Here is a 57,671-nt window from a genome sequence, read left to right on the forward strand (position 1 = left end):
CCTTTGAGAACACCTTTAAAACTCTTTGAAAAAAAATGAATTGGTACAAAACCTAGTGGCAAAATATACAAAACCTGCTGGCAAGCTACACTTTGAAAAAAAATGAATTGGTACAAAACCTAGTGGCAAAATATACAAAACCTGCTGGCAAGCTACAATGGTAGCGGAGGAGGGATTTGAACCCCCGACACAAGGATTATGATTCCTCTGCTCTAACCTACTGAGCTACTCCGCCAAAACAGATATATTACTGTAAACTATTTCATCTTTTGCGGATATAAGGGGTAGAATAGTAAGATGTCAAGCATCGTTTTGAAGCTTTTTTCTTGTTATTTTATTTTATCCTCGATATGTAAGTGTAGTTTTATATGATAAAGTAAGGTAAGGCGTAAAAATGGTGCCACGTGTAGCGGTTTTAGGATGCGGTCATTGGGGTGGAAATCATATAAAGACACTTCACTCTCTTGGGGCTTTAGCAGCAGTTTCTGATATTGATAGTGATCGTGCTGCCAGTTTTGCAACACTGTATGGTGTGGAGATTATTAAACCAGATGATCTTTTTGCTCATAGAGATATTGATGCACTGGTGTTGGCGCTGCCTCCACAATTTCACACGCAAAATGTGCTGCGTGCTGTTAAAAATGGTAAAGATGTTTTGGTGGAAAAACCAATAGCCTTGAATGTTTCTGATGCTAAACGCCAAGTTCAGGAGGCTGAGGCCTATGAGCGAGTTTTTATGGTGGGCCATATTTTGCGTTTTCATCCAGCTTTTGAAAAAATGTGTGAATTGGTGAAAAACGGAGATGTGGGAGATGTGCGATATATTTATTCTCATAGATTAGGCTTTGGAAAATTTCACACACACAGTGATGCTTTATGGGATCTTGCCCCTCATGATCTCTCAATGATTTTGGCATTGACAGGATGTGAACCTTCCGAAATTCGTGGTGAGGGCGCTGCTGTCGTTGATCAGATTTCTGATTTTTCTCATATTCATATGACTTTTCCAAATGGTGTGCGTAGTCATCTTTTTACTTCACGCTTGAGTTCTTATCGTGAGAGGCGTTTAATTGTTGTTGGAACAAAGGCTATACTCGTTTTTGATGATATGGAACCGTGGAGTCGTAAATTGGCAATGCACCATTTTGCCGTTTGGAAAGAAAATCAAGAGTGGGCTTTTAGCATGGATGAGCTGAATTACATTGATGTTTGTGAAGATTTGCCGCTTACTTGCGAATTACGGCATTTCCTTCATTGTATTGAAACGCGTCAATCGCCTCGTACAAATGGTGATGATGCTATTGCGGTTTTACGGATTTTAACAGCTGCTGATATCAATTATGATAGATAAAAGAGATAGGTAGCGCTTTTGCATTCTTGTGATGATCAATGGAGTTAATATGCAATTCATCGACCTTGGGGCGCAGCGTGCGCGTATTGAAGATAAAATTAATTCTGCAATTGCGCATGTAGTCGCTAGTGGTAAGTATATTTTGGGGCCAAAAGTAACAGAATTTGAAGAGAAATTGGCAGAATATCTTGGCGTTAAACATGTGATTGCATGTGCTAATGGAACAGATGCTTTGAAGATGCCTCTTATGGCTAAAAATATTGGTCCAGGGGATGCTGTTTTTTGTCCTAGTTTTACGTTTTCTGCAACGGCTGAAGTGGTTGCTTTGGTGGGGGCTAAACCTGTTTTTGTTGATGTTTTACCTGATACATTCAATATTGATGTTGAAAAACTTTCTCATGCAATTGAAATGGTAAAAAAAGAAGGACGTCTAAAGCCAAAAGCTCTTATTGCTGTTGATTTGTTTGGGCTGCCTGCTGACTATGTGCAAATTGCTCAAGTAGCAGCAAAGGAAAATCTTTTTGTGATTGAAGATGCTGCACAATCTATGGGCGGAAGAAGCGGTAATACTATGTGTGGTGCTTTTGGTGATGTAGCGGCCACAAGTTTTTATCCTGCAAAACCATTAGGATGTTATGGTGATGGAGGTGCTATGATGACCAATGATGATCATTTGGCAGAACTTTTACGTTCTATTTTGTTTCATGGTAAAGGTGAAACGCAATATGATAATGTCCGTATTGGTATGAATTCGCGCTTAGATAGCATTCAAGCTGCAATTTTATTAGAAAAGTTTGTTATCTTTGAAGATGAAATGCAAAAGCGTGTAGAAATTGCTCAACGTTATTCCGATGGCTTAAGAGATATTGTTACAGTTCCAGAAATAGGAGAAAATATTCGTTCTGCTTATGCACAATATACGATTAAGGTAAAAGAACGTGATAAACTAAAAGATTTTTTACAAAAAAATTATATTCCTACAATGGTTTATTATAAAACTCCTTTACATAAACAGCCTGCTTATAAACATTTTCCTTATGTCACAGATTCTCTTTCTGTTTCAGAGTCTTTAGGAGATTGTGTTTTAAGTTTACCCATGCATCCTTATTTAACGCAGAATGATCAGGATATGATTATTCAGAAAATAAAAGACTTTTATTATTCTTGAGAGAGTTCTTTTATCTTTAAAAATATGTAAAAGCTTTATGAATGGATCCATTTTAGAAAATATTTTTATTAGAGTGTGTGGCAAATGTTTTTAAGTATAATTGTCTGGACTCATGAAATGTTGTCTTTTAGGGCGGTGATATGATCAGCAAGGAGAACCAGCGAGACAAGAAGATGTTTTTTTTACAAAACGGCGTGGATTTAAGAAAATTTGTTCTTTCGTTTAGTGAGAAAGCCACGTTTAATAAAAAATATTTCGGTTATGAGAGCTCTTTGTTGATTTCACTCTTCATTTAAGGTGTTTTTAAAGACAACTTATTTAAGGGGGACTTGGGAGAGAAGCTTTATTTTTTGGCGAATACGTGATGCTAGGTCATTTTTGCTTTTGGATTTTTGAATCAATGTGTTGATGGGTGATGTATTCCCCTCTTGTAGTGCTATGTGAGCTGCCAATGTTGCTGCAAGTTCTTTTGTTTCTTCTCGGAGTTCTTCTAGCAGTTGCTGGTTAGCGGTCATGTCCAGCTCATGAGTTTGGATTTTTTGTAAGCGTTGCTGATAGTGTGCGACTTTTTCACGCATCATTTGTCTTTCCTTTGGAAGTGTGTAGTGTGGCGATATTTTGTTTGATTGCTATCGCTTCTTTGGTGAGAGTATCTTTTGTGGGGAGGCATAGCCGATAAAATTGTTCTGTTACTTGGCTCAGTTGTATTTTTTGTTGGACATATTTTTTTTGCAAAAATTCGTACTTTTTTTGGTTGTTTGCTAATTCTACAGCATGTTGTGCACGAAGAAAATCGTGATTTGCTTCTATTTCCGCGAGTGATAATGGCATTTTCGCACAAACATCTTTATACGCAAAATGAACGGCTTTACGCCAAATAAAAGGAGATAAAAGCACCAGTAACCAGGAAGTAAAAGCAACTCCAAGTATAAAAAAAAGAAATGATTGAATAAGCATAATACCCCTTTTCAAATAAGAAACCGTTTAAAACGGATTCCATGTCGGTTTAGGTGTTAATTTTAAATATCCTATATTGATACCAAGGCGAGCGCCGACTCCTGTACGTATTGGGATTAACAAGGTATTATGGTATTTGAGGACATGAAAACCAACACCTGCAATTAAATAGGCCGAACCTGAAATACCTCCATAGCGTCTCCATAAATTATTTATGCCATTAAGATTGTAAACTAAGATCATTAAACGGGAGCCTTGTCCGCCAAAATCCCATCCTACTGAGGGACCTTGCCAAAAAACTTTATGTTGACCATAGCTTTTGGTAAAAACCATTCCTTCGCCATAGGTTAATCCAGCAAAAAAGGCACCAGAAGCTTCTTCTCCTAAAATATAGGCATTGGGATAACCGTATTTTGAAAAAATATTTTGAATTGCAACAGCCAGACCACTGGCTGTTTTTCCAAAAAAGATATGACCAGAATCAATAATTTCTTGGAGTGAATAATGAGGTTCGTTTTGCTCTATTGGTTTTAGTCGAGCTTGTGTAGTGTTTATGGTGATGAATAAAAGGAAGATTAAAGATATAATATTTTTGTACCAGTATTTGAGCAGAGAGAGAGCCATAGAGTTTTCTCCTTTTATTAGTGATAAACAAAAAGATAATATTAGAATTTTCATTCTATTCAAATAAAAAATAAGATATAAGGTTATTTAAATTCTTGAATTTATTTCTAAATTTTTTAGCATGATTGTTAATGTTTCCTATTATGCATCAGATGTTAAGAGTTTTTCTTTAAAATAAAGTTTGTTTTTTTGAATCTAGGAGTTTTCAATCATTATGACGTTAGATATTTTTTTGAAGCCTATGGATCTTGCTGCTTTGCTTTGTAGTCGTATTTGCCATGATTTGATTTCACCTGTGGGGGCTATTCAAAATGCAATGGAGCTTTATGATGAAGGAGGAGCTGAAGAAGATGCTTTACAATTGGTGCGTTTATCCGTTGCGAGTGCTGCTGCACGTCTACAATTTGCGCGATTAGCTTTTGGTTTTGCTGGTGCAAGTGGAGGACAAATAGATACACGGGCTGCAGAGCAGGTTGCTCAGCAATATATGAAAGAAGAAAAAGCAACTTTAAAATGGCAAACTTCTTCTTTATTGTTAGCAAAAGATGAAGTTAAACTTTTGCTTAATTTATTATTGATTGCAAACGCAACAGTTTCTCGTGGTGGTGAAATTGTTGTTATGATTTTGCAAGAAGAAAATAAACGTTCTTTTCGATTTGAGATTTTCGGTAGAACTCTCCGTATACCCCCTCACTTTCTTGCGTTATATCATGGAGAAGTTCAAGAAGAGCTTGTTGATGCACATGTCATCCAATTTTATTACACAATGTTGCTTGCTCAGATGACAGAGATGAAAATAAATATTGATGAAAGTGATGGTTGTATTGTTTTAGAAAGTGTAAAAAAGCTTTGAATAAGAGAGAAGCGCTTAAGCTGTGTTGGGAAAAGTGGCTTCGATTGAACTTATGAGTGATAAGGTTATATGTGTAAATTGGGTGTGGTTACTTCTTAAGCTTTAAGCGCTTTCTATATGAGATTTTTTGTGTGCGAGTCTCTACTTTTAAAAGAGAAAAGATCTCGGAAAAAATCTCGGCCCGCTACACTCCGAGATTTTACAATGTGCATGTTCACTGCTTAAGCGGTTTTTCGTACGTTCTCTTCAACTGGATCACGTAATACATAACCACGTCCCCAAACTGTATCAATGTAATTTACACTGGAAGAGACTGCTTCCAATTTTTTCCGCAATTTACAGATAAAAACATCGATAATCTTTAGTTCTGGTTCATCCATTCCACCATAGAGATGATTGAGAAACATTTCCTTGGTAAGGGTGGTACCTTTGCGTAAAGAGAGAAGCTCTAACATTTGGTATTCTTTACCGGTTAAATGAACAGGGCGCCCTGCAACTTCGACAGTTTTTGTGTCAAGGTTAACGGTGAGATCTCCGGTAACAATAACCGATTGTGCATGCCCTTTTGAACGACGAACAACTGCATGGATACGTGCAATGAGCTCATCCTTATGAAAAGGCTTCGTCATATAGTCGTCTGCTCCAAAGCCAAAACCACGAACCTTGTCTTCAATGGCATTCATACCAGAAAGGATTAGGACAGGAGTTTTTATTTTTGCCAACCTTAGAGTCCGCAAGACATCATACCCTGACATGTCAGGCAAATTCAGATCAAGCAAAATGATATCATAATCATAGAGTTTTCCCAAATCGATACCTTCTTCACCCAGATCAGTGATATAAACATTAAAGTTAGCCGACTTTAACATCAACTCAATGCTTTGAGTAATTGCTCTATCATCTTCAATTAATAATACGCGCATTTTAGATCCCTCACTTTGCTCCTTCACGAATCATAAGGAGCATTTCTATTTTATATCAGTTAGCAAAACCACTGTTATAAAAACAATTCATTAAATCAAACACTTATAACAAAGCGTTTATGAACATTTCAGTAGTACGCGTAACAATCACTACTAAATTCCCCACTATCCATGATAGTGGTTAACAAAATATTTTTATTTTTGAAAGAGGCTACAAAATTATTTTAGAAAAATCCTATATTTTTTAACATAATAAAAAAGGAGGACTTTTTTATAAACTTTAACTTAAAAAAAAATTGTAAAAGAGCTTTATAAATTACTTTTTTACAATTTCAGTGTTTATTTACTGAGCTTTAAACCTCTTCAGTTTATAATGGGGGAAAAGTTAAAGAAATAGTTATTACTCTTTAAAGCAGATTGTATTTTCAGATGCTTTAATGAAAGGCAGAAATTATTATAATTTCAAGTTAATAGACTGTTTTTGTCGGATAGATATATAACTAAAAGATATTTATTGGGTGTAAATGCGAGTTTTGAGTTGGCGCAATCAAGGAGTAGTGAGTATGAAGCCACGAGAAAATATGGTGCGATTGAGGATGTTTCAAGTGCGTGGAAAGCGCCGTGAAATTGCACAGCTTGAGATGATGATCGCAGAATTTGAACGAATGGTGTTAGAGTTGGAAGCACAGATTACTCATGAAGAACGTAAATCTGGAAACAATGATGTTCACCATTTTGCTTATTCTGCTTTTGCGCGTGCAGCGCGGCAAAGACGTGATAATCTGATCAATTCAATTCGTGATTTAGAACTTCAAAAAACAAATGCTGAAATTGCTCTCCATGAAGCTAATACAGAGCTGCAACGTGCACAGCTTTTGGAAGCACGAGAAAAGAAGATTGCTGCGGATGATAAGGATATTTTGATTCAATCTAATTCAATGGTTGGCTAATTTAATGGCTGGATGATAAAAGCAATTATTGAAAAATCCATTCTTTCAGGTTTATCTTTTGGATATAGTATAAAACAGCCAAACTTTTATCAAGTTTAGCTGTTTTATGGATTGCTTTATGTTATTAATCAATGGCAACTTAATGCCTGTAGTGTTGAATCTTGGTTGTTCGTAATCCCGCTAAACCGTGTTCATCGATTAAACTTTGCCATGAAAGAAATTCTTCTACAGTCAAAGTATAACGGTGGCACGCTTCGTCAAGACTTAATAATCCACCTCTGACAGCCGCAACAACTTCAGCTTTGCGACGAATCACCCAGCGCCGTGTTGTTTGCGGCGGTAGGTCGGCAATTGTAAGCGGACTTCCATCTGGCCCAATAACATATTTCATTTGTGTTTTTATCAAGTTGCTCATTCGTATCCTCTACCTTTAGTCAAGGACTTGATTCGTTTATAGAGCATGAAATTTAAAAAAGAGCTAAAAGCGCTGAAAGAAAAAATTAATAAAGTGATTGGGTATGTAAAAAGAAGCTCAAGTTGAAGTGTTAGAAGAGATTCTTGCAATATTTTACTGGATTTTTCAAAAGAGAAAAAAGGTTTTCTAAAAGGATTTCTCCTAAACAATTACCATTATGCCTTATTTCCATCATTCTTTTTTTGTTTGCAGCAGCTTTTTAGAATGTGATGCTATGGTTGTGGAAAGGATAAAAAAACAATATAAAGAGCAATTAATAGTATAAAAGTGGCAAAGAATGCGCATCAGAATATTAATAATAGATGGGTATCCATTAAAGAGAGCATTAAATAGAGAATGAATACATGTTTTTAAACAGCCTTGATTTACCAGGACAACCTGAGGATTCTCGCATTGTTGTTGCAATGTCGGGGGGGGTTGATTCATCGGTTGTTGCAGGTCTTTTGAAAAAGGAAGGGTATAATGTTATTGGCATTACGTTGCAGCTTTATGATCATGGGGAAGCAACGCATCGGGTGGGGGCGTGTTGTGCAGGACAAGATATTGAAGATGCTCGTCGCGTCGCAGAAACACTAGGAATACCGCATTATGTTCTTGATTATGAAAAGCGCTTTCGCGAAGCTGTTATTGATCCTTTTGCAGAAAGTTATGCTCATGGAGAGACCCCAGTACCATGTATTGCATGTAATCAAACGGTTAAGTTTGCTGATTTATTAGCAACGGCACGCGAATTGGGGGCAGATGCTTTGGCTACGGGACATTATATTCGTTCGCGTTCCCACGGAGCGCATCGAGCACTCTTTCGTCCTCTCGATAATGATCGTGATCAGAGTTATTTTCTCTTTGCAACGACACAAGAACAGATTGATTATTTGCGTTTTCCACTTGGTGACCTTCCAAAAGCCCGCGTTCGTGAAATGGCAGCAGAAATGGGCTTTGTGGTTGCCAATAAGCATGATAGTCAGGATATTTGTTTTGTTCCACAAGGAAAATATTCAGATGTTATCGCAAAACTGCGTCCAGAAGCAGCTAATCCTGGCGTTATTGTCCATATTGATGGAAAGATTTTAGGTAAACATTCGGGAATTGTTAATTATACTGTTGGTCAACGTCGTGGTATTGGGGTGTCAACGGGTGAAGCGCTGTATGTGATTTATCTCGATGTGGAAAATGCACGTGTTATTGTTGGACCGCGTGAAATGTTAGAAACGCATAAGCTTTTTTTACGTGATGTGAATTGGCTTGGTGATGAACCGTTAGATAATTTCCCTTCTCAAGGTATTGAGGTGGCTGTAAAGGTGCGTTCAACGCGTCCTCCTCACCTTGCGCGCTTACATTATAAAGAAGGTATTTTTTCCGTTGATCTGTTGGAATGTGAAAATGGTGTGGCACCAGGGCAAGCTTGCGTTCTTTATGATGGAAATGGTCATGAGGCGCGTATTCTTGGGGGAGGATTTGTAACACATTCAGAACGTGCGGCCGATACTGAAATGATGTTGAAGCGCGTTTTATGCAATCTTGAAACAAAAGATTCTGTTTCCTCAGAACTAAAAACAACAGCTTTATAAAGCATAGTGAATTGATTTATAATGATATTTTTTAATCTTAAACTTGAATGAGAGACTTCCGGAAAATTTTCTCATTGAAAGTTTATTTTATGATTGAATCCATCAAAATTATATCTTCTGCATTTCATAAGCGGGGTTAGGGTGTGGAAAATGATTATAAAGAAAATGTGAAAATGTTTTTTATCAATGTTTTCAAAGGCTAGGGAACGGTAATATTATTGGAGACTGGTAGATAACACACAACATTGGATATGTTCTATAACTTGAAGTGTTATCATCTTTAGGGGTCAAAGTTAGTAAAATGGGCAAGTGCAATACCTGAGGCTGTGGCAACATTAAGGCTGTCAAAACCGTCAGTCATGGGAATACGTAAGGTGTTTGATTGTTGTAGTATATGGGGTGGTAAGCCATCGCCTTCTGTTCCAAAAATAAGTGCTATTCTTTTGGTTTTGTTGGCTTGTTTGAGAGTGTGTGAGGCAGAAGGGGAGAGTGCATAAAGATGAAAGTTTTCATCGTTTAGAGCAGCTATAATGTCATCTATATCAGCGTTTTGCGTATAGGGTACTTTTAAAGCAGCGCCGGCAGAAACTCTTATTGATTTGCGATAAAGTGGATCGCATGAGGTTTTGTCGACAATAATGCCATTACTGGCAAAGGCTGCTGCATTACGAAAAATTGATCCCATATTATCGTGATTCGAGATACCACATAAAACAAGAATCAAAGCTTTTTCTGGAAGATATTGTAAAAAACTTTGTAAGGATGGCAGTATTTTGCGTTTACCAATACCCAGAACACCACGATGAACATGGAAGCCGGTGATATTATCCATAACTTTTTGTGGAACGCAATAAATGGGACATAGGGGCTGTGTTTTTTCTAAAAGCGGTAGAAGTCCAGAGAGACGGTTTGCTACGATGAGCAGTGAGATGGCAGAAAACTCTTTTGAGTGTAGTAATGCGGACAATGTTACTTTGCCTTCAGCAATAAATTGATGTTGCCGTCCAACAAGATCTTTTTCACGGATATTATGATAGGCTTTTAGGCGTGGATCATCTGTTTCATTGATTGTTATGATATTCAAATGCATGGCGAGATTTTTAATGTTTTTTTCTTATGATTTCCAGATATTTGAATTTGTTTTATTTTAAAAAAAAGAGATAAAAAAATATTTTTTAAAACTTATGGTAGAATTTGTATTGACAATATACAACCATAGGTATACTGTAAAAGTACTGATACGGAATCATATATTTTTCTTGTATCGGATGCAGTGTCTTGGGTCCCCGCTATTTCCCAAGTTCTGTATGCCCTTAATTTCTAAGGGAAAAGAATCTGGGTCCCCAATGCCCAGATTCTTTTTTTTTGAGGGTAATCATTGTTCTTCTTTTTATATCTAAATTTTTTAGTAAATCATATTTTAAAATCCAGTTGACCTGTAAGGTTACCGTAGAGTGCTAAGATATTTTTTCTAAGGTGCAAAGATGGCTTATAATGCACATCATAAGACTAAAAAAATGCATGATTATGATAGATTTGAGCAAAAACAAGTTTTTCGTTTATGAGAAGTGAGATGGCTTTAAGTTATTCAGAAAACGATTAATAATGAAGGTTATGTGTTTGATTGCTCTTGGGAAAGCTCTTCTTTCTATTATTTTCTCTCTTCTTTATTTATTGGTGCTGTTCGTGTAACTGAGCAGTTTTTACGATAATAATGGTGAGCTGAAGCGTTTATTGTATGATGAAGCTTCTGTAATATTGAGGAAAGATCGTCGTTATGCCAAAAGTATAATGATATGGTTGAAAATATTAATTCCCTATTTCGTGAAGAAAAGGATGAGGTTCATGGATGTAAAAATCAATATACAAAGCTTAACTTTATACTCTATTTTTATTGCGTGTATTGTTTTTGCTTTGAAATATTGGGCATATCACATCACAGGTTCGGTTGCACTTTATTCTGATGCATTGGAATCAATCGTTAATATCCTTGCATCATTGGCAGCATGGTGGGCTGTTAAAGTGAGTATGAAGCCAGCAGATCATGATCATCCCTTTGGGCATCATAAAGCGGAATATTTTTCCGCAATTCTTGAAGGGGTACTCATTATTATTGCGGCAATTGTTATTTTAAGAGAAGCATGGATAGCTCTTTCGACCGTTAAATTGTTGCAGAAACCTGGAATATGGCTTGCTATTCATCTTATTGCAACTGTCATAAACTGTATGTGGGGAATGGTTCTTATTGGGCAGGGAAAACTCCATCGCTCACCGGCTCTTAAAGCTGATGGAGTACATTTTATAACAGATGTTTTTACGTCGCTTGCAATTTTAATTGGTTTGATTGCCGGTTTTGTCGGAGGATGGGGAGCTTTAGATCCAATTTTAGCGATAATCGTTGCCGTTAATATTCTCTTACAGGGCTGGAAGGTGATTAGAAATGCTGTTCAGGGATTAATGGATGTTGGTGTTGAATTGAATGAAAGCATGCGGATTCGGGAGCTGATTTCTGCAAATGCATCGGGTGCGCTTGAGGTCCATGATTTGCGGACGCGTGTTGCTGGGAGGGTTACTTTTATAGAGTTTCATTTGGTTGTGCCTTCTGTAATGCAGGTAGGAGAAGCACATAAAATTTGTGATAAAATCGAAGCTGTTCTTCAAAAAGAATTTGATAATGTACGTATTTCTATTCATGTCGAGCCTGAAGATGAGGCAAAATTGCCTCCCGGTACAACGGTAATCCCTTTTATATAAAAAGATTTTTCAAATTGTCTGTTATGTTAGACTGTTTTTTTATGATGGGGTGATTCATATCTCTCGAAAATACAATGATGCTCTTTCGTTGATTTAATTTTTGCATTAATCAAGTATACAAGGTTAAACAGAGTATTTAAGGCAAGATTTATTCTATGTCGTTAAAACACTGCCATTTAAGGTGTGGTGAGATAAGGCATATAAAGTTTGATCTATTAAGTGTTTCTAGAGTATGGAGTAAATATTCAAAATAGGATTTGCCGGTGTATTCTTTTGTAAGTGAATCTCATGAAATGGTTAGCAGCTTAAATTCACTTAAGAAAACGGATTGTTTACAGACTGTCAGGAGTAGATGTTTCATTGCTTAGGGAGAAGAGGAGTGAAGCCTTCGTAATAAGTTTAATGAGATTTAATTGTAAATTTTATATAAAAGTTATGAATAGAATTTTAAAGTTTGTGATCATAGATTAATCATCATTATTGTTGCTAATAAATGTGTTGTTTTATCGATACAATGTGTTCTGTTTTGAGTGTTCTTTATTACATGAAGGATAGGGACACATTAAAGAATGAAAAAACAAAAAATAATGCCCATATCTCTACTCTTTAAAGGATATTATTGTCGTTGCTGTAGAAAATCGCAAAGCTGGACTAAAGAATGATGCTAAAGATAGAGACTGGTTTTTAATTGATACTTTCATATTTTTATTTCAATCTGGCATCAAAATTTTACAAGGACTCGTACAGTACTGGTGCATTTTGATCATAAATATGCTGCTATATCAGGGCTATTTTAATTTATAGACAACAACAAAAAGAAAAGACTTTATAAGGAAAACAATGCTATAAAGTCAAAAATTTATACGCAATAAATTAGAGAGGTAGATCGAATTTTTATAAAATACTTTATAGACAATAACCAAACATATCTGGCTTTACTTTTACTTATATTTACAAACATTCGTTTGTGTATTTTTCGTTATATTTGTAAAGATCAGATTAGCTGTAATCTATAGATAACTTTTGGTTGAGAATATGAAAAGAAAGCGTGATACTATAGTAGAGTTTTTTCTGTCTTTATCTTTCAATAAGTAAAAGTGATTACAAATTCGTAATTTCTCCAAAAATGATTTTGTCATACCTATAAACAAAGTTAGATCAAAACGACTTTTTTCTCTTAAAACTGTAAACAAATATATTGTATCCGGATAGCTTGAACGAAGTTAGATGTTTGCCGGAATAACGACAGTATATATTTTAAGAATAGAGAAGATATTCCATATCGCTATGATGTTATTCAAGGGCTCTTAAAACGACGATTCCTGGTGTTTTTGCAACATAATCCATAAAAGGGGTATCGACGACTTTTTCATTTTCTTTGTGTGAAGGAGCATGTCGTAACATTGGCCCTTTATCTGTCATGATAAAGAAACTTACATGTGTTACATCCAATCCAGCAAGTTTTGCATAAATGCCAATGAAATCCCCTGATTTTAAACGGCTTATAACCTCTTCATTAATAAAGTTACTTGGAATATACGTTATTGTGCGTTTCACAACTGGAAGTCCAGGAAGATAGCGTCTATCATCAGCTTTTTTATTGAGATATTTTTCTACGCTGACTGCATGAGGACTTATTTCAGCGGTAATATCAGTGGCGAGTTTATATTCTCTATAAGCCCAGTCTGTAAAAAAATGTTTTCGGTTTAAAAAGTGAACATTACCCTTAATGTAACGCGTTTTTATGATGTTATTTATGAATTCTTTTGGGGTTGTTGATTTGCGCAATGCTTCAATATAATCCATACAAATGAAGTTATCTAAGCTTCTAAAATCAATAATCAGTTTTTCTGGTGTATTTTCTGAGCCATGTAACATATGGGCTTTGTAAGGTGTTCCTAAAAAAGCTTCAGAAAGAAAGTCAATCATGGCTCCTTTTTCGTGATCATTTATTTCTGAACGTTTTTTGAGAAGAGCATTTAATTTATTTAAAGTATAGGGATCTAGCTCTACGCTGGTTGTTTGTTGTGTTTCTATTTTATTTTCTATCCCCCCCTCTTGTGAATAAGAATTTTCGACATCACGTCCTATCACTAACATTAAAGTGATAATTAATAGGGATATTTTTCGCATTTTATACACCATTTTTGAATTTAACAGTTTATGGACAACACGTACTAAAAGAACTGTTTTCTTATGCTTATTAGCATTTAAATGTAATAATAACATATAATCTTGATTTATTCAATAAATATAAACAATTTTTACAGTATTAATATATTTTTACTATGATTATTAAAGTTTTAAATGATTATATGGTATTGATGTATCTAATAGAGTTTATGTTTTAAAAATTAGCAGTATGATAAGTGATAATAATGTATTATAAAATTAATCATAATATCTCCAAAGTTATTTTAATACTCTATGTTTTACTATTAATTATTCATGATTTATTATCATAAATATTTTTTCATTTAATATAAAAGATATTCTTATATTTTGATAATGATATATCAAGTAAAAAATAATTTTATATTTTTATCTTGACTCTTTTTGTAATTTTTACTTTGTTATTATATTATATGTAAAAAATATACGGTATAGAATACTTTTAAAAGGAAAAGGGAGTTAAAATAGAGCGGGGGAGTCATTGTATGCGTAAAATAGTGTGTATGTTATGCAAGACCAAATGCTCAATCCGAAATTTGTTCAGCGTGGGCTCATTTTAGTGTTCATCACTTTATTGTTAGATATTCTTTGTATTGCGATCATTTGTCCTGTTTTGCCTGAATATTTTTCTCAGTTAACTGGAAAAGATGTCAGTGCATCTTTTGTAGAAAGAGGAAAATTACTTGCTGCTTACTCAGTGATGCAGTTTTTGTTTGCTCCTGTTATTGGTAATCTCTCTGATCGTTATGGTCGTCGTCCTATTTTGCTTGTCTCTATTATCTGCTTTGCTCTTGATAATCTCATATGTGCTATAGCATGGAGCTATTCTATGTTATTTATCGGGCGTCTTTTATCGGGGATAAGTGGCGCTAGTTTTGCAACTTGTACAGCTTATCTTGCCGATATATCCGATGATAAAACCCGTACGCGCAATTTTGGTCTGTTAGGCGTTGCATCCGCATTGGGGTTTATTTTAGGATCGTTTATTGGTGGTTTTTTAGGTCAGTTTGGTCCGCGTATTCCGTTTTATTTTGCTGCTGGTTTTTCACTCATTAATTTTATTTTTTCTTGGGCTATGATTCCAGAAACTCTTTCTTTATGGAATAGGCGCTTTTTTGATATTAAGCGGGCAAATCCCTTAGGTGCTTTTTGGCACCTGAAACAATATCCGATGGTTCTTTGGGTATTATTGGTCTTTTTTCTTTATTGGTTTGCGGAATCTGTATGGTTAAGCATTTGGGCGTTCATTGCAAAAGAACGCTATGATTGGAGTTCTTTTTCTATTGGGATCTCCTATAGTGTTTTTGGAATAGGCCAATTTATTGTAGTCGCTCTCATTTTGCCTTATTTTTCTAAACGATGGAGTGATTGGCATATTGTTATAGTGGGGCTTTTGTTTGCCTCCGTTGCTATGCTGGGCTATACATTTGCGACGCAGGGGTGGATGGTTTATATGGTTTGTGCGTGCACAATGCTTGAATATCTTGTTCAGGCACCTATACGTGCTATTGCTTCAGCGCAGGTACCAACAAATGTACAAGGAGAACTGCAAGGAGCAATGACATCTGTTATTTCGTTAAGTTTAATATTTGGTTCTGTTTTTTATGTGTTTCTCTTTGAATGTTTTACAGATAAAAATGCACTGTTTTATTTTTCTGGTGCTCCTTTTATAGGAGGTTTTTTGCTTCTTGTCATTGCAACGGTCATTTTTGCCTTGCGGGTACGTTAATGTGTTGAGAGGGGCTGGTATGTACTATTTTGCTAGAGAATGCACAAGATAAACAAAATGTATCATTTTATAGGCAGAAAGTTTTTTGTGTTATTTGTTTCACAAAGTGTTGTATAAAATATCGATATATCCTTTTCATTTAGTGAAAATAGTTTTTTTTATTTTGTCATATTGTTTGTATAGGGGAGCCCGTATTTTTTCTATTGCTTGCAAATTAATATTCAGTGCTAATGCAGCAGCATATTGAAAACAAAGATTAAAATGTATCTGAGTTAGATGTATCAGTATTGTATGAACAATTCCAAATTTTATAGGGCAAATTGGAAGTAAAATATTGCTTATATTTGTTGGCATTACTTCTAAAATCAAAAGAAAACCTCATTTTGGAAGAATATAAAGTTGTAAAATTGAAAAGATTTTTTCTGTTTTGCTATTACTTTTTTATTCGGCTTTACAGTTTTCAAAACCATCTACGGCAATATCTTTTAAAAAGTAGAGATTTGTTGCATTGCCTCACAATTTAATTTTTTTATTCTTTAGTAGGAATTATACTTCTCATGCACAATATAATTCTTAAAATTGTATTGTGAATCCAATATTTATTTGAAGGTTAGACACTTTACTCTTTTTAAAAATAGTTTTTATCGACACACTTATCTTGCTTGGGGGGGGAAAAGCCAATGATTTTGATGGATACGACCTTAAGAGAAGAGGAATGAGAAAAATTTAAGCTATTCAGTGCGCTCTTTTTAGTTTCAGAATGATAAATAAGAATATTTATTCAATAAGTTGTAGGTATAAAAATAATATAATTGTGCGTAGGAAGATAATATAATTTAAAGGAGAGAAGCTAAAAGGTGAGGCTTTTTATTTTAAGATATTTTTTTATAATTCATAATGAGATCACTAAAATGCTGAAAGAGGTAGTGGCTATCTTGTGGTCCCGGAGAAGCTTCGGGGTGGTATTGAACAGAAAAAACAGGTTTTCCAATGATTCGAATACCACAGTTTGAACCATCAAAGAGAGAAATATGTGTTTCTTGAACATGTTGTGGTAAAGAGGTAGAATCTACGGCAAAACCGTGATTCATCGATACAATCTCAACTTTTCCAGTGTTAAGGTCTTTAACTGGGTGGTTGGCACCATGATGTCCTTGGTGCATTTTCACGGTCTTTGCACCAACCGTAAGAGCGAGAAGTTGATGACCAAGACATATTCCAAAAACTGGTAAATTATGATCAATTAATGTTTTGATTGTTGGAACGGCATATTGAGCCGTAGCTGCGGGGTCTCCTGGTCCATTAGAAAGAAAAACGCCATCAGGGTTCATTGCCAGAATTTCTTTTGCAGTTGTGTGGGCAGGTACAACAGTAATGCGGGCTTTTTGTGTTGCCATAAGGCGAAGAATATTGCGTTTAATACCATAGTCAATGGCAATGATATGAAGATTGTGCACATTGTTTGTACCGTATCCTTTATTCCAACTCCATGTTTTTTCATCCCATTGCATTGATGATTGAGATGTCACATCTTTCGTAAGGTCAAGATTGACGAGACCATGCCATTTTTGCGCACGCCTCTTTAAAGAAGGAATATCAAAATTTCCATTAGCATCATGTGCAATGACAGCATTTTGTGCACCTTTTTCACGAATAAGAATTGTGAGCGCACGTGTGTCAATACCACAAAGTGCAATAATTTTACGCGTTTTAAGCCATTGATTAAGATTTTCATTGGCACGGTAATTTGAGGGATTTGTAATGTCTGCCTTGAAAATAGCGCCAACAGCACCATGACAATTGAGAGGAGAGAGATCTTCAATATCTTCGCTATTTGCCCCTACATTTCCTATATGAGGAAAAGTAAAATTAACGATTTGTTGTGTGTATGACGGGTCGGTGAGGATTTCTTCATAGCCTGTGATGGCGGTGTTAAAACACACTTCAGCTTCAGCGATACCTGTAGCACCTGCTCCTTTACCTTCAATAATGGTTCCATCTGCTAAGACTAAGAGGGCTGTAGGTTTTTTGATACTCCAAGGGTGGCTGGGTGAAGTTGTTTGTATCATAGTATGTATCCACAATTTATTCCCTGAAAGGTATAATGATCAACTTTACACAAAAATCATACCTTTAACAGATGCTGTGTATATTATTCTGGTAACGTTTCGCTTGAAGTAGGCAGTATAAGTACATTCAATGAAGAGGTAAAGTCTTGTTTTAGCTTTTCGAAGATCGAGTCCTTAATTATTTTTTTATCCTCCATTGCAAGATGGATAAAGATTGGTTAAAAGGCATCTTCTTCTTGAACAAAATTGGATAAACTTATGTTGCGTAACCAGATTGATGGGGCTCTTAGGGCTGCTTTGAAAGCGCAAGATAGTGCGCGTCTTGCTACACTTCGTTTAATGAATGCTGCAGTTAGGGATCGTGATATCCTTTATTATGATGAAGGGAAGCTAGAAGTGGATGATCAGCAGATACAGTCTGTTTTCACTAAAATGCTTCAACAGCGTGAAGAATTGATGCGAGCCTATAAAGAGTCTGGTTGCTTGGAATTGGCAGAGAGAGGACAAGCAGAAATAGAAGTTATTCGTGAATTTCTTCCCTATCAACTTAAGGAGATGGAAGTAGAACAAGTTCTTTGTGAAGCTTTGGCACAAACAAAGGCTGAAAAATTACGCGATATCGGTAAGGTGATGGCATGGCTTAAGGAACGGTATGCGGGGCAAATGAATTTTTCTAAAGTGTGCAATAGTCTTCGTAAGAAATTGCAATAGATCTTGTTAATTCAAGGGGATTGGAAAATATTTTTTATTGTGCGTCGCCTTTGTAAGTTAGTAGGATGTTAATAAATTTCATTTATTTTGTACACACATACTATTATCAAAAAAATAACTTTTTGATATCAACTAAACTTTTTAGGCTCTCATAGAGCAATGAAACATCTTTTATGTATTATATTTTCTGTTTTTCAAAGCTGTTAGACCATTAAAAAACAAAAATATTATAGAGTTTTTACTTTTTTAAAAAGATCTATTGTCAGCACTGTTAAAAATTTCAAAATAGGATGATTAAGCTAATTGATACAGATTTCCAATTTTGGAGAGTGTATTATTGTCTTTTTTGCTGTTTCAAAGCATTTTTTTGATAAAGAGTTTCCGTATTTTAGAGTGGTGATTATTCAGCAAGAAATTTAAATATAGATGGTTTTATCAATATGGTGTGTATCTTTTTAATTCAAGTACTGGTTTTAATGATAAGAAAATCAAAACTTTAAAACGTTTTTTCTAGGGAAGAGATTTTTAAGTTGAGTTTATGAAATAAAAAGATCTTTTGAAAAGAAGCCTTTGTTTGTAATGTGTTCTTGAGATAATTTTGAAATTCTTTTCTCTGATTAAATCCCTTATAAGCTATATAAAATCTATAAATTATGCAGAATCAAATGAGTAACCTCTATTTGTGGGGATACAGTGGTGAATCTGTTAAAAATAGTTCAGTTAGCAACAATGGCTTATCCGTTAACCGCAAGCGGGAACGACGTGCCCATAGCGCACCTTGTTGACCAATATGAATGTAATCGCGGGTTAATTTGTCATTGTTAAATAAATAATGTCCTAGAGGTACAGTTCCCAAATGCATTAAGGCTTGATTGTGTAGGAGGGTTTCTTGTGGAATTACAGTGCGTCCAAGGAGCCAAGGTTTATTATCTCCCATTAATATGACTTCACGTAGCCAATAACGCGCACTTTCGGGGATATGCTCTGCTTCTTCTGTTAATTTATCTCGCGTAATAAAACATTCGCGTTGTGGTTGAACTTGGAGGCAGGTACAATATTTCTTTAATCGAAGCGTCATTGAGCCCGATTCCATGAGCCAATTGCGAACGTTTTCTGGTATTGGAGGACTTTGATCAGAAAACCACTTTAGAGGTGGTAAGATGGAATCTTCAAGATAAGACATCGTTTTACTCCACAGCTAAAGTCTTATTCCATATGTTATGTTGGGTTAAATAGATAGCTCTATTGTAATACAAGGAGTATAAAAGCAGCAAGATTTTAACAGGAAGATATCAAAGGGAAAATCGAAAGCAAAGGTCTTTAAAAGAAGATATGCAGGAAGTATATATTATAGGATTATTTTCATTTAAAAAAGTAAAATAAAGTATTATGTTTTGTTCAAGGCGCTTTCACAATGTGTTACGGAAATTTCTTTATCGCATGAGAGCAATGGGAAAAATGTTTCGTGCTTTAAAATTCGTTTGTAACACATATAAAGAAGAGCTAAAAATTCATCTATGCAAGATGATATAAAGAGGAAGTTTTAAGAGGAACAAAACTTTATTTTATACTTTAGAAAGTGAAGAGATATTCAAATCTTTTGAATTGAGATGTAAAGGTGATCGTATTCTTTATAATAAAGAAGTTTATATTAATGCATATATTTTTATAAAATTTAAAATATATTATATTGTTAAAATTTTGAAATATTACATCACATAATATGTAGTAATTCTATAATAAAGTTATATTAATATTATTCATGTTTACTTATATATTTTTATTATTAAAAATAAATTAAAAACAAATCATAATTTAAGTGTTATATTTATTTTAGATACTATTTTATTTCACAGATTAGGAAAAATTTCTTTATCATTTTGTTCTTGCCATCTCTCTTTATTTCTTAAGATGCAAAAAAGCTCTTCGAGTTTTTCGGTAAAAAGGGTATTGTTGATAAAGTGTATAGGTATTAAGCATTATACGGTAGAATCTTTAATCATCGTTAGTGATTTTTGTAACCTTATGAATTGTTATTACAGTGAGATAAGCTGGATTTGCGCACGTGGTACAAAAATAAGTTCGTATTTCGTTAAAGTAACGCAACATATCTTTCCTGATATGCGTAAGTTTATATAGGTATGAAATGGTGCGTTATAAAGTTCTTTACTGCATTTGGTTTTATAATACGGTGATGGTGTATGCCTAAAATCGCAGCTTAAGCATCTCACCATCATATCAAAATTGGTAACAACAAGTTACAAGGGAATATTTCAAACTCTGCTAGTTGTTTCCTAGTTTTGTATTGAATCCCCAAAAGTGTAAAAATAGATACTCTATGATCGAATTTTTTCTCCTATCCATATAAGAATACAGGCTCCTATAAAACCTGAAATAAGATAGCCAAGCCAACCAGCAAAACTTACACCTAAAAGACTAAAAAGAAAGCTCGCTAGCGCAGCGCCAATAATCCCTAAGATAATATTTAATAATATTCCTGTTTGGCTTTTCATAATATATTGTGCAGCCCAACCTGCAATCCCGCCGATAATAATAGCTGCAATCCAACCGATGTTTGCATTTTCCATGATACCCTCCTTTGCCTGAATTTAAATTGTAACTAGAGTAAACTTTGTAAAAATCAAGGTTTATTCTTTTTTTACCCAGTGGAAAGGATATTTCTGTTAGAGATTTTACTTATTAATTTCCTTTATATTAAAATAATACTCACATTTATATTATATATAATACTTAATAAGTATAAATTATATAATACATTTTAATTTATAAACAAATTAATTAATTGAGAAATATGAATAAAAGAAGAAAATATTAGTGAAAATGTTTTAAGAATTCATAAAGTGTATTTATAAGCTTTTTAAGCTCTCTTTTACATTTAAAAGACAATTGTGATTAAAGTAATAAGTAAAATGGATATTTAAAAGTTTGGAGCTTGCCAATTGATATCAATGATGTTTAAAATGAAAACTGTTTCGTTGACAGGTTATAGCGTGGCTGTATAGGTTGAACCTCTACCAATCTTGATATAAACATTGCATTTTTGTGGGGTTTTGTATTCCTTATAGAGTATTTCTGTTTCGTTGCTACTGTGAAGCGGTTCCCTTTTTACAAGGTGGGTTTAGATTGCAACTGTCATGCTCTTGACCATCTCTTTATGTTTTGAACAGTTTTGGCTTTGAGATGGTTAGGTATTTTGACGTCTTTCTTCAAGAGTTCTATTCTATATGCCACTTTGTTTGTAATGTGCAAGCAAATGACTTTGAGGAATTCATCATGAGTAGATTTTAAATGGAAGAAATTTACGATGAAGAAAATTCATTTAAAATGTCAAATAGATAAAATATTTTTACTAAATTGATATTTTGATCAAGGTATTTGAATGTTCAAAATTTAATGATAGATGAGATGCATTTCTTATTCAAGTTATTTTAAAATTTTAAGATTTTTCTGTTTGTTCTTCAACAGGGTTGCGTAGACGAGAACTTTGAAGAAGTCCCTGTTCTTCTAAAATGGGGTAGATCATTGAGGTCAAAAGAGAGTTGATTTGTTTGAGGTCGCGCACAGTGTCAAGATGAAGACTGGATGATTCTACATTTTTGAGATCCCCTTCACGCAGACGTTTAAAATGTTTTAAACTCATCTCTTTTTCTAAGTTTCGTAGTTGATCTTTTTTTTGTACCAATAGGTGTGCAGTGTGTGTATCACGTGAGACGAGAACGTTAAATGCTATATGCGCGTTGGCTAGTACAATGGCGTGGAAACGAAGGAGGTCACTCCAGCCCTCGCTGCTGAACTGTAAACCTTTTTGTTGTTTCTTTTTAACCAGCATCAACATATTGTGAATAATGATATCGCCTGCTTGGTCTAATTTTATACAGGCACCTAGAAGTTCTTGCGTTTGAAGAGCTTCTTCGTCAGATAATTTTTGTCCCGCTAATCGTGCAAGATAAAGTTTGATGGCGATATGTTTTTTGTCCAATATGGTGTTGAGTTGGTTGAGTTCACGAATAATATTGGGATCAGGCTTTTCATAAAGTCCCATAATTTTTTCTAGCATGATGTCTACAAGATCACAAATATGAATGACTTCACGCATGACATTCGAGAGGGCGAGAGTTGGGCGTTCAAGAACACTATCATCAAGAGCTGTTTGATCGGATAAATTGAGCGTTTTATCGGTTTGCGTTTTTTTTGCACTTATATTCACGATCTGAGTGGTTAATTTTAAAACCCACTTTGAAAGAGGTATTCCAGCAAGGAGAATGAAAACATTAAAAATGATATGGGCATTAATCACTTGAGTAGGGGCGTTATTGCCAAGCCATGTGATGGGTGGTTGAAAGGAGAGAAATAAGATAAGTATAAGGATTGACCCTGCTCCACGCATGAGTAAATTTCCTAAGGGAACGAGGCGAGTATTAGGAGAGGCGTTGCGCGTTAAAAGTGGTGCTATAAGAGAAGAGCCAAAGTTGACACCAAGAACCATGACAACACAGAGTTGCGTATGGATAAGATCGTAATTGGCAAAATTGACCAGCAAAATGATTCCTGCAATAGATGAATGTAAGAGGTAGGTTAAGCCAGCAGCCAACAAAAAAGTGGAAACAGGATCGGTTGAAAGATAACGAATGATGCTAGGCAAAATTTCGCTTTCACGTAAAGGCTCTGTCGCTGTACTTATCATTTCTAAAGATAAAATCAAAAGACCAATACCGATGATAATACGTCCTATTTGACGCCATTCACGTTTTTCTGTTGTCATGAAGATACAAGTGCCAATTAAAAGACAAAGGGGCACCACAAGTGTGAGATCATAGGTTAGGATTTTTACAACGATTGCTGATCCTAATTCTCCTCCGCGTACAGCCATAAGTCCTGCTACTCCAGAGACAAAACCAGATTCAACGAAAGAGCCAACGAGGAGTGTTATTGCTGTAGAGCTTTGTAAAATCATTGCTGTAAAAAGCCCAAAACTTACGGCAAACAATGGTTTTGAAACGACGTGGCACATTTTATATTTAAGTCTGTCACCATAGGCGCGTTCAACTCCTGTGCGCACCATGCGTGTGGCCCAGAGAAGTAAAGAAATAGCGCCGGCAAGATGAAGGAGTACCAATGAACCATTCATGATACTTTATTCTTTCTTTGTTGTTGTGAATGCGGTTGCCTCAAATTAATAAATTGAAGTTTATTGTTTTTATTTTACTTTTGCTTTTAATACTTGATTAAAATCATAACCGCTTGGATTTTGAAAAACCTTTAGACCGAAACAGGGCAGAATGGAATAAAGGTGATCAAAGATATCGCCTTGAATTTGTTCATAGTCTATCCAAACGGTGGTGTTCGTAAAGCAATAGATTTCTAAAGGTAAACCATTTTCTGTAGGAGGTAATTGTCGTGCCATGAGGGTCATATTAGGATTGATGTTTAGATGCTGTTGTAGATAAGCAAAAACATAAGCACGAAAAGTTCCAATGTTGGTTAAACGGCGTGTATTGGCTAAGACATCATGATTTTTATCTAATTGAGCATTCCATTGATCAATTTCTGCTACTTTTTGCGTGAAATAATTTTCTAATAAATTAAATCGGGAAAGATATTTTTGTTCTTCTTTTGTGAGAAAATGGATACTTGATTGATCAATAAAAAGAGAGCGTTTGATGCGTCTTCCACCCGATTCTTGCATTCCACGCCAATTTTTAAAAGGGTCGGTCACAAGTTTACGGATAGGAACTGAGGTGATGGTGTTGTCGAAATTTTGAACTTTAACAGTATGCAAGGCAATTTCAATAACATCACCATCGGCACCGAGGTTGGGGATTTCAATCCAATCCCCAACACGCACCATATCAGTGGATGAAATTTGAATACCGGCAACGAGAGAAAGAAGCGTATCTTGAAAAATTAACATGAGAACCGCGGCCATTGCACCAAGACCGGAGAAGAGAATAAGAGGGGAGCGGTCAATTAATGTAGCGACCATTAAAATTGTTGCAACAGCAAAAAGTGCAATTTTAGCAATTTGAATATAACCTTTTATTGGTTTTAGTCGTGCTGTTGGTCGTTGTTCGTAAAGGATGTTAATGACATTGAGACAGGAAGAAATTGTCAGGACGACAAAGAAGATAATGAAGGCGTTGGCAACATTACCGATGACAGTGCTAAATGCATCGGGCAATGTTGAGATAAAATTAACACCAATTGAAAGAATAAAAGCTGAAATGATATCCGCTATGTATTGAATAGCATTATTAATATCGATCGTTGTATTTTTTGGGAGAAAAGAAGAGAGTTTTTTTGCTCCGTGAATAAGTAATTTTCGTCCTAGAAAGTTCACTAAAAGGGCAGCTATAGTAAGAATAACAAGCCAAGAAATAGCCTCTAACCACGGATATTGAGCAATAAATTCGATCACTTTTTATTCTCCATTTCTAAAAATATATGCAGTTGAGGGTTTAAAATTTTACAACTGCTTAAGAGGAAGTATTGGAATTATGCTCTAAAGTCGTTAAATATGCAAAAAAGAATTTTTAAACTCTGTGAGAGATAATGCGTTTTCCGCCCGATTTCCTTAATGAACTGCGTACGAGACTCCCAATTTCAACAGTAATTGGTCAACGGGTGGATTTTGATCCTCGAAAAAGTAAGCCTTCACGGGGAGACTTTTGGTGTTGTTGTCCATTTCATGGTGAAAAAACGCCAAGTTTTCATTGTGATGATCATAAAGGGCGCTATTATTGTTTTGGTTGTGGTGTAAGTGGAGATATTTTTACCTTTTTGTGTGAGCTTGATGGACTGCACTTTTCAGAAAGTGTAGAGCGTTTGGCTGATTTTGCGGGAATGAAACTCCCTATTTTGGATTCACAAAGTCATCAGCGTCAACTGGAAAAAACTGACCTTTATGATGTGATGAAAATTGCTACAGATTTTTTTCAATATAATTTACGCGATAAAGGAGGTATGCAAGCACGTCGTTATCTGGATGCACGTGGTGTTACACCAGAGCTTGTAGAGCGTTTCCGCATTGGTTTTGCACCGGTAAGGCGTACAGCTTTGAAAGAAGCTTTGAGTGCACAGGGCATTTCAATAAAGCAAATGGAAGAATGTGGGCTTCTCTCAGTGCATGAGGAGAGCGCGGATTCTTATGACCGATTTAGAAATCGCATTATGTTTCCTATCGAAGATTTGCGCGGACGTGTGGTGGCTTTCGGAGGGCGTGCATTAGAGAAAGATACACGAGCAAAATATCTCAATAGCCCTGAAACAGTGCTGTTTCATAAAGGAAATATACTTTATAACGCGGCAGCAGCTCGCAAAAATAGTCGCTTTGTTGGCGATGAGAAAATTCATTCACTCCTTGTTGTTGAGGGGTATATGGATGTTATTGCATTAACTAAAGCTGGTTTTGAAGGAGTTGTAGCACCCTTAGGGACAGCATTAACGGAAGCGCAAATTGAGCTTTTATGGCAGATGGGGAAGGAGCCTATTTTGTGTTTTGATGGTGATGATGCGGGTTTAAAAGCTGCTTTTCGTGTTGCTGATCGTGTGTTGCCTCTTTTAAAGGCTGGGGTTTGTGTACGCTTTGTTTTGTTGCCACAAGGGAAAGATCCTGATGAAATTGTTTGTGCTGGTGGAGCACAGCTTTTTTCTTCTTTTTTGCAAAAAGCTATTCCTTTGAGTGAGCTTTTATGGTGGCGTGCTACCTATGGAAAGCATTTTGAAATTCCAGAGGCACGAGCAGCGCTAGAAAAACAACTAAAACAACAAATTTTTACGATTAAGGATGAAGATGTCCGTCGTTATTATTTGCAAGATATAAAAAAACGCCTTTTTGATTTTTTTCGTCCCTCTTTTTCAAAACAAAAGGGGGAAGGGCGATATGGTCAATCTTCACCAAATAGGACCTTTAAAGATCAAACCTTTTCTCTGTTAGCAAATTCTGAAATAGTACGAAATTCTTCGCAATCTATCCCTTTGCGTGAAGCAGTGATTTTACTTACTTTAGCTTACTATCCTGAGTTGTGGTATGAAAATTTTGAAATTCTTTCTGAGTTAGAATTAAAAAATACTCAATTGATAATTTTTCATCAAGCCATGTTGGAAATTCTTGGGGACCAACAGCTTCATGATAAAGAGACGATGGTTGCATTCTTAGAAAAAAGAGGACAAAAGGCTCTGTTAGAGCGTATGAAATATCTTGTGCAAAATATTGGTATGCGTATTATTCTTGGTGGATCTCCTATAGAAGATGCACGTGCTATATTAAAACAAGCTGTCTACTTGCATCTTCAAGAACACCACCTACATAAGAGGTTACAGGATATTGAAGAGCAACTTGTAGAAAATCCTAAGAGTGAGGTTTTTGATCTGCTTCGTGAGGTAAAAAATGAGCTGGAGCAGATGCAGGCAACAGAAGCGTTAATTGAAGGATTTGGAAGTTGGTTGGATGAAAAAATAGACGGGAATACACAAGATACGATAAAATGATTCGCTTTTTTAATGCGAATCAGTCACTTAAATTTTAGATGAGGAAGTTTATGTGGAGTGACATTCTTATAAAGATGACAATTAAATTTTAGGAAAAGCGGGCAAATTTTAGGAAAAGCGGGAAATTGGTTCTTACGATAGGGTACAGAGATTATCTCAGAAGGACTGAGAGGTGTCGGGGAAACTTCTGGAGTTTTCCCGCGTTTTTGGCTGAATGACAAGGTGTATACAAAATGTATTCTTTCTAATAGTAATCTCTTAAGAAATATATATAAGAAACTATTGGGTGATTGAAGTGAGAACAAAAAAGCTGGTCACATAGAAACTATGGCGTGATCGAGTGGAGTTATGGTATGGCAACAAAGGTTAAACAGAAAGATAATGCAGAAGTAAAAAGCCAAGCGAGTTTAGATGGCCCTCTTCTTGATTTTTCTGATGATGCCATCAAGAAAATGATTAAACTTGCCAAAAAAAATGGTTACGTAACGATGGATGAACTCAATGCAGTTCTTCCTTCTGACGAGGTTACATCCGAACAAATTGAAGATATCTTGGCGATGTTCTCTGAGATGGGGGTTAATGTTGTGGATGATGAGGATGAAGTTGAGTCTGAAAATTATGAAGAAGAAGTTACGGTAGAGGGGGGGGATTTAGTAGAAGCCTCTAGCCACGCAATTGCAACGACAACGAATAAACGCGAAGTAACAGATCGCACCGATGATCCGGTGCGTATGTATTTGCGTGAGATGGGAGCTGTTGAGCTTCTTTCGCGGGAAGGCGAAATTGCCATTGCTAAGCGTATTGAAGCAGGCCGTGAGACAATGATTGCGGGACTTTGTGAGAGTCCTTTGACTTTTCAGGCTCTTATTATCTGGCGTGACGAGTTAAAAGAGCAGCGTATTCTTCTTCGTGAAATTATTGATCTTGAAACGACTTATGCTGGTCCAGAAGCAAAGCAGGCTCCTGTTATTGAGCGAAGTGAAGTTGATAAGACAGTAGAAGAAAAAATGTCTTCTGGTATACGTAATATGGGGGAGAGCGCAGGAGAGAGAAACATTGAAGACGATGATGAAGAAGACGAGGACGATGTTAACTTATCGCTTGCTGCAATGGAAAATGAACTTTGTCCTCAAGTTATGGAAACATTGGATTTTATTGCTCAAACCTATGTAAAATTACGAAAATTACAAGATCAGCATGTTGAAAGCAGTTTGGCAGAGCGTAAAGAGGGGGCACTTACATCTTCTCAGAAGAAGAAATATATTCAATTAAAGGGTGAGTTGATTCAAGCAGTAAAATCTCTTTCTTTAAACCAAAATCGTATCGAAGCTTTAGTTGAACAGCTTTATGACATTAATAAGAGATTGATTCATAATGAAGGTAAGCTGAAACGGATTGCCAATAGCTATGGCATTGGCCATGAGGATTTTTTAAAAGAATACCAAGGGCGTGAATTGGACGCGGATTGGATGAATTATATTGCTGCTTTGCCTACACCTGGTTGGAAAGAGTTTTCGGTGCGTGAAGCAAAAGAAATCCATAAACTGCGAAGTGAGATACAAAATCTTGCGCAAGAAACGGCTATTTCGATTGGTGAATTTCGTCGGATTGTTATGCAGGTGCAGAAAGGTGAACGCGAATCAACAATTGCGAAAAAAGAGATGGTAGAATCTAATTTGCGTCTTGTCATTTCAATTGCAAAAAAATACACCAATCGTGGTTTGCAGTTTCTTGATCTTATTCAAGAGGGCAATATCGGTTTGATGAAGGCTGTGGATAAGTTTGAATATCGGCGCGGTTACAAGTTTTCAACTTATGCGACATGGTGGATTCGTCAGGCTATTACACGTTCAATTGCTGATCAGGCACGTACAATTCGTATCCCTGTTCATATGATTGAAACAATTAATAAAATCGTTCGTACCTCGCGTCAGATTCTCCATGAAATTGGACGAGAACCAACACCAGAAGAATTGTCTAGCAAGCTTTCTATGCCGTTAGAAAAAGTACGAAAAGTTCTTAAAATTGCAAAAGAGCCTATTTCACTCGAAACGCCTGTTGGTGATGAAGATGATTCCCATTTGGGTGATTTTATTGAGGATAGGAATGCGTTATTACCAATTGATGCTGCTATCCAAGCTAATCTGCGAGATACGACAACACGCGTTCTTGCTTCATTAACACCGCGGGAAGAGCGTGTTTTGCGTATGCGTTTTGGAATAGGGATGAATACAGATCACACGTTGGAAGAAGTAGGACAACAATTTTCAGTTACAAGAGAGCGTATTCGTCAGATCGAAGCAAAGGCACTTCGTAAATTAAAACATCCTAGCCGTTCACGAAAATTGCGCAGTTTTCTCGATTCTTAAATAAAGGAATTCGTGTGCATTTTAATAGCTTCCTTCTTCTTCTTCTTAATGAAGGGGGGGAGGTGCTTTATGTTGTACTTGGATACTTTTTTGAGAAAAACATAGGAAGAATTTGAATAATCTAGAAAGTTTACGATGTTTAATGTTTTTCTTATCTTTGGGGCTTTATACTTCTCAATAGATATAGGGCAAAGGGTGGTTATGGAGTAAAGAGTAGGGGGGCTTTCAAAAAATGAACGATAAAATATTACCTTGCGTATAGCACGGCTCGTTTTTTAAGAAATGAGATCTATTAGGAATAAACTTATATTGCAACATACGGACTTTTTGATGAAAATGTATATTCTTTGCGGAATTTTTCTATCATTTTAGGTGACGCATTTTATTCTTCGTTAAGTTTACAAAAAGATGTTTTAATAGGTTACGTTCATTTATATACGCTATTTTTTGAATATTCTCTTTTTATTCAGATGAATTTTAAGAACATGGTTTAAACTATACATTGAGTTTAATCTTTTTAAGAGACAAAAATAGATGAAATTATAGAAATTAAATGTTTCATTTTTTATAGATCGTCTTAATTTAAAAAGGTGTGTCTGAGTTTATGAGTGAAGAACTTCCCTTTTGGAAAGTAAAAAAATTAGAAGAGATTTCCATTTCTGAGTGGGAGAGCCTTTGTGATGGCTGTGGCCGTTGTTGTCTCCATAAAGTTGAGGACGACGATACGGGTGACCTTTATGCAACCAGTATTGCTTGTCGTCTTTTAGATGGGGAAACCTGCAGGTGTCGAGATTATGCTCATCGTAAATCAATTGTACCAGATTGTATATCGCTAGACATTACAACAGTTAAAACAGCCTGTTGGCTTCCAGAAAGTTGTGCTTATAGATTAATTTACGAGGGAAAAGATCTTCATTGGTGGCATCCATTGGTATCAGGAGATTGTCAGACGGTACATATCGCGCGTATTTCTGCACGCGAACAGATAGAGATTTACGAAGACGAATTATTATCTGAGGAAGATTATCTTTATCACATTACTGGTCTTCTACGTGAAGGCCAGTAATGTGATTTTTTATACAACAGTTGGTGACTTAATCGATCGCAAAGACTACAGTGACACTCACATTATAATTTAATTCACCACCTGCAAAATTTGTATTTGCGTAGCTTGCATCTGCTGCTCTACTCATGAGACGTGGTGCTGGATGGTAGTAATCATCCTTTTCATTGATTTCAATAATTTTTCCTAATTTTAAATCGGCAGCTTGTGCTATCGTTTGCGCTTTTTCAATGGCTTCAGTAATGGCTTTTTTACGTGCTTCTTGATAAAATGGCTTTGTATCTGCGTTGGTAAAAGTAATGCCGTTAACTGAATTAACACCTAGTGTCATCGCTTGATCAAAGATTTTACCAGCATTGGTAAGATCACGAATGCGCACGGTTAAAGAATTTGAAACATGATAGAGTTTTTCATTATTCTTTTTTTCGTGGTGGTTATCAGAGGTCGACTGATAAATGGATAAGCCTGATGTTTGCAAATCATTTGCTTGGATACCATTGTTTTTAAAAGCTTTTATAATATCATTGATGGATTGATTATTAGAAGCTAATGCCTTTTGGGCAGTTTTGTCATAGGTAACAACGGCTAGATTAATAATGGCCATATCCGGTGCTGCTTGACTTTCTCCGGTTGCAGTCACTGTGATTGTTGCATTTTTTATTTTGTTTGCTTCAGCATGCACAGTCAATGAAGTGGTTAAGAGTGTGAATGCTAATATAGCTGTTTTAACCAGAGACCCCTTCAGTGGTTGAATTTTCTTTTTTATCATATCTATTCCTTTAATATTTATCAGTTTATTACTTTCTCATTTTTGAGAGTTTTTGTAAAGAAATTAGAGCACTGGAAAAAAAACCAATAGAAAAGAGAAAAAAAGAGAAAAAGATGGGTTATAATCTTTGTCAGCTCTTGTATCATAGGGCATTTTAGTTTAGAGAGAAACAACCTATGTAGGGCCTGTAGCTCAATTGGTTAGAGCCAGCGGCTCATAACCGCTTGGTTGGGGGTTCGAGTCCCTCCGGGCCCACCAATAGGGAAATGTCCAATAGAAAAATAGATCGCTTAAAAGTTTTGAGATTCTACCTTTTTCGTTTTTTATTTATTTTCCTGTTTTTTTAGAATCTTTTAGTCGTTGTTTGTTGCAGTTTTTTCTCTCAGTCGCTTTAATATGATGGTATGTTTTCTTAGTTTCATCAAAGAAGTTCTCTCACTTGCAACCTTTTAGCATTTGGATTAACTGATATGTGTCCTATTTACTTTTTTAATTCATATACTGTTTTATAATTTTTCTGTATGGTGTTCTTCATAAAATAGAAGGCTAAAAGCTTCATTGGATAAGTTTATTTATACTTGTTCTGCAAATAAATAGACCTCAATAAAAGCAATTTTAAAGATTGTACCTGTTCAGAACAAATGGCTCAAAAAAAATTTAGTGTAAATTTGCTTTTTTCTAAGTGATGTTAATGTCTTTTAGACGTTCGAATAGCATCATCGTGATGAAAGGTTAGTGTATAAGAGAATGTGATCTATGGGCATTCATATGTATCATGGGGGCAACGATGATAACATTTGTTGATATTTTCTTTTTCACAAGAAAGGAATTCTATTTGATATTTTGAGAAATATTGTTCATAGTGACGGTGGCGTGTTCTCTGAAAGAATTTTATTAATTATTCTTTGAAAAATCAATTGAGTGATTGTTTCTATTGCTTTGCATCATCCAGATTCTATTGTAATAAGCATTTTATTATTCTGTAAGAAATGTTTTCTATGATATTGGAAAATTCATTAAAATACCATTTTGGACTTTGTGTATTTTCTGTTTAATGCTCAAAGTATAGCATGTAATTCGAATTGTTATTGAAGAACCAAAGGTCTTTTTTGATTTTATTCTCATCGGGGATTGATCGTATTTTGATAAACCTAGCTCTTTTTTGTATTGCTAAAATCTTCCTTGTATTGATTGTGAGGAGAGTTTGATCTTTGTTATGAGTTTCTTCTCTTATGAAAAATTATTGGCAGGGAGAGTGTTTTTTGGGAAAAGTATACTTCTTCTTCAAAGTCATACTTTGAAAATATAATTCTTCATTTGCATAAGGGAATTTCTCTCTTGTTGTAAATCTGTATCAAATTTACGTAAAAAGATTGTGCGTGGTGATTCGTTTTATTTTTTAATAGTATCATTTTTGCTTATGATAGAGACTTATATTAGTATTTACAAGGTGCGTTTAGAGGGGGGGGGTACCTGTAAACGTGTTACAGAGTTTTAGGTAGTGAGGCTCTGTTTATAAGAATTTATTCCTATAACATTGTTATATTCTTGCTTTGCAATATTGTTAAAAAAACATAGATAGTGCTATGTAGAATAAATTGTGATGTATTTTTTTCAAAAAAGCTCTTTCGTGTTCTCTTATATAGAGTTCAGGAGTGTCTTCAGGGATATTTTCACATTAGTTTTTATTGGTCCGAATCGCAAGATCTGCGTAACATTATTCGCGTTTTTGATAGATTATACCAATTTTCATAAGAAGGTCTGGATCGTGTGATGCTTTCTGTTTCACCATGGTACATGACTAATAGAACTTCATCTGATTTTGTAAAATAAGTTTGTACACAATTGCTTCCATACTGCCTATTGCAAATATTTTTTTCTAAGGTATGAGATATATTTTAAACGCTTTAGCGTTATATAGTGTGACTACATGGAGTATGACTATGAAGAATGATAAAAAATTTGAAACAACTTTATCTGATATTATTGTGAAATGGGAGTCTTTATCGACGTCTCAAAAGCAAGCGATATTGGATAAAGTAGAAAATTCTACAGATTCTGCTCATTCAACAGAACATTTAAGGCTTCAATCTTCTTTTTATCTCCAGACGAAATCAAAGTTATGAGTTTTAAATCTTCATCGGAAATGTTGAAACCAGTTATTACATATATGGCACTAGCATTTCCCAGTGTATTCAAAATAGCCATGAGTTTATCTACAGAAGGCCTCTTGCCTCCATTTATCATTTGTTGGACGTAATTTTGTCCACAGCCTGCAGCTCTGCTTATTTCAATCATTGTTCGTCCGTCACTTTTTATCAATTCAACTAAGCGTTGGAACCAATCTTTTTCAGTCTTTGTCATTTTTAGACCTTTACATATTTACGCTATAGCGTTAATATTGCGTTGCGAATCCAGAATATATGATACAAGGAGCGTGAAAATATCCATGTGTAGCTCTTCGCTAAGGAAGCATATAGAGTTGTTTTTAACTAATAACAAAATGTCCCCATACACTTTCAGATTCGAATCAATAAAAATGGTTGCTTAGTTCCACGGTTGTGAAAAAGTAAATGTGTATACCAGAAAGGGCGATACACACTCGTATGTTTATGAGATTTCACTATGATAGTATACGTAGCAGCATTATAAATCAAGATATACCCCAACATCAGAATTTGTAAAAAAAATTCTGCGTTGAGGTAGTGTGTGAATATAACAAAGCTTTAGAGCCTTAAGAGATAGGATAATGGCTGTAGAAAAAATGTAAATTGCATAGACAAAGAATACTGATTTCTTCTTTATTGTAATAAATTAGATCACTATCAGATGGTATATCGTATATATGCGTAAAAAAATGGGAAATATTAAAAAAGTGATCTTGGATATTTTATTAAACAGGAAGGTAATCTGATCCACAAAGGTGGTTGTTTGGTAGAATTGCACATTCGATCAATGCCCTTATGGGGGTGAATGTGTTTTTATGATGCTGCGGTTTATAATGAAGTCTGTGTTTATAATGATATTGTTATTTATAACAATGCATTAACATATGGTTGTTTAGTCGTTCGTACGAGTTCGCATGTTTATGAAAAATAAGAACTTTATCGTTATTTAAATATGAGTGGAGATGCATATGTTTATGCTAATGCGGTCTTTTTTGATCAAGTTTTGAATGCTCAATGTATTGAACTTTGTGGTGATACTCGTGATTGTAGAAAGGCTCGAGTTTATAATGATGCTTTAGTTTGTGGTGATGTAAAGATTTGTGGGAAGGCAAAATTTTACAGAAATGCTGTGCTTTGTGACACTGAAGATTTTTGTAATAATGAAAAACTTTCATATATAGCCGCATTCCACATGGCGTAAAAAAGGAAGATAGGAACGATTTGGGCAAGGCTTGTATGATTGGATTGCGTCGTTAGTTTTATTTGACGTTCCTTATTTTTTGTATTTTGTGTCAATAAATGTGTCGCAAATAATTGGTGTGAGTGTAGATTTAGCCGCTTTCAGAGATTTTTTTGCGTCATTTATCAATGCTTTAATGGAGAAAATAAGAACGCCGAGAGTGACTGTTCACACTTGGAACATGCGGTTTATTGCATTCTTTTTTTGATTGAGGATGAAACAAATTGATCAAGATGATCACTTGAGCGACAATTAAGGGAGATCCAAATGAGTGTAAACGAAATTTTATTGGGAGCAATGGTTGTTGTTTTGTTATGCAGCGGGGTTATATTTCGGTTTTCTTTATATTATCGCAGTCAAGTGAAAATTTTAAAAGAGGAATCTAGAAGAATAAAGCATGAGTTTTTAAGAGATTCTATGAAGATGACTGAAGAACGAGATAGGGCTATTAGAGAGCAAAGTATGGTGATTAAAAGACGTGACCAAGCAATTGAAAAACTGAAAAAACAAATTAAGCAATATGAAAAAAATGAAAAGAAATATAAAAAAATGCTTAAATCTGAAGATGATAAAGAGTGATTGTATTCATATTTTGCATTAAAGGGTTTGGAAATGTGTTAGGAATATTGGAATGACGAGAGAGATAAACTTTAATGAAGCCAATTATGGTGCTGATGGAGAGATTGTATTGGAAGAGATATTCAGGTTTACTCTGATTTTATGACAACATTTAATTTTATAAGACAGAGCGTCGTTGATCATAAAATAAGAATTTATGATGATAAACTAGTTTATAGGTAGGCTGGTTATTAAAAAGCGTGTTTATACAATCCAGAAATTTTATATTATTGCTGGAAACAATTTTGCGCGTTCCTTTTAGATGTAAGGTATAAATGCCACGATAGTTTCAGCTAATAGGTATAAAAAATTGCATGATAATAGAAAGAAAGAGATATTTGCTTTTTATGAAGATGAAATCGGTAAGTCAGTTATGGTTATCAGATACAGAAGAGGAATATGAACGTAAAAGATATTAATATCTTGGAGAGTAAATATATTTCATCATTGATGATTTATCTTCTCTTCATGTTTGTTTATTTTTTATGAAAAATACAAAACTTAAGAGATTTTCTTTTTGATAAAGGCTATAGAGATTTGAGTATGATTAAAAATAAACATATAATCTGTAAGAATATGACTGTTATTTGTGAGTGTTAGAAATAATACAAGAACTTTCTCTCATTGAGGGGAAATCCATCACTTTTCATTTGTCACAAAAGTAACTACCATACCATTATACAAAATAAACGCTTGTTTTAATGGTAAAGAACGTTAGGACTGTAGTTCTCTAATAAGAGCCTTATGTGTAATTTCTTTTATTTGCTCAATATTGATTAGGATATCTTGTTTTGTTGGGTAACCTTTACTAGAAAAAGCAATTTTTTGTGCATCTCCTGAGATTAAACGCCAGTACCATTGATTGTGAACTCCTTGAAACACCTCAAAATACATGCTTCCCACCTCATAAAATAGCTGATAATTTTCAGGATAAATATTTAACTAATCCGCTTGTAAACATTAATCTATGTCTCTCTAGGAAGTCGTCAATATATGCCCCTTAAATTTTCTGACCTTAAAAAATAATTTCTATGAGAGCTATTATTCTTTTAACAAGAAAAAAATTATTGTCAATAAGATATGAATGAGAATTTTATACTATAAAATTATTTTTTTTAATTTAATGACACTATACTTTTATTTACAACGCAAATATTTTTTCTGTCGTTATAGAAACAAAGTTTATAAATTATATAAAATTTCACCAGCACGGATAAAGTAAAAAACACTTTTCTCCATACTGGTAGAGTTTAATCATTTCTTGTTTTTCTTTTTAAATAGACGTTTATTGATTAGCTATAACCTCTTTTTGGGATACGCTTCGAATGAGTAAATCAATGAATAAGCTAAGGGTATAAGAATTGGCCATTTTAGCTTTCATATCAATAAGAGAGGTTGTAGTTTTAGGGTTAAAACCATTTGATAAACCTTGTCTTGACAAATATTGCTGCAATTTTTCATAAGAACTGTCGATTTTTTCTTGATTTAGTTTTTCGTTACGATCACTATCGGAAAGTGTTTCTTCCAGTCCCTCGATTTTTTTAATAAAATAATTCCAGTCAAAATCACCTTTTGTATATTCGGTGTCAAACATTTTTCCTTGTCCAGTTAAAAGCCAATTAATATTGACACCATATAACGTGCGGTATGTTTGTAAGACACTAAGATTGGGTTCTCTCTCTCCACGCTCATAAAAAGCAATGGAATTTTTTGTCATGCTAAAACTTTTAGCTAAGGTTTCACGTGATGGATCGCCTAAAGCAAGACGTACATAACGTAAACGTTTTCCAAATATGGTTTTTGATTCAGTTTCAGGACGTGCCACGAATTATCTCCCTCGGTAAATCATCATGGTATAAATCATTAAATAATAAAAGCACACTATGTATTAATATTCTATGATATAATGTCAATATTATAGCTTTAATTTCTTGTTATTTTTTTATTTTCGTAGATAGAAAGCAATCTTTCATTTATTGTATTGACAATTGATATTTACTTCAAAACAAAATTCCTTGTTGCTACATTTGTCTCTTGCTTTTTTTTGAGAGAATTTTCATGTAACCTTACCATATATATTCTATACACCCCTGCATTAATAGATGCAACTTTAAAGAGATGCAAGCTTTGGATTTATACTGTGTGTGCTGTAGTTGAATTAGAAAATAAACTTTGAGGAATGATCATGGCCCTATTACGCTATTTTGGGTGTGCTTTTTTTTTCACGATTATTGGTATTTTTTTAGGAGGGGCTATTGGTTGGTTCGAAACGGGAAGCATTACTGGTTTTCTTAAATATTTTTTTATTTGCTGTGTTTTAGGGATTTTGGAAATTTCTTTATCTTTTGATAATTCTATTATCAATGCGCGTATTCTTGGTAGAATGGATCCGTTATGGCGTCGCCGTTTTCTTATATGGGGCATTTTGATAGCTGTATTTGGGATGCGGATTGTTTTTCCGTTATTGGTGGTTGTCGTTGCTGTTGGGATTAATCCCATTGCGGCAGTCAAATTAGCGATATGGGAACCACATCGATATGCCGAAGTTTTAATCGATGCACATATGGGGATTGCCGCTTTTGGAGGAACTTTCCTTATGATGGTTGGCTTAAAATATTTTTTTGATTCTAAAAAAGAAGTGCATTGGCTTAATGTTATAGAGAGACCTGCTCAAAAGTTTGGGGCGCTTGTTGGAATTGATATTGCAATTGTTTTGATTTTGATCTTATTTGTTTCAGGTCAGATTGACGCAGAAAATAAAATAACTTTTTTATTGGCAGCACTTTATGGACTTTTGACCTTTATCGGTGTTGAAGTTGTCGGTCATCTCTTGGATACTCCTCAAAAGACTTTAACAACAGTAGCTCACGGGGGAGTAGGGGCGTTTCTTTATTTAGAAGTTCTTGATGCTAGTTTTTCTTTCGATGGCGTGGTTGGTGCTTTTGCCTTTTCACACAACCTTTTTATTATTGCGATAGGTCTTGGTATCGGAGCATTTTACGTTCGTTCTATGACAATTATGTTGGTTGAATCAGGAACATTATTGCATTATCGTTATTTAGAGCATGGTGCTTTTTATGCAATTCTAGTTCTTGCAGTGATTATGTATCTGCAAACGATTATATCGGTTCCTGAAGTTTTAACAGGACTTGTGGGAGTCTGTATTATTGGAATAGCATTGTATTCTTCGATTCGTTTTAAGCGTTGTCAATTGGATAAACAGGGCGTGTCTAAGTAATGAAAAATTCGTGTTTTCTCACGCTTTTGTTTATCGCATGTCTTTGAATAGAGAGAGGCTTTTTATGCAAAAAATGCCATGTTATTGCTTATTGATGTTTTTGTTTTAAAGTTGACACTCTTGCGCGATTTTCCTCCATGAGGTAAATAATGTATAATCTTTTGGATAACTTTTGACGTATAGAGGCTTTTTGACTTCAATATAAGGTGCAAGTTTACGCTATACTTTTTACCAGCTTTTAGTATCATAACTGCTCTTGCATTTAATGATTCATAAGAAGCATTTTGGCTGTTTTTTTTGCAAGATTTTTATTCATACATCAATCCTATTTATGATGTTTTAAGAGAATGGTATTGAAATAGGGGTGAAATGAGAGAATTTTACGATATTTGGGTTCCTTTCTTAAATAGGTAAAAAAATTTATTCATTATAAATCAGAATGTTATAATGGTAGATGAGAAAAGAATATTTTAGGAGAGCATTAACAGTTCTATACCTGCTTCGTTCATAGTTTTAAGCATAGTGTTTAGTGATCCGTTTACATCAATACCAGCACAAGCATTTAATGAAACACTGACTTTAAAACCGTATTGTATGGCGTGAAGAGCAGAGAATCCGACACAAAAATCAGTTGCTAAGCCGCACATAATGAGCTTGGTAAAACCATGTTCTTTGAGATAAACATGTAAACCTGTTGGTGTTTTTTGATCATTTTCAAGAAAGGCAGAATAACTATCCATTTTTGGATTATAGCCTTTTCTAAGGATAAGTTGTGCCTTTTCCACTCTAAGAGATGTATGAAACTCTGCTCCTTGTGTTCCTTGTATACAATGATCAGGCCAAAGTATTTGAGGACCATAGTCAAGAGTGACTGTATCATAGGTTTTTTTTTCAGGATAGCAGGAAGCAAAGCTGCAATGGTTTTTGGGATGCCAGTCTTGAGTTAAGATAACGTGATCAAAATGATTTATGAGATTATTGATGGCGGGTAAAATAGTATCACCTTGTGGTACTGCAAGTGCTCCACCAAGTAAGAAGTCATTTTGAACATCAATGACGATTAAGGCTTTTTTTTCCATAAATATATTCCTTATAGGAGACGCGCTTTTATCGTATTTTTAAAAAGCTATATTTCGCCTTGAAGTTTTGAAATGAGTTGCTGAATATTGATACTATTTTTACAGTTATCAAGCCAAAAGAGGGGAATGGATAAGTTTTTACAATTTGTTTTATAGTTTTTTACGAATTGTAACCACGTACCAATGGGGAGTGCACTGTAGTCATTTGTTGCTACGTGTTGATGCAATGCCTTCATGATCATTGGGCTTGGGACGTCAGATCCCATAAGGCGGCAGTCATTTTGTAAACGTAATTTAAGCCACATCAAGGAAAGGGGTGAAGTCCATTGTTTTCCGTAACAAAAAATCGATGAAAAAAGGGAAGGATTTTTTACGGCGTAATATAAAGCCCATAAGGCAAAAAAAGAAGGCGCGTAGAGAATTGCTTTTCTTTCTGGTATCCTATCACATTGATAAGTTGGTTTAATACGATAAAAATACAAGGTTATATCTGGTATGGAAAAGATGGGCAATGTTTGATAACATGTTTCAGGGACAGCTAAAAAGATTTGCTTTTTGCTTTTTGAGGCGATGTTTTTTTGCATTCAGAACCATACTGGGGCTTGTGAGATTAGAAAAAATGTACCAATATAAAGCGAAAAGCTTTTGATACGGTGTAAGCACTATTTACTGTACAGTTTCAAAAAGCGAAAGCAATTTTTTCAAACCCTAATCTTTAATATCGCGCAATATAAAGAGAAATTTATGGCACGTCAATTTATCTATCATATGGCTGGGCTCAACAAGTCTTACGGCAATAAAAAAATCTTAGAAAATATTCATTTGTCTTTCTATCCAGATGCGAAGATCGGTATTTTAGGGCCAAATGGTGCTGGTAAATCAACGATTTTACGTATTATGGCTGGGCTAGATAAGGAATATACAGGAGAAGCATGGCTTTGTGAAGGAGCGCGCTGTGGCTATCTACCACAAGAGCCTTTGCTTGATGCAAGCAAAGATGTGCGCGGCAATGTGATGGAAGGTGTTGCAGATAAACAGGCAATTCTTGAGCGTTATAACGAATTGATGATGAATTATAGCGAAGAAACGGCTGATGAAAGTGCACAGCTTCAGGATATTATTGATAGTCAGAATCTTTGGGATTTAGAAAGTCAAGTGGAAATGGCTATGGCTGCTCTTGGATGTCCGCCAGCCAATGGGGATGTCACAAAACTTTCTGGTGGTGAGAAGCGGCGTGTTGCGCTTTGTAAATTACTTTTGTCAAAACCTGATTTATTACTTTTGGATGAACCGACAAACCATTTAGATGCTGAAACGACGGCTTGGCTTGAGAGGCATTTACGTGAATATCCTGGGGCTGTGCTTTTGATAACCCATGATCGTTATTTTCTCGACAATGTAACGGGTTGGATTTTAGAATTAGATCGCGGTAGAGGTATTCCTTATGAGGGGAACTATTCTGCTTATTTGGGGGCTAAAGCCAAGCGTTTGGCTCAGGAAGGCCGTGAAGAGGCAGCGCGTCAACGTGCTTTATCACGTGAGCAAGAATGGATCGCTTCTAGTCCAAAAGGGCGACAAGCAAAGTCAAAAGCTCGGATTAAGGCTTATGATGAGTTGGTTCAAGCAGCACGTGAGCGCCGTCCTGGAGAGGCGCAAATCATTATTCCTATTGGAGAAAGGTTAGGACAAGTTGTTATTGAGGTTGATAATCTCTCTAAAGCTTATGGTGAACGTGTATTGATTGATTCTCTTTCTTTTAAACTTCCTGCTGGCGGCATTGTCGGCGTTATTGGTGCCAATGGTATGGGAAAGTCGACCTTGTTTAAAATGTTAACGGGACAGGAAAATCCCGATTCAGGTCAGATACGTATCGGTGAAACAGTTCACATGAGTTATGTGGATCAGAGTCGCGATTCCTTGGTGGGGGATAAGACTGTTTGGGAGGAAATTTCTGGTGGAAATGACATTATTAAATTAGGCAAATATGAGATGAATAGCCGCGCTTATTGCGGGGCTTTTAATTTCAAGGGGGCAGATCAGCAGCAGAAGGTGGCAAATTTATCAGGAGGGCAGCGCAATCGCGTACATTTGGCGAAACTTCTAAAAGAGGGGGGGAATGTGCTTCTTCTTGATGAACCGACAAATGATCTTGACACTGAAACATTGGGTGCATTGGAAGATGCATTGGAAAATTTCGCTGGTTGTGCAGTTATCATATCGCATGATCGTATGTTTCTTGATCGATTGGCAACACATATTTTAGCCTTTGAAGGTGATGGTCATGTAGAATGGTTTGAAGGTAATTTTGCTGAATATGAGGCTGATAAAGTTCGTCGTCTTGGGGCGGAATCTCTTAATCCTAAGCATGCAAATTATAAACCTCTTACACGCTAGAATTTTTATCTTATCGCAACTTTGTTGGAATAATAGTGTATTTTATTGTGTTTGTTATTTCATAAATAAAGTGTGTGTGTGCTCTGTGGAAGTTTTTATTCATTGAAAAAAGTAAGAGACATCTTATGAAATTATGACCTAAATAGGGTTATTCTACTCATGATATATAACCGGTTATTGCTTGTAAAATTGCAATGAAAAGGAGGAGATGAAGAGTATAGTATTACTTCTACAAATGCTCTGGTCATTGAGCATTATCGTCTTTACTTAATAAAGATGCAAGCTGACACTATCATATTATTTATTTTTTCTCAATGGTATGCAGTTCTTGTTTTGAGGTGGGCATAAAAGGTATTTTTATCTATATGTTCCCTCCGTTTATGTGCTGTAAGAGAATGATTTGGATTGATTTATCATAAATAGATTTGAAATGAGAAAAATTTATGGTATTCCGGTTTTTTATTCAAGTTAAAATGAATGAATTATTATTATAAATCAATGTATTATCATTATAACGAGAAACAGATGGATAAGATCTGTTCGTTTTTTACATGAGCCTATTTTTTTCATAGTATGATAAAATAGAGAGCACAAAATAGATGAGAATATGCGTTGTATGCTTGACTTTTTTTCCTATAAACAAATGTTTATAGGAATGTTTAGGGGATAATTATGAAAAAAAGTACAAGTTTAGATGCAATAATTGAGCTGCTGAAAGCGGTTGCAGAAGTAAGCCATTTACGTGTTCTTACGCTCTTGCGTCATGAAGATTTAACAATCCCTGATTTTATTTTTATTCTTGATCAGTCGCAAGCATGTATATCACGATATTTACGTTTATTGTACGAAGCACGATTGATTGAGCGTTATCAGAAGGGGGATAGCCTTTATTTTAAGCTTTGTCATGATTTTGGGGGTAAAGACATTGTGATGGGTATTCTTTCGTCTTTACCAAAGAATGATGTGTTGTTAGCGCATGATTTAGAACGTTTGAAGGACATTAAAAAGCAGCGTCAAAAAAGGAGGAAGAAGCATTTCTTACAAAATGCGTTGCAACGGGATGTATTACGGTCATCCTATATGGCAGATCATGGTGTAGAAAACTCTTTACTTGAAATCATTGGCGATAAACCATTTCAGATGATGCTGAATATTGGAAGAGGTGGAGACTCTATCTTAAAATTGTTTTCTAATCTTTATACGCATGCGGTTGAAGTTGTGCTTGATAGCGATGTTTTTCACTTGTCTGTTGGAGATACAACTTTTGATTTAGTTATTCTTCATTGGGTTTTACATTCTTTTGAAAATCCTGAAATGTTTCTTCATGAGATATCAAGTGTTTTGCGTCCCTATGGGCGTTTATTGATTGTGGATTTGAGTTATCATAAAGCTGATTCTTCACATTTTGATCAAGCACATATGCGTCTTGGATTTTCGACTTTACAAATAGAAAAGTGGCTAAAAAATGCCGGACTTATGCTAGAGCAAACAGTTTGTCTTACTCCTATACAAAATGAAAATAGTAAGGAGGGCATGGTTACACTTTGGCTTGCTCGTGATCCGCGTTTATTAGTTGACGATATCAAAGATAAACAAGTAGATTTTGCATAAATCGCGTTTGTTAACGCACTTTATTCTCTGATTTTTCTCAAGGAATAGCGTAGAGATAAAACTTTATTCAATCATTGATAAGCTATTGTTTTTTACATTTGTATTATGTTTTTATATGGGAGTATTGGTGTTTTATAGCGGCGTGTAGGCTGTATAATGAAACACCTTCTATAGAGTTAAGCCTATGAGGATCATTATTTAAGGTGTCCTGATATTATATTTTATTAGCCAATATATTGATTTTAAAAGATCATTGATTTTTTTAAACTCAATAAGAGGTTTGAATACAGGAATGTTGTCTCATTTCAAATTTCCTGTTTCAGAATCCGAAAGAGTCTGTTTGTCTGCTACAAAAGAAGGTATTTATCTTAATGATACCGTTTGTAAAAGAAAATACATCTTTCATACATTTTCTAAATGTGAGAGCGGCTGCAATATGATATAATGCCGCACAATATAATATAGTGAAGGCTCATACCTTTATAAATGTCAAAGATGGTGGTGCCCAATAGATCTTAAAATGTCTCTTTAAAACAGGTTTTTAGATAAGGAGTACCTTGGAACTTTTAGTGAGGGGTGCAAAAAGATGCTCTAAAAAGACGAAAAAGTAAAAGGGTAAGACAATGCATTATATTCATAAAATAAGATCGGCGATGATCTAGGGATAGTTTGTGGCTGAAAGTAGGAAAAAAAGCGTGATATTAAACTAAAGTTTCGTATCTCTTTATCATGAGAAGTTATGAAGGTTATTAAATAAGTCCATTGTTTTTGCCAAAAGTATTTTCTTTCTTTTTATGTTTGCCGCTCATCTTATGACGCAGTCCGTGGGTATAGCGTAAAATTGATAGGGCACCATCGTCTTTAGTTTAAGTAAAAGTTGTAAGTAGGCATCATCGTTTTATGTTTTTTATCCATATGCTTCTTCTTGTTTGTGATGTGCGATAGTATGGCTATTCATTAATTCAATAGACGAAGATTGAAAATAAGGGAACCTTACGTTTTTGAGATCTCTCATGTAAATTGTAAAATGATGAGTTCTGATTGTAAATCAATGAATTGTTTACGTTAGAAGAACAGACTATAAAAATTTTTGAGCATAGAAACTACTGTGTGTATTACTTTACGGGATCATTTAAATGATAGAGATTAAGAGAAAATGTCTGCGTTGATTTCGGTTTGTTATGTTAAAATGAGTTAGAGACTGTTGGTTATTGTAAAATGGTTTATCGTTACTTGGAATGACGATGGGGCGTGATTCGAAACAAATACCTTCAGAGTTCTCATTTTCTCATAAGATTAAGCTGTTTAAGTTCCTCATTGATTGTTACATGAAGGATGTAACAATATTTTAATGATCATTTACAGAAATTTTTTATAAATATAGATAAGATTTTATTTCTCTAATTTATTGTTTTATATGAATAATTCATAGCTTTCTTGCAAGAAGATGTTTTCCATTTTTTACGGTTATTTGTGTAAGATTTTAAAAATCTACGTTTTTCTTTTTGTGGTGATTGCTGTTGGAAAAGCGATTCTACTTTTACATAGTTTAATTTTTATAGGGTGGATACGTAGAAATTACTGTTTTTTAATATGATCATCAGAGTTATGAAAGAAACTATTTAAAAGTTATAATGATCGTAGATTCTAATTGATGCTTCTTGAAATAAAATTGCTTCAAATTGGGTCATTTTGAACTTTTTTTGCCTAAATTTAAACATTTTTAAATAATTTATAATTCTTTTATGTTTTTTTGCGTAGAAGATGATAAGAATTTCTTGTTGTTTAAAGAATTTTATTCCATAGCAAGAATATTGCATCGGCTATCTTAGTGGTTGATGTAAGAGGACAATCGGGGAACCTCCTCCCCCCCCCCCGCGTGGATCCCCTAGATTGTCTGGCCTGACTGAGGATTTCCTCAGTCAGGCTTTTTATAATTGTTTTAGGGGATGTGTAAGGTTTTATAGGGGGGAAGTGTAAGATCTGTTATTGTTTCGCTTATAGTACGTAAATATGTAGAGGGGGATGTCTTGTTAGGCGGATAGTGTTAGCGTATTTATTTTGAATAATTTGATTTTTCTTTATTGAGGCATTGTTGAATGCTATAAGGGAAATCGTAAAGGGAATCTATGTTTGTATTCTGTGATCTTTAGGTAAGAGATAATGGAATCTTTTTCGCATCGTATTATTTTTATTTTATTTGTGTTTTTTATTTTTGGCGCTGTCTTTTTTGCTTTTCAAAGTGGTGTTGTTTATCAGTTTTTTCCCGGTCACTCTTCTTTGTCTTCTCAGCAGCTTGATGTAACAGAGGAGGAGTTATTAGAGAGATTATCCGTATCTTTTCCAGATATCATCAAGCATCTTTCTAAAATGACCCCTCAACAGCAAGAGTTGTTTATTGCGCAGCTGCGTCGTGATGTAATTGCGCTTGCTTCTAAAAGTGGGCAGAGTCGTGAACAGGCTCAAAAATCTGGTGAAACTGTTGCTATGGCTCTCTCGAAAGCGATTTCTCGTCCTTCCATTGCTAATGCTTATTTTTAGCTATTTTTTTAATCGCGCTTTTGGGTTTTATTTTAAGGAGCAAGAGCTTTTCGTGAAGTCTTGAAAAGTGCGAGGAGATAATCAATTTGTAAGGTATTAACAAAATTTATCTCTCAAAAGGTAAGCAATTGGAGTATAAGGGTAATGTTGCAATCATTACAGGAGTGATAGAAAGTCTATCAAGGGTATTGGTCCAAGTTAATTGCATTATCAATCGCTACAATGACAAAAGCAGTATTGACTATAATAAAACACGTTAACCGCATTTTATATGCCGGTTATTTTTTTATTTGATATGAGAAAATAAAAAATTTAAAAGGATTTAAGCTTTTTTATTCTACGGATTTTAGGATATTTATCCACTTGTATGATTTCTGAAAATGAGGTGTAAGGCTGATAAGATGATAGTCTGTGACAAAGAAAAAATATTTGAATGAAGATGAGAGGTCTATTTTTATTTAAAAAGGCTTTAGGGGTATTGAGCTTTCTAACATTTTTCAAAAAAATAGACACAAGTAATTGTTAAGCTTTGTTGTAGGAAAAAACGGATATAACTTTTTTAGTATATTGTTTTATAATGATAATTTATCATTTTATATTGAATGAGAATCTTAAGAATTATAAAATCCTCTCATTTTAAATTTATCCATGGTGAAAAAATCAAAATCAGTTTCTTGTATACCACAAGTGGGAGGCTTGTGTGGATAAAAACTCTTTTAAAAAGGAATTAAAAAGCTTCTTTGAGATATCTTGAGAGCTAAAAGTCTGTTGCAATATTTTGAATTGGTAAATAGCGTATGATGGTTTTTGTATATCTATGGACTCCTTATGCACAGTGATGGAGGTAGGGGGGTGATTTTAGTCAATGGTTTATTGGGGCCATAAAGAATGCTGCGCGTGTTTATTGGTTAGAAAGAAGCATCAATAACGGGTTTTATTTTTGTGAAACTTTTGCGATATCGAGGATCTTTGGTAAAGATGATCTCGTCTCTATTGCTTTGTGGGATTGATATCAATAAAAAATTTAATCATCGTATATAAAAAAATATCATATCTTTTTAAAGTGCTATTTTGTAATATAAAAATTGATTGATACAATAGATATAGCAGAACTTGATAGAATATATCATTTTAGTTAATATGATATAAGTTTAATTATAGGCTTTTAATTTTTTTATTTGATGATATAGAGAAGTCTATAATTTTTGTATAAAGAGTTTTTCTTTTTATACAGAACTTTATCTTGAAATTGTCTTAATATTTCCCTTTTCAAGCCGTTCTTTTGCTTTCTTTTTTTGTACAATGCATTCGAAAATTATTTGCGGTTAGAATTTGAGAATTTTTGAGTGAGAGAAAGAAAATGCAATTTTTGAAAATTTTGTTAAATACAGCGTGTGCTGTATTTTTTGTATTTGATATAAGTTGGGCTCATAGTGTTTTAAATGTTGCAGAAGCAAAAGAAGGCTTAGGGAGTGTTGCTTCTCAGATTTCTAATCGTCCTTATGAGTTTCTTATTCAGAAATTTGCAAATAAGTATAATATTCCGGTTAATTTAGCACATGCTGTTGTAAAAGTTGAAAGTAATTATAAGGCAGGTATAAAGGGGGCTGCTGGCGAAATAGGTTTGATGCAAATTAAACCCTCTACGGCACGAGGGTTGGGCTTTAGTGGTTCTGTACAGGATTTGTACGATCCTGCGACCAATCTTGAATATGGTATGCGTTATTTGGCACGGGCCTATAAACTCAGTGGTGGAAGTACGTGTGGTACAATCCTTAAATATAACGCAGGTCATGCTGCAAAAAAAATGAATTCCATTTCAGCGAAATATTGCGCAAAAGTAAAGACTTATCTGGCTTCATTAAAATAAAAACATCTGTTGAGAGAGGTTTGTCATAAAATATTTTAAGATGCTATTTTCACGGAGCAAAAAATGTTTTATAAATCAGTATGTCAGTCGGCTGGGCAGCCGCGCTTGTCCAATGCTGAAAGGCGGCAGGTGAGGAAAGTCCGGGCTCCATGGAAAGACGGTGCCGGGTAACACCCGGCGGGGGTGACCCTAGGGAAAGTGCCACAGAAAGTAAACCGCCTATTTTAATAGGTAAGGGTGAAAGGGTGGAGTAAGAGCCCACCGCGCATTCAGTAATGAATGTGGCAAGGTAAACCCCACCGGGAGCAAGACCAAATAGAAATGACGTGCAAAATTTAATTTGCAGCCGATTTCCGGGCGAGTCATTCGGGTAGGTTGCACGAGGCGGATGGTAACATCCGTCCCAGATGAATGGTTGCCATGTAAAGTGTAAGCTTTACTCTACAGAACCCGGCTTATAGGCCGACTGATATTTCATGATGATACGCGATATTTTATAAGATCAATTATATATGGTCTTTTATGGAGTCTATGTGTTTGAAATGGACACTTGAGCAAAGAGTGTTTTAAAAAATTATAACATTTCTTTAAGTATAATGCGTTAGGATCTGTTTTAGGATAACTTTAGTTTTTTCGTTCATTGTGATTAATGTGATGAAGGCCAGGTTATTCTAAGATCAGTTGCCATGAGAGAGCTGTTGATTTAAGACAGCATAACTTCAAGACGGATTATTTTGATAAAGCAGGATCAAAGAGCTGAACGCCATATTCCAGTGTTGTTACAGCCAGTTTTGGCTGGGCTTATGCCATTGGTTGGAGCAAAAGTGATTGATGGCACCTTTGGTGCTGGTGGTTACACGCGCGCTTTGTTAAAGGCAGGGGCACAGGTGATTGCTCTTGATCGTGATCCTCATGCTATCAGTGCAGGACAATTGCTTGTTGAAGAATTTTTTCCACGCCTTCGTTTGGTCCATATGGCGTTTTCACAGCTTGATCGTGTCGTTGAAGAGAAGGTGGATGCAGTTATTTTGGATATTGGTGTCTCTTCAATGCAGCTTGATGAAGCAGAAAGAGGTTTTTCTTTTCAAAAAGATGGGCCATTGGACATGCGAATGGCTCAGACTGGTTTTACAGCTAGCGATGTTGTCAATCATTTAAAAGCAAGAGATTTGGCACGTATTTTTAAGGTATTAGGAGAAGAGCGTTATGCGGGACGAATTGCACGGATGATTGAAACGCGTCGTGTTGTTCAGCCTTTTTTGCGTACGGGTGATTTGGCGTATGCTATCGAAACGTTGATAGGACGTAAACCGGGAGATCGTATTCATCCTGCAACACGTGTATTTCAGGCTCTTCGTATCTATGTTAATGATGAAATTGGTGAATTGGCGCGTGGTTTATTTGCTGCTGAACGCGTTTTAAAAGCTGGAGGCCGTTTGGGGGTTGTCAGTTTTCATTCTCTTGAAGATCGTATGGTCAAAAGATTTTTTTCGACTCGTTCTGGAGAACGTATGAGATCACGCTATCTGCCAGAAATAAAGGCTGCTCCAGCAACATTTTTTCCTTTGTTTAGAGGTGGGATCACGGCAACTAAAGAGGAGTTACAGAAAAATCCTCGTTCACGTTCTGCGCGGTTGCGTATTGGTGTACGGACTGAAGCAGAGGCTCTTACAGAAGATATGAAATTATTTAGTTTAGCAGAGATTGCCAGTTTTGAAGGCGGCAAGAAATGACAGTTTTTCGTACATTTGATATGATTTTAGTGATGATTATGATTTGTATGGCAGGTCTTACTTATAAGGTAAAATATGATGTTCAAAAACGAATGAATGAAGTTCTTCATCTTGAGCATGAAATTGCTGCAGCAAAAAATACGGTGAGTTTGCTTCATGCTGAGTGGGCTGTGATGATCAAGCCTTCGCGCATGCAAAAACTTGCGAAACGTTATCAAAAAGAACTTGGATTAGAAGTTATACAGCCGCGTCAAATCGTAGAATTTAAAGACATTCCGGTACGGGTACATGATCCAATTGAAGAATTGATTAAACAAAATATCTTGGAAGATAATCAAGATATTTTGGCAAATCGTCGGGATTCTCAGATGAATGGTGTTGTCCAAAAAGGCGTGCAGTGATGAAGTCGACTTTTTTATTCTTACAGAAGAAAAAGCACTTTAAGAATTCGTTGAATAATCATAATGTTTCTGTTCGTCGTCCCTATTCTAGTCGTCCACGTTTGCTTTTTTCGTTGTTCTGCTTTTTAGTTTTATATGGCATCATGGGGGCTTGCCTTATTTCTTATGGGTTGGAAGGTGGACAGATTGAAGAAGCAAAGGGGCCAGGAGTTCTTCAACTGACGGCGCGGCCTGATATTGTTGATCGTAATGGTCGTTTATTGGCAACAGATATTAAAACTTATTCACTTTTTGCTGAGCCACGACGTATTATTGATGTGGATGAAACCATTGAATTGCTCTCAACAGTTTTGCCTGATCTTAATTGGCAGGAAACCTATAAGCGCTTAAAAAGAAAAACTGGTTTTTCTTGGATACAGCGTGGGTTAACACCAATGCAGAAGACACAAATTATGGCCCTTGGTATTCCAGGAATTGGTTTTCGGACTGAAATTCGTCGTTTTTATCCCGATGGACCTGTAACTTCCCATATTCTCGGCATGGTGAATGTTGATAATCAAGGTATTGCAGGTATGGAAAAATATATTGATGATGCGGGTTTGAGTGCTCTGCGTGCTGCTGGTCTTGCCATGGAAGAATCATTAAAACAAGTTCAGCTTTCGATCGATGTGCGACTTCAGGCAATTGTCCATGATGAACTTATTCAGGCTATGAAGCGTTATAAGGCAATTGCTGCAGGAGCTGTTATTTTAAATATACATACGGGGGAAGTTTTGGCGTTGGCATCTCTACCAGATTTTGATCCTGGAAATCCTATTGAAGCTTTAAAAAGTGATCGTCTCAATCGGATGACGGCCGGAACATTTGAAATGGGATCGATTATTAAAAGTTTTACGACTGCCATGGCACTTGATTCCAATATTTTTCATTTAAACAGTATTATTGATGCTTCAAAGCCCATAAAAGCAAGTAGTGGATATATTATTCATGATTTTCACGGAAAAAATCGTCCCTTAACGTTATGGGAGGTTTTTGTTTATTCTTCCAATATTGGTTCTGCTAAAGAAGCATTAGCGATAGGGATTGATAAACATCGTGATTTTTTGCAAAAACTTGGGCTACTGGATCGACTCGTAACAGAGTTGCCTGAAGTTGCTCATCCTATTGTGCCACATCATTGGAAGGATATCCAATCTATGACGATTGCTTTTGGGCATGGTATGGCAACAACTCCCTTGCAAACAGCTGTTGGGGCTGCTGCTTTAATGAATGGTGGTTGGTTAATTGCTCCGACATTTTTAAAACGGACAAAAGAACAAACTTTGCACCATGCAAAACGGGTTTTGCATGCTAAAACAAGTCAAAATATGCGTTACCTTTATCAATTAAATAGTGAGATTGGGTCTGGACGTAATGCAAAAGTAGAAGGTTATCGTGTAGGTGGTAAGACAGGAACAGCTGAGAAAGTTGAAAATGGAAAATATTCTAAAACAAAAAATTTCAATAGTTTTCTTGCTGCTTTTCCTATTGATGATCCTGCTTATGTTGTTTTAACAATTATCGATGAACCAAAGCCTGCAGAGGGACAGCGTTCATCAACAGCGGCGATGAATGCTGGACCAATGCTTGCTAATATTGTTCGTCGCACAGCTAGTTTTCTTGGTGTAAAACCCGATTTTAAAAAAGAATATGAGTCTCTTTTAAGTAAAAAGAGCAATTCAAGTTTCGTTAAACAACGGTAAAATAAATATAAAGGTGCGTTATCATGTTGTTGGGAACAGTTTTTACAGAATGTGTTGAAGATGAAAGTCTTTCTTCAATAGCAATAACAGGAATAAGTGTGGATTCTCGGCAAGTTTTGCCGGGCTATGTTTTTGTTGCTGTTCAAGGGAAAAAAAGTGATGGAAGACACTATATAGATGACGCGATAAAGCGTGGCGCACGAGCAATCGTTACAGACTGTCATGCTGTTCTTGAGGATTTATCTGTTCCCATTTTACGTGTTTCTAATGTTCGTCATAGTTTAGCGTTGGCAGCTGCACGTTTTTACGGTTCTCAGCCGGAAACAGTTGTTGCTGTGACTGGTACAAGTGGTAAAACATCTGTTGTCTCTTTTCTTCGGCAAATTTGGACTCATGTTGGATTTTGTGCAGCGAGTATAGGAACGGTTGGTGTTGTTTCTCCTAAACGGAATGTTTATGGTTCTCTCACAACACCTGATCCGGTCGTCTTGCACCGTCTTCTTTGTGAAATTTCTCATGAAGGTGTGACGCATGCCGCTCTTGAAGCTTCTTCGCATGGGCTTGATCAAGGACGACTTGATGGAGTCCGTTTAACGGCTGGTGCCTTTACTAATTTAGGGCGAGATCACATGGATTATCACACGGGGGTAGAGGATTATTTGCGGGCTAAAATGAGGTTGTTTGATACACTTTTGCCTGTATCTGCTCCTGCTTTGATTTTTGCTGATGATGTTTATTCACAAAAGGTTATTGATGTTGTTACACAAGCGCGCCGCCGTGTCTTGACAATTGGTCGTAAGGGGCAATTTATCACGATTAATCGTGTCGAACATCAACGCTCCAAACAGTGTATTGAGTGTCGTGTGGAAAACAATATTTATACATTTGATTTGCCTTTAGCTGGAGATTTTCAGGTAGCCAATGCGCTTATGGCAGCGGGGTTAGCCATTGCAACGGGTGTTTCACCTCGTAAGGTTTTTCCTGCGCTTGAAACTTTGCAGGGGGCACCTGGGCGGTTAGAGTTTGTGGGAAAGACAGAAAATAATGCGCTTGTTTATATTGATTATGCTCATAAACCAGAAGCTTTGGAGCAGGTTTTGCTTTCTGTTCGTCCCTTTACGCAAGGACGCTTGATCGTTGTTTTTGGTTGTGGAGGAGATCGTGATCAAGGAAAAAGACCTTTGATGGGAAAAATTGCGGCGGATAAAGCGGACATTGTTATTGTAACAGATGATAATCCTCGAACAGAAATGCCAGAAAAAATACGTAAAGATATTTTACAGGCGGTGCCAACAGCAATAGAGATAGCAGATCGTGGTGAAGCTATTTCTTACGCGGTGGAGCTTTTGAAAGCTGGTGATACACTCATCATTGCTGGAAAAGGTCATGAGGATGGCCAAATTATAGGGCAGACAACTTATCCTTTTTCAGATCGTCTGAAAGCGATAGAAGCTTTAGAGGACCGAAAGAAATGACAGCTTTATGGGATAAGCAAGCACTTGTTGCTGCAGTTAATGGTGTTGTAATGGGAAGCTTGCCAGAAACTTTTTCTGGGGTTTCCATTGATAGTCGTACTCTTGCGGAAGGGGATGTTTTTTTCTGCATTAAAGGGCACCATCTTGATGGTCATGATTTTGCTGCGCAAGCTTATGAACGAGGTGCAGGCGTTCTTATCGTTGCGGAACACCGTTTGAGGGATATGAAAAAGATATTGGCTCCACTCATTGTCGTTCCTGATGTTTTGCAAGCCTTAGAACAACTTGCACAAGCTGCACGCAAACGTTCAAGAGCTAAGATTATCGCGATAACAGGATCGGTGGGAAAAACGACGACAAAAGAAGCTTTGAAACAAGCACTTGCAACGGCTGGGAATGTTCATGCGAATCTCGCTTCTTTAAACAATTGCTGGGGGGTTCCACTCACTTTAGCGCGGATGCCTATGGAGAGTGATTATGGTATCTTTGAAATTGGCATGAATCATAGAGATGAAATTCGCCCTCTGGTCAAGCTGGTTTGTCCGCATATTGCTCTCATTACGCATATTTGTGCAGGACATATGGGATTTTTCAAAGATCTTGAAGAAATAGCAAAGGCAAAAGCTGAAATTTTTGAAGGATTGGATGAAGAAGGCATTGCCATTTTAAATGCGGATAGTGATTTTTTTTCTTATCTCGTTCAAAAAGCAAAGAAATGCGGTGTAAAGAAGATCTTAAGCTTTGGTGGGACTAAAGATGCTGATTATCAAGCGCGAGATATACGTCTTCTAACCGATAGTTCTTCTATGATTGTGCGTATTGGGGGGCGGGATAAGGAGGTTCAAATTGGGGCTCCGGGACGCCATATTGTGCAAAATAGTTTAGGGGTTATTGCTGCTTGTGATGCTATGGGGGTTGAGTTAGAGCCTGTTTTTCTTTCTTTTCGCCATTTTTCTTCTCAAAAGGGGCGAGGTGTTCGTTATCGACTGTCTTTATCAAATGGGGGTGAATTTTATCTCATTGATGAAAGCTATAATGCAAATCCTGCTTCTATGCGTGCTGCACTTGAGCTTCTTGCTACAGGACCTGTAGGAAAAGGGGGGCGGCGAATTGCTATTTTAGGGGATATGCTAGAGTTAGGGGAGTATAGTGAAAAGCTTCATCGTGATTTAATAAAACCAATACGTCTTTCCGGTGCTAATCCGGTTTTTCTATTTGGTGAGGCGATGAAATCTTTAGTCAGTGATTTGTCTGCTGGTGTTAAGGTTCATTATGCTGAAAATATTGAGAAAATTTTACCGCTTCTTTTAGCAGAAATTTCTCCTGGCGACCTACTTATGATTAAATCATCCAATAGCCTTTGTTCATCAAATATTGTGACTGCATTGCTTGATCGCTATAAAGCAGTTTCTTCATAGTTTTAAGAGGTTTTTTGTTCCATGATGCTGTTTTTTTCTTCGTTTAGTGATTGGCTTCCGGGTGTAAATGTTTTTCGTTATATTACTTTTCGCACGATAGCAGCTATGCTTACTTCGGGGCTTATCGTCTTTTTGTTTGGACCTAGCATCATTGCTTCTCTTAAATTGCGGCAAGGTAAGGGGCAACCGATTCGTGCTAATGGACCTCAAACACATTTTAAAAAGGCTGGAACACCTACAATGGGTGGATTAATGATTTTAATCGGCATTGTGGTATCGGCATTTTTATGGGGTAATTTATCGAATATTTACTTTTGGGTATCGCTATTGGTTATGCTTTCTTTTGGGGTAATTGGGTTTTATGATGATTATCTTAAGGTCACAAAACAAACAGACAAAGGATTTTCTGGGAAAGCACGGTTAAGCTTGGAGTTTTGTGTTGCGGCGATTGCTGCTTTTGCCATTCTGCAAATTGGCTCATCTGGATTAGCTTTGCCTTTTTTGAAAGATTATCTTATCAATTTGGGCTGGTTTTTTATTCCTTTTTCTGCTTTCGTCATTGTCGCGACGGGTAATGCGGTTAATTTGACGGATGGACTCGATGGGCTTGCTATTGTTCCTGTGATGGTTGCAGCCTTATCTTTTGCTCTGATTGCTTATCTTTCTGGTAATATGAATTTTGCTGATTATCTCCAAATCCATTATGTATCGGGAACAGGTGAATTGGCTGTTTTATTGGGAGCTGTTGTTGGGGCAGGGCTTGGATTTTTATGGTTTAATGCACCACCTGCAGCTATTTTTATGGGAGATACTGGATCGTTGGCTCTTGGAGGACTCTTAGGGACTGTTGCGGTTGCTACGAAGCACGAAATTGTTTTGGTTCTTATTGGTGGACTTTTTGTTGTGGAAGCTTTTTCGGTCGTTATTCAGGTTGGTTATTTCAAATTAACAAGAAAACGCGTGTTTCTTATGGCACCGATACATCATCATTTTGAGAAAAAAGGTTGGACTGAAAGCCAAGTGGTGATACGCTTTTGGATTATTTCGATTGTTCTCGCTCTCATAGGTCTTTCAACACTTAAATTGCGGTGAGAATGTGATTTCTGTTACGTGTTATAAAGGTCAAAAAGTTGCTCTGTTTGGATTGGGGCAGTCTGGACTAGCAACGGCACAAGCATTAATGTGTGGTGGTGCAGAAGTGGTGGCGTGGGATGATAGTCCTTCAAGCGTGCAGATGGCTTGTCGGCAAAATATTCCAACAAGAGATCTCCACGATGAGGACTGGTCAGAATTTGTTGCATTGGTTCTCGCTCCTGGAGTTCCTTTAAATTATCCTCAACCGCATTGGGTTGTTGAAAAGGCACGAAAAAAAAATATAGAAATTATTGGTGATATTGAATTGTTTGTTCGTGCACGCCATGATTTTTTACAGCATTATGGTTTTTGTGACCAAGATGTTCCGTTTATTGCGATTACGGGGACGAATGGAAAGTCGACAACAACGGCTTTGCTTACGCATTTATTGGAAAAAATGGGCTATGATGTGCAGATGGGGGGAAATATTGGAAAGGCAATATTGACGCTTAAGCCATTTGTTAAAAAACGTATTTATGTGATTGAATGTTCATCATTTCAAATTGATCTTACTCCCTCTCTTCAGCCAACCATTGGACTTTTATTGAATTTGACATCTGATCATATTGATCGACATGGAAGTTTTGCCTGTTATGTGCAAACCAAAAGGCATCTGATTGCTCAGGCTTCTCAGGCTTTTATTTCAGTTGATGATGCAGCTTGTCAGGTTTTATATCAACAGTTACTTCATGATGGGAAGCAAATTGAGGCAATTTCCAAGAATCATTTTGTTGAAAATGGTTTTTATGCAGATGGAACCAAGCTTTTTTCTGTTCGTCAAGGACAGCGTCATATGCTTGCAGATCTTGCTCCTATGGCGGTGTTACGTGGGAGTCATAATGCGCAAAATGCTCTTATGGCATTGGCAACATTGCAGGCTTTAAAAATAACAGATCCCTCTATAAAAAAGCATTTAGCAAGTTATAAAGGGTTGGATCATCGTATGCAGCAGGTGCGTAAAATGGGGGCGGTTTTGTTTATCAATGATAGCAAGGCGACTAATGCAGATGCAACAGCTCCTGCTCTTTCCACCTTTAATGATATTTTTTGGATTGTTGGGGGACAGGCGAAAAAGGGAGGAATAGAGTCTCTTAGAGAATTTTTTCCTAAAATTCGTAAAGCCTATTTGATTGGGAGTGCGGCGGAAGAATTTGCTCGCATTATTGGATCTGCTTTTCCCTTTTCTATGAGCTTAACTTTGAAAAATGCGGTGCGTGAAGCAGCTGTTGACGCAATAGGTTGTAAGGCAAAAGAGGTGACGGTTCTTTTGTCACCTGCTTGTGCAAGTTATGACCAATTTAAAAATTATGAAGAACGGGGCGAAGCATTTGTCTCTTTTGTGATGCAGTTACAATAAAAAGCATCAGTTATAAAAAAATATTTTTGCGTTAAGACTCCAGAATCTTTTTTTGTGTAATTTAGTTTTTAAAGTGTTTGTTAAACAGGCGGGGAACCATATCACTTTGAAACAATTTATAAAACGGATAAGGCGGATATCATGGTTACGCGTGCAGATAGAGACCCAATTGCTAATTGGTGGTGGACGATTGACCGCTCTGTCTTTGCAGCTTGTTTAATTTTAATGGGGATTGGCATTATGTTGTCTTTTGCTGCCAGCCCCACGATTGCAAAAAAAATCGGAATTGCTGATAGTTTTTATTTTGTTCGGTGGCATATCATTTTCAGCATTTCAGCATTTTTTACGATGGTGACCATTTCTTTTTTTTCAATTCCTAATATTCGTCGTTTATGTGCTCTTTTGCTTATTGTAACGCTTGCTCTTATGGTTGCAACCTTATTTTGGGGTCCAGAATTAAAGGGAGCACGGCGGTGGATTGTGCTCTTTGGTTTTTCTGTACAGGCTTCAGAGTTTATGAAGCCAGCTTTTGTGGTTATGTCCGCTTGGCTTTTTTCGGAACAGATACGCAGGAGGGGAATTCTAGGTTATACGTTAGCGATTGTACTTTATGGCATTTGTTGTGTGCTTCTGGTTTTG

At 35.9% G+C, this 57,671-nt stretch carries 45 protein-coding genes, 2 tRNA genes and 1 other RNA gene (1 of these 48 running past the window's edge); 29 read left to right on the forward strand and 19 right to left on the reverse strand.

Annotated elements, in window-relative coordinates:
* Positions 1-158: 158 nt before the first annotated feature.
* Positions 159-235: transfer RNA gene (locus ACFINA_RS03235), tRNA-Met, on the reverse strand.
* 159 nt (positions 236-394) lie between these two features.
* Here ACFINA_RS03235 and ACFINA_RS03240 point away from each other — a divergent pair.
* A complete protein-coding gene (locus ACFINA_RS03240; protein ID WP_375606925.1) occupies positions 395-1,351 on the forward strand; it encodes a Gfo/Idh/MocA family protein in 957 nt (318 codons plus the stop codon).
* A 49-nt stretch (positions 1,352-1,400) separates the two neighbouring features.
* A complete protein-coding gene (locus ACFINA_RS03245) occupies positions 1,401-2,519 on the forward strand; it encodes a DegT/DnrJ/EryC1/StrS family aminotransferase (protein WP_375606926.1) in 1,119 nt (372 codons plus the stop codon).
* Positions 2,520-2,833: 314 nt separating this feature from the next.
* On the opposite strand, the gene ACFINA_RS03250 is transcribed toward ACFINA_RS03245, so the two are convergent.
* Genes ACFINA_RS03250 through ACFINA_RS03260 form a run of 3 tightly spaced genes read right to left on the reverse strand, consistent with a single transcriptional unit; the run spans position 2,834 to position 4,100 of the window.
* Positions 2,834-3,100, reverse strand: coding sequence for a hypothetical protein (locus ACFINA_RS03250; RefSeq protein WP_375615067.1), 267 nt, complete (start codon positions 3,098-3,100; stop codon positions 2,834-2,836).
* Positions 3,090-3,476 carry a hypothetical protein gene (locus tag ACFINA_RS03255; protein ID WP_375606928.1) on the reverse strand — a complete coding sequence of 129 codons (387 nt, stop codon included), beginning with the start codon at positions 3,474-3,476 and terminating at the stop codon, positions 3,090-3,092. The genes ACFINA_RS03250 and ACFINA_RS03255 overlap by 11 nt, the downstream gene beginning before the upstream one ends.
* Before the next feature lie 27 nt (positions 3,477-3,503).
* Positions 3,504-4,100 (reverse strand): DUF1134 domain-containing protein, encoded by a 597-nt coding sequence (locus ACFINA_RS03260; RefSeq protein ID WP_375606929.1) that lies wholly within the window; start codon positions 4,098-4,100, stop codon positions 3,504-3,506.
* A gap of 214 nt (positions 4,101-4,314) precedes the next feature.
* Here ACFINA_RS03260 and chpT point away from each other — a divergent pair, with 214 nt between their 5' ends.
* Positions 4,315-4,953 carry a histidine phosphotransferase ChpT gene (gene chpT / locus ACFINA_RS03265; protein WP_375615068.1) on the forward strand — a complete coding sequence of 213 codons (639 nt, stop codon included), beginning with the start codon at positions 4,315-4,317 and terminating at the stop codon, positions 4,951-4,953.
* Between the two features lie 221 nt (positions 4,954-5,174).
* Here chpT and ctrA read toward each other — a convergent pair whose 3' ends face one another.
* Positions 5,175-5,876, reverse strand: coding sequence for a response regulator transcription factor CtrA (gene ctrA / locus ACFINA_RS03270; RefSeq protein ID WP_375606931.1), 702 nt, complete (start codon positions 5,874-5,876; stop codon positions 5,175-5,177).
* Between the two features lie 563 nt (positions 5,877-6,439).
* Here ctrA and ACFINA_RS03275 point away from each other — a divergent pair.
* The gene (locus ACFINA_RS03275; protein ID WP_375606932.1) at positions 6,440-6,826 is read left to right on the forward strand and encodes a flagellar export protein FliJ; all 387 of its coding nucleotides are present in this window, start codon (positions 6,440-6,442) and stop codon (positions 6,824-6,826) included.
* A 139-nt stretch (positions 6,827-6,965) separates the two neighbouring features.
* Here ACFINA_RS03275 and ACFINA_RS03280 read toward each other — a convergent pair whose 3' ends face one another.
* A complete protein-coding gene (locus ACFINA_RS03280; RefSeq protein WP_273790817.1) occupies positions 6,966-7,241 on the reverse strand; it encodes a DUF1153 domain-containing protein in 276 nt (91 codons plus the stop codon).
* A gap of 404 nt (positions 7,242-7,645) precedes the next feature.
* On the opposite strand from ACFINA_RS03280, the gene mnmA reads away from it, so the two are divergent.
* Positions 7,646-8,869 (forward strand): tRNA 2-thiouridine(34) synthase MnmA, encoded by a 1,224-nt coding sequence (gene mnmA, locus ACFINA_RS03285; RefSeq protein ID WP_375606934.1) that lies wholly within the window; start codon positions 7,646-7,648, stop codon positions 8,867-8,869.
* A 280-nt stretch (positions 8,870-9,149) separates the two neighbouring features.
* On the opposite strand, the gene ACFINA_RS03290 is transcribed toward mnmA, so the two are convergent.
* Entirely contained in the window at positions 9,150-9,959 is an 810-nt protein-coding gene (locus ACFINA_RS03290; RefSeq protein WP_375606935.1) for a TrmH family RNA methyltransferase, read from the reverse strand.
* Between the two features lie 755 nt (positions 9,960-10,714).
* Between ACFINA_RS03290 and ACFINA_RS03295 the strand changes: the two genes are divergently transcribed.
* Entirely contained in the window at positions 10,715-11,623 is a 909-nt protein-coding gene (locus ACFINA_RS03295) for a cation diffusion facilitator family transporter (protein ID WP_375615069.1), read from the forward strand.
* 1,293 nt (positions 11,624-12,916) lie between these two features.
* Here the strand turns inward: ACFINA_RS03295 and ACFINA_RS03300 are convergent.
* Positions 12,917-13,756, reverse strand: coding sequence for an N-acetylmuramoyl-L-alanine amidase-like domain-containing protein (locus ACFINA_RS03300; RefSeq protein WP_375606937.1), 840 nt, complete (start codon positions 13,754-13,756; stop codon positions 12,917-12,919).
* Between the two features lie 547 nt (positions 13,757-14,303).
* Here ACFINA_RS03300 and ACFINA_RS03305 point away from each other — a divergent pair.
* The gene (locus tag ACFINA_RS03305; RefSeq protein ID WP_375606938.1) at positions 14,304-15,524 is read left to right on the forward strand and encodes an MFS transporter; all 1,221 of its coding nucleotides are present in this window, start codon (positions 14,304-14,306) and stop codon (positions 15,522-15,524) included.
* Positions 15,525-16,396: 872 nt separating this feature from the next.
* Here the strand turns inward: ACFINA_RS03305 and carA are convergent.
* Positions 16,397-17,593, reverse strand: coding sequence for a glutamine-hydrolyzing carbamoyl-phosphate synthase small subunit (gene carA, locus ACFINA_RS03310; protein WP_375615070.1), 1,197 nt, complete (start codon positions 17,591-17,593; stop codon positions 16,397-16,399).
* Positions 17,594-17,851: 258 nt separating this feature from the next.
* Between carA and ACFINA_RS03315 the strand changes: the two genes are divergently transcribed.
* A complete protein-coding gene (locus tag ACFINA_RS03315) occupies positions 17,852-18,304 on the forward strand; it encodes a GatB/YqeY domain-containing protein (RefSeq protein ID WP_375609255.1) in 453 nt (150 codons plus the stop codon).
* A gap of 676 nt (positions 18,305-18,980) precedes the next feature.
* Here ACFINA_RS03315 and ubiC read toward each other — a convergent pair.
* From ubiC to ACFINA_RS03335, 4 genes are all read right to left on the reverse strand, one after another.
* Positions 18,981-19,487, reverse strand: a complete 507-nt coding sequence (gene ubiC / locus ACFINA_RS03320; protein WP_375606941.1) for a chorismate lyase — start codon at positions 19,485-19,487, stop codon at positions 18,981-18,983.
* Positions 19,488-20,640: 1,153 nt separating this feature from the next.
* Positions 20,641-20,892, reverse strand: coding sequence for a GlsB/YeaQ/YmgE family stress response membrane protein (locus ACFINA_RS03325; protein WP_375606942.1), 252 nt, complete (start codon positions 20,890-20,892; stop codon positions 20,641-20,643).
* Positions 20,893-21,761: 869 nt separating this feature from the next.
* Complete coding sequence (locus ACFINA_RS03330; protein ID WP_375608216.1) at positions 21,762-23,453, reverse strand: Na/Pi cotransporter family protein; 1,692 nt, start codon at positions 23,451-23,453, stop codon at positions 21,762-21,764.
* A 69-nt stretch (positions 23,454-23,522) separates the two neighbouring features.
* Complete coding sequence (locus ACFINA_RS03335) at positions 23,523-24,740, reverse strand: mechanosensitive ion channel family protein (protein WP_375606944.1); 1,218 nt, start codon at positions 24,738-24,740, stop codon at positions 23,523-23,525.
* Between the two features lie 134 nt (positions 24,741-24,874).
* Here ACFINA_RS03335 and dnaG point away from each other — a divergent pair, with 134 nt between their 5' ends.
* From dnaG to ACFINA_RS03350, 3 genes are all read left to right on the forward strand, one after another.
* On the forward strand, positions 24,875-26,812 hold the full coding sequence (gene dnaG, locus ACFINA_RS03340) for a DNA primase (RefSeq protein WP_375614606.1): 1,938 nt from the start codon (positions 24,875-24,877) through the stop codon (positions 26,810-26,812).
* Positions 26,813-27,165: 353 nt separating this feature from the next.
* Complete coding sequence (rpoD, locus tag ACFINA_RS03345) at positions 27,166-29,181, forward strand: RNA polymerase sigma factor RpoD (RefSeq protein ID WP_375606946.1); 2,016 nt, start codon at positions 27,166-27,168, stop codon at positions 29,179-29,181.
* A gap of 604 nt (positions 29,182-29,785) precedes the next feature.
* Positions 29,786-30,247 (forward strand): YcgN family cysteine cluster protein, encoded by a 462-nt coding sequence (locus ACFINA_RS03350; protein WP_375606947.1) that lies wholly within the window; start codon positions 29,786-29,788, stop codon positions 30,245-30,247.
* A 28-nt stretch (positions 30,248-30,275) separates the two neighbouring features.
* Here ACFINA_RS03350 and ACFINA_RS03355 read toward each other — a convergent pair whose 3' ends face one another.
* A complete protein-coding gene (locus ACFINA_RS03355) occupies positions 30,276-31,013 on the reverse strand; it encodes an SIMPL domain-containing protein (RefSeq protein ID WP_375606948.1) in 738 nt (245 codons plus the stop codon).
* 181 nt (positions 31,014-31,194) lie between these two features.
* Here ACFINA_RS03355 and ACFINA_RS03360 point away from each other — a divergent pair.
* Positions 31,195-31,271: transfer RNA gene (locus ACFINA_RS03360), tRNA-Ile, on the forward strand.
* Between the two features lie 1,685 nt (positions 31,272-32,956).
* Positions 32,957-33,139: a hypothetical protein gene (locus tag ACFINA_RS03365; RefSeq protein WP_273790801.1), complete on the forward strand. Its 183-nt coding sequence runs from the start codon at positions 32,957-32,959 to the stop codon at positions 33,137-33,139.
* Here the strand turns inward: ACFINA_RS03365 and ACFINA_RS03370 are convergent.
* Positions 33,063-33,377: a helix-turn-helix domain-containing protein gene (locus ACFINA_RS03370; protein ID WP_007347852.1), complete on the reverse strand. Its 315-nt coding sequence runs from the start codon at positions 33,375-33,377 to the stop codon at positions 33,063-33,065. The two genes, ACFINA_RS03365 and ACFINA_RS03370, sit on opposite strands and share 77 nt — an antisense overlap.
* Positions 33,378-33,986: 609 nt before the next feature.
* Here ACFINA_RS03370 and ACFINA_RS03375 point away from each other — a divergent pair.
* Together ACFINA_RS03375 and ACFINA_RS03380 are read left to right on the forward strand one after the other, a co-directional pair.
* Positions 33,987-34,112, forward strand: coding sequence for a hypothetical protein (locus tag ACFINA_RS03375; protein ID WP_375606949.1), 126 nt, complete (start codon positions 33,987-33,989; stop codon positions 34,110-34,112).
* Between the two features lie 576 nt (positions 34,113-34,688).
* Positions 34,689-35,000, forward strand: coding sequence for a hypothetical protein (locus tag ACFINA_RS03380; protein WP_273790799.1), 312 nt, complete (start codon positions 34,689-34,691; stop codon positions 34,998-35,000).
* Positions 35,001-35,753: 753 nt separating this feature from the next.
* On the opposite strand, the gene ACFINA_RS03385 is transcribed toward ACFINA_RS03380, so the two are convergent.
* Both ACFINA_RS03385 and ACFINA_RS03390 read right to left on the reverse strand, forming a co-directional pair.
* Entirely contained in the window at positions 35,754-35,933 is a 180-nt protein-coding gene (locus ACFINA_RS03385) for a DUF1508 domain-containing protein (RefSeq protein WP_142416545.1), read from the reverse strand.
* A gap of 391 nt (positions 35,934-36,324) precedes the next feature.
* Entirely contained in the window at positions 36,325-36,864 is a 540-nt protein-coding gene (locus ACFINA_RS03390; protein WP_375606950.1) for a helix-turn-helix domain-containing protein, read from the reverse strand.
* 360 nt (positions 36,865-37,224) lie between these two features.
* Between ACFINA_RS03390 and ACFINA_RS03395 the strand changes: the two genes are divergently transcribed.
* Entirely contained in the window at positions 37,225-38,277 is a 1,053-nt protein-coding gene (locus ACFINA_RS03395) for a DUF475 domain-containing protein (RefSeq protein ID WP_375606951.1), read from the forward strand.
* A 470-nt stretch (positions 38,278-38,747) separates the two neighbouring features.
* Here the strand turns inward: ACFINA_RS03395 and pncA are convergent, their stop codons facing one another.
* Both pncA and ACFINA_RS03405 read right to left on the reverse strand, forming a co-directional pair.
* On the reverse strand, positions 38,748-39,356 hold the full coding sequence (gene pncA / locus ACFINA_RS03400) for a bifunctional nicotinamidase/pyrazinamidase (protein WP_375606953.1): 609 nt from the start codon (positions 39,354-39,356) through the stop codon (positions 38,748-38,750).
* A 47-nt stretch (positions 39,357-39,403) separates the two neighbouring features.
* Positions 39,404-39,940, reverse strand: coding sequence for a hypothetical protein (locus ACFINA_RS03405; protein WP_375606954.1), 537 nt, complete (start codon positions 39,938-39,940; stop codon positions 39,404-39,406).
* 160 nt (positions 39,941-40,100) lie between these two features.
* Between ACFINA_RS03405 and ettA the strand changes: the two genes are divergently transcribed.
* The 13 genes from ettA to ACFINA_RS03470 all read left to right on the forward strand — a co-directional run.
* On the forward strand, positions 40,101-41,750 hold the full coding sequence (ettA, locus tag ACFINA_RS03410; protein WP_375606955.1) for an energy-dependent translational throttle protein EttA: 1,650 nt from the start codon (positions 40,101-40,103) through the stop codon (positions 41,748-41,750).
* Between the two features lie 672 nt (positions 41,751-42,422).
* Entirely contained in the window at positions 42,423-43,361 is a 939-nt protein-coding gene (locus ACFINA_RS03415; protein ID WP_375615071.1) for an ArsR/SmtB family transcription factor, read from the forward strand.
* A 2,163-nt stretch (positions 43,362-45,524) separates the two neighbouring features.
* Positions 45,525-45,902 carry a hypothetical protein gene (locus ACFINA_RS03420; protein ID WP_375615072.1) on the forward strand — a complete coding sequence of 126 codons (378 nt, stop codon included), beginning with the start codon at positions 45,525-45,527 and terminating at the stop codon, positions 45,900-45,902.
* A 1,360-nt stretch (positions 45,903-47,262) separates the two neighbouring features.
* Positions 47,263-47,772, forward strand: coding sequence for a lytic transglycosylase domain-containing protein (locus tag ACFINA_RS03425; protein WP_375606959.1), 510 nt, complete (start codon positions 47,263-47,265; stop codon positions 47,770-47,772).
* Positions 47,773-47,855: 83 nt separating this feature from the next.
* Positions 47,856-48,246: RNase P RNA component class A (gene rnpB / locus ACFINA_RS03430), an RNA gene on the forward strand.
* 260 nt (positions 48,247-48,506) lie between these two features.
* A complete protein-coding gene (gene rsmH, locus ACFINA_RS03435; RefSeq protein WP_375609263.1) occupies positions 48,507-49,505 on the forward strand; it encodes a 16S rRNA (cytosine(1402)-N(4))-methyltransferase RsmH in 999 nt (332 codons plus the stop codon).
* Complete coding sequence (locus ACFINA_RS03440; RefSeq protein ID WP_375606961.1) at positions 49,502-49,906, forward strand: hypothetical protein; 405 nt, start codon at positions 49,502-49,504, stop codon at positions 49,904-49,906. The genes rsmH and ACFINA_RS03440 overlap by 4 nt, the downstream gene beginning before the upstream one ends.
* Positions 49,906-51,648, forward strand: a complete 1,743-nt coding sequence (locus tag ACFINA_RS03445; RefSeq protein WP_375608229.1) for a peptidoglycan D,D-transpeptidase FtsI family protein — start codon at positions 49,906-49,908, stop codon at positions 51,646-51,648. The genes ACFINA_RS03440 and ACFINA_RS03445 overlap by 1 nt, the downstream gene beginning before the upstream one ends.
* 23 nt (positions 51,649-51,671) lie before the next feature.
* On the forward strand, positions 51,672-53,123 hold the full coding sequence (locus ACFINA_RS03450; RefSeq protein WP_375608230.1) for a UDP-N-acetylmuramoyl-L-alanyl-D-glutamate--2,6-diaminopimelate ligase: 1,452 nt from the start codon (positions 51,672-51,674) through the stop codon (positions 53,121-53,123).
* A complete protein-coding gene (gene murF / locus ACFINA_RS03455; RefSeq protein ID WP_375608231.1) occupies positions 53,120-54,541 on the forward strand; it encodes a UDP-N-acetylmuramoyl-tripeptide--D-alanyl-D-alanine ligase in 1,422 nt (473 codons plus the stop codon). Before ACFINA_RS03450 ends, murF begins: the two co-directional genes overlap by 4 nt.
* 21 nt (positions 54,542-54,562) lie before the next feature.
* A complete protein-coding gene (gene mraY / locus ACFINA_RS03460) occupies positions 54,563-55,633 on the forward strand; it encodes a phospho-N-acetylmuramoyl-pentapeptide-transferase (protein WP_375606965.1) in 1,071 nt (356 codons plus the stop codon).
* 4 nt (positions 55,634-55,637) lie between these two features.
* Complete coding sequence (gene murD, locus ACFINA_RS03465; RefSeq protein ID WP_375608232.1) at positions 55,638-57,032, forward strand: UDP-N-acetylmuramoyl-L-alanine--D-glutamate ligase; 1,395 nt, start codon at positions 55,638-55,640, stop codon at positions 57,030-57,032.
* 141 nt (positions 57,033-57,173) lie between these two features.
* Positions 57,174-57,671, forward strand: partial view of an FtsW/RodA/SpoVE family cell cycle protein gene (locus tag ACFINA_RS03470; protein WP_375606967.1) — the beginning only. It continues 657 nt past the right edge of the window; only the first 498 of its 1,155 coding nucleotides appear in the window; it begins with the start codon at positions 57,174-57,176; its stop codon lies off the right edge, out of view.

This window comes from Bartonella sp. AC10YNML, from assembly GCF_042196825.1.
Classification (GTDB): Bacteria; Pseudomonadota; Alphaproteobacteria; order Rhizobiales; family Rhizobiaceae; genus Bartonella.

What these genes read in the sequence shown, in the direction of transcription:
- ACFINA_RS03240 (WP_375606925.1), top strand. Translation starts at nt 395, where the DNA reads ATGGTGCCACGTGTAGCGGTTTTAGGATGCGGTCATTGGGGTGGAAAT.
- ACFINA_RS03245 (WP_375606926.1), top strand. Translation starts at nt 1,401, where the DNA reads ATGCAATTCATCGACCTTGGGGCGCAGCGTGCGCGTATTGAAGATAAA.
- ACFINA_RS03250 (WP_375615067.1), bottom strand. Translation starts at nt 3,100, where the DNA reads ATGATGCGTGAAAAAGTCGCACACTATCAGCAACGCTTACAAAAAATC.
- ACFINA_RS03255 (WP_375606928.1), bottom strand. Translation starts at nt 3,476, where the DNA reads ATGCTTATTCAATCATTTCTTTTTTTTATACTTGGAGTTGCTTTTACT.
- ACFINA_RS03260 (WP_375606929.1), bottom strand. Translation starts at nt 4,100, where the DNA reads ATGGCTCTCTCTCTGCTCAAATACTGGTACAAAAATATTATATCTTTA.
- chpT (WP_375615068.1), top strand. Translation starts at nt 4,315, where the DNA reads ATGACGTTAGATATTTTTTTGAAGCCTATGGATCTTGCTGCTTTGCTT.
- ctrA (WP_375606931.1), bottom strand. Translation starts at nt 5,876, where the DNA reads ATGCGCGTATTATTAATTGAAGATGATAGAGCAATTACTCAAAGCATT.
- ACFINA_RS03275 (WP_375606932.1), top strand. Translation starts at nt 6,440, where the DNA reads ATGAAGCCACGAGAAAATATGGTGCGATTGAGGATGTTTCAAGTGCGT.
- ACFINA_RS03280 (WP_273790817.1), bottom strand. Translation starts at nt 7,241, where the DNA reads ATGAGCAACTTGATAAAAACACAAATGAAATATGTTATTGGGCCAGAT.
- mnmA (WP_375606934.1), top strand. Translation starts at nt 7,646, where the DNA reads ATGTTTTTAAACAGCCTTGATTTACCAGGACAACCTGAGGATTCTCGC.
- ACFINA_RS03290 (WP_375606935.1), bottom strand. Translation starts at nt 9,959, where the DNA reads ATGCATTTGAATATCATAACAATCAATGAAACAGATGATCCACGCCTA.
- ACFINA_RS03295 (WP_375615069.1), top strand. Translation starts at nt 10,715, where the DNA reads ATGGATGTAAAAATCAATATACAAAGCTTAACTTTATACTCTATTTTT.
- ACFINA_RS03300 (WP_375606937.1), bottom strand. Translation starts at nt 13,756, where the DNA reads ATGCGAAAAATATCCCTATTAATTATCACTTTAATGTTAGTGATAGGA.
- ACFINA_RS03305 (WP_375606938.1), top strand. Translation starts at nt 14,304, where the DNA reads ATGCAAGACCAAATGCTCAATCCGAAATTTGTTCAGCGTGGGCTCATT.
- carA (WP_375615070.1), bottom strand. Translation starts at nt 17,593, where the DNA reads ATGATACAAACAACTTCACCCAGCCACCCTTGGAGTATCAAAAAACCT.
- ACFINA_RS03315 (WP_375609255.1), top strand. Translation starts at nt 17,852, where the DNA reads ATGTTGCGTAACCAGATTGATGGGGCTCTTAGGGCTGCTTTGAAAGCG.
- ubiC (WP_375606941.1), bottom strand. Translation starts at nt 19,487, where the DNA reads ATGTCTTATCTTGAAGATTCCATCTTACCACCTCTAAAGTGGTTTTCT.
- ACFINA_RS03325 (WP_375606942.1), bottom strand. Translation starts at nt 20,892, where the DNA reads ATGGAAAATGCAAACATCGGTTGGATTGCAGCTATTATTATCGGCGGG.
- ACFINA_RS03330 (WP_375608216.1), bottom strand. Translation starts at nt 23,453, where the DNA reads ATGAATGGTTCATTGGTACTCCTTCATCTTGCCGGCGCTATTTCTTTA.
- dnaG (WP_375614606.1), top strand. Translation starts at nt 24,875, where the DNA reads ATGCGTTTTCCGCCCGATTTCCTTAATGAACTGCGTACGAGACTCCCA.
- rpoD (WP_375606946.1), top strand. Translation starts at nt 27,166, where the DNA reads ATGGCAACAAAGGTTAAACAGAAAGATAATGCAGAAGTAAAAAGCCAA.
- ACFINA_RS03350 (WP_375606947.1), top strand. Translation starts at nt 29,786, where the DNA reads ATGAGTGAAGAACTTCCCTTTTGGAAAGTAAAAAAATTAGAAGAGATT.
- ACFINA_RS03355 (WP_375606948.1), bottom strand. Translation starts at nt 31,013, where the DNA reads ATGATAAAAAAGAAAATTCAACCACTGAAGGGGTCTCTGGTTAAAACA.
- ACFINA_RS03365 (WP_273790801.1), top strand. Translation starts at nt 32,957, where the DNA reads ATGAAGAATGATAAAAAATTTGAAACAACTTTATCTGATATTATTGTG.
- ACFINA_RS03370 (WP_007347852.1), bottom strand. Translation starts at nt 33,377, where the DNA reads ATGACAAAGACTGAAAAAGATTGGTTCCAACGCTTAGTTGAATTGATA.
- ACFINA_RS03375 (WP_375606949.1), top strand. Translation starts at nt 33,987, where the DNA reads ATGTGTTTTTATGATGCTGCGGTTTATAATGAAGTCTGTGTTTATAAT.
- ACFINA_RS03380 (WP_273790799.1), top strand. Translation starts at nt 34,689, where the DNA reads ATGAGTGTAAACGAAATTTTATTGGGAGCAATGGTTGTTGTTTTGTTA.
- ACFINA_RS03385 (WP_142416545.1), bottom strand. Translation starts at nt 35,933, where the DNA reads ATGTATTTTGAGGTGTTTCAAGGAGTTCACAATCAATGGTACTGGCGT.
- ACFINA_RS03395 (WP_375606951.1), top strand. Translation starts at nt 37,225, where the DNA reads ATGGCCCTATTACGCTATTTTGGGTGTGCTTTTTTTTTCACGATTATT.
- pncA (WP_375606953.1), bottom strand. Translation starts at nt 39,356, where the DNA reads ATGGAAAAAAAAGCCTTAATCGTCATTGATGTTCAAAATGACTTCTTA.
- ACFINA_RS03405 (WP_375606954.1), bottom strand. Translation starts at nt 39,940, where the DNA reads ATGCAAAAAAACATCGCCTCAAAAAGCAAAAAGCAAATCTTTTTAGCT.
- ettA (WP_375606955.1), top strand. Translation starts at nt 40,101, where the DNA reads ATGGCACGTCAATTTATCTATCATATGGCTGGGCTCAACAAGTCTTAC.
- ACFINA_RS03415 (WP_375615071.1), top strand. Translation starts at nt 42,423, where the DNA reads ATGAAAAAAAGTACAAGTTTAGATGCAATAATTGAGCTGCTGAAAGCG.
- ACFINA_RS03420 (WP_375615072.1), top strand. Translation starts at nt 45,525, where the DNA reads ATGGAATCTTTTTCGCATCGTATTATTTTTATTTTATTTGTGTTTTTT.
- ACFINA_RS03425 (WP_375606959.1), top strand. Translation starts at nt 47,263, where the DNA reads ATGCAATTTTTGAAAATTTTGTTAAATACAGCGTGTGCTGTATTTTTT.
- ACFINA_RS03440 (WP_375606961.1), top strand. Translation starts at nt 49,502, where the DNA reads ATGACAGTTTTTCGTACATTTGATATGATTTTAGTGATGATTATGATT.
- ACFINA_RS03445 (WP_375608229.1), top strand. Translation starts at nt 49,906, where the DNA reads ATGAAGTCGACTTTTTTATTCTTACAGAAGAAAAAGCACTTTAAGAAT.
- ACFINA_RS03450 (WP_375608230.1), top strand. Translation starts at nt 51,672, where the DNA reads ATGTTGTTGGGAACAGTTTTTACAGAATGTGTTGAAGATGAAAGTCTT.
- murF (WP_375608231.1), top strand. Translation starts at nt 53,120, where the DNA reads ATGACAGCTTTATGGGATAAGCAAGCACTTGTTGCTGCAGTTAATGGT.
- mraY (WP_375606965.1), top strand. Translation starts at nt 54,563, where the DNA reads ATGATGCTGTTTTTTTCTTCGTTTAGTGATTGGCTTCCGGGTGTAAAT.